The sequence below is a fragment of the Cupriavidus pauculus genome, from assembly GCF_022179805.1.
Classification (GTDB): domain Bacteria; phylum Pseudomonadota; class Gammaproteobacteria; order Burkholderiales; family Burkholderiaceae; genus Cupriavidus; species Cupriavidus pauculus_E.
The window spans coordinates 454,247-509,987 of the sequence record NZ_BPUO01000004.1; the positions used below are offsets into that span (position 1 = coordinate 454,247).

Sequence of the window (55,741 nt, forward strand, 5' to 3'; positions counted from 1 at the left end):
AACCGCATGTTTCAGGGACAAAGCGGCCACGCGGGTAACTGCCCCACACGATTTTCGGAAAAGACACCCGTGTTGACACAGAGACAAGACGCCGCGCCCATGCAGGCGGCAGCCGTTGGCTATGACGCCGCCGCTGCCGGCGATGCGGCCGCACACGCCCCCGCGCAATCCTCCACGCAAGCCACGCCGACCACGCGCGGCCAGATTATCGCGCGCATCGAGCGCATGCCCGGCAACATGATGCACGTGCGTGCACGGCTGCTGATCGGGCTGGCCACGTTCTTCGACGGCTTCGATGTGATCGCCATCGCCGCGACGCTGCCGCTGCTGATCGGCAAGTGGTCGCTGACGCCGGGCCAGATCGGCTTGCTGATCGCCGCGCCGTCGGTGGGGCAGCTGGTCGGCGCGCTGCTGTTTCCCGCGCTGGCCGAACGCTTCGGGCGTTTGCGCTCGATTGGCTGGAGTGCCGGCATCATCGGCCTGATGAGCCTGGCGTGCGGATTCGCGCCGTCATTCGAAATATTCCTGCTGCTGCGCATCGTGCAGGGGTTGGGGCTGGGCGGCGAGCTGCCCGTGGCGGCCACCTATATCAACGAGGTGACGCGCGCGCACGGACGCGGCAGGTTCGTGCTGCTGTACGAGATCGTGTTCCCGATCGGGCTCATGGTGTCCAACGCGATGGGCGCGGTGCTGGTGCCACGCTATGGCTGGGAGGTGATGTACTTCTTGGGCGGCGTGCCTCTGGTGCTGTTCTTCGTGCTGCGCCGCCTGATTCCCGAGTCGCCGCGCTGGCTGGCCGAGAAGGGCCGGCTGGAGGAAGCCGACCAGGCGCTGCGCCAGTTCGAGGCGCGTGCCAAGCAGCCGCTGGCGCCGGTGGGCGATACGTCGCGCTTCGATGCGATGGGCGGCAAGCATCCGCGCCGCCGTGTGCGTGATCTGGTGGGCCGCGCCTACCTGGGCCGCACGCTGGCCGTGTGGATGCTGTGGGCGACGTGCGGCTTTATCCAGTACGGGCTGTCCACGTGGCTGCCCACGATCTACAAGACCGTCTATCACGCGCCGCTGCAACTGGCGCTGAACCTGGCGGCCGGCGCCTCGGTGCTGGGCGTGGTGGGGTCGCTGATCTGCGCGCTGGTGGTGGACAAGGTGGGACGCAAGCCGGTGATCAACGTGTCGTTCGTGCTGTGCGCGGCGTCGCTGGTGCTGGCCGGTGTGTTCCACGCGTCGTCGGTTTACGTGGTGGCCACGTTCTGCGCGATGGCGATGGGCTTCCTGGCCTGCGGCTTCATCACGGCCTATGTCTACACACCCGAGCTGTACCCGACCAGCATCCGCGCGATGGGCTGCGGCCTGGGCGGCGCATGGCTCAAGATCTCGGCCATCTTCGCGCCGGGCATCATCGCGTCGACGATCGGCACGGGCAACCTGAGCATGGCGTTCTACGGACTGGCCGTGGTGCCGCTGCTGGCTGCGGTGACCGTCTACCTGCTTGGCATCGAAACCAAAGGGCAGGTGCTGGAAGAACTGGAAGTCTGACCGGCACGCACGTCGTGGTTGGCCCCGCAGCCGTCTTTCCCGGCGAGCGGGGCTTTTTTGTTGCACGCGTATGCGGCCATAATGCATGTCGTCCTACAACACACCAAGGAAGACATGCGCACCCCATCGGCTTTCCACGCTCGCCCCCGCAGACTCGTGCTCGCCGCATCGCTGGCGCTGGCATCGCTGGGCGCGGCGAATGCCGCCTCGCTCGACCGCACGCAACTGGCGCAATCGGCGGACAAGGCGGCCAACGCCAGCTATCGCGAATGGGTGGAACTGCTCGCCATTCCCAACGACGCCACCGTGCCGGCCGATATCCAGAAGAATGTCGACTGGCTGGTCAAGGCATTTTCGCGGCGCGGCTTCCAGGCGCGTGCACTGGCCAATGGCGACAAGCCGATGGTGTACGCCGAATTCCAGGCGCCCGGTGCCTCGTCCACGCCGCGCAAGACCGTGCTGTTCTACATGCACCTGGACGGCCAGTCGGTGACGGCGTCGCAGTGGGCGCAGAAGAGCCCGTGGGAGGCCACGCTGAAGGCGCGCTCGTCTGATGGCAAATGGGAAGCGCTGCCGCTGGACAAGCTCTACGGCGGACAGGTGGACCCGGAATGGCGCCTGTTTGCGCGGTCGTCGTCGGACGACAAGGGTCCCATCGTGATGTTCCTGGCGGCGTTTGACGCGCTGAAGGCTGCAGGCGTCGAGCCCGGCGTGAACATCAAGGTGCTGCTGGATTCGGAAGAGGAAAAGGGTTCGCCGTCGCTGGGCAAGGTCATCGGAGAAAACCTCGAAGCGCTGCGCAACGACGGCATGGTGATCTTCGACGGCCCGATGCACCAGAGCAACCAGCCCACGCTGGTGTTCGGCAACCGGGGCATCCAGCTCGTGCAGCTCAAGGTGTTTGGCGCCAGCCAGGGACTGCATAGCGGCCACTACGGCAACTATTCGGCCAATCCTGCGCAGCGCATGGCCAGCCTGCTGGCCTCGATGAAGGACGACAACGGACGCGTCACGATTCCCGGCTACTACACGCCGGTGAAGATCGACGACCGCGCCCGGAAGATCATGGCCGCCGTGCCCGACGACGAGGCCGCGCTGAAGCGGCGGCTGGGCATTGCCAGCACCGAGAAGGTCGGCGCGAATTACCAGGAAGCCATGCAGTATCCGAGCCTGAACGTGCGCGGCATCGTGGCCGGCGATGTCGGGCCGAAGGCGCGCACCATCATTCCGGAAGTGGCCATTGCGGACATCGACCTGCGCACCGTGCCCGAGACGCCGCCCGAAACACTGGTGGCGCTGCTGCGCAAGCACATCGAGAAGCAGGGCTATCACCTGGTGAACGGCGAGCCGACCGCTGAAGAGCGGGCGCGCTACCCGAAGCTGGCCGCGCTGACGGCGGACGAGGTGTCGGCATCCAGCTCGGCCGCGCGCACGGATCTGGAAGCGCCGGTCTCGCGGTGGCTGCAAGGTGTGATGAATGACACCTATGGCAAGCCGCCGGTGCAGATCCGCATGATGGGCGGCACGGTGCCGACGGGCGCCGCGGTGCAGGCACTGAAGTCGCCGTTCGTGATCGTGCCGCTGGTCAACGCCGACAACAACCAGCACAGCTTCGACGAGAACATGCGGCTGGGTAACTATCGCGACGGCATCCGAACCGTCATGGGAATCCTGCAGACGCCGTTCAAGTAAGCGTGTTGCCGGGGCCGCGCCATCGCCGTGTTTGGCGCGGCCTTGGATGTGAGACGAATCTGATTTGGGCTTGCTTGAGACGAATACGATTCCCCTTTCGGCCGGAATCTCTTATGTTGGTGGCGATGCATGCGGGGGCCAGGGTTGGCGGCCGCATTGCAGCACCAGAACGCATAAGGGGGTCATATGGAAGCAGTCCTGGCGGGCTTGGCAAGCGGCGGTGTCGGCAGCGCGCTGTCAGCCTATTTCTTTCTGCATACCTACACGAACGAGAAGCTGGCGCCAATCGGCGAGACATTCGAAAGGCTCGACAAGCGTGTGGACAGGCTCGATGTGCGCGTCGACAGAGTCGAGGTCAGGCTGGCGAAAGTCGAAGCGAGACTCGATGTGATGGACGAGAAGCTCAATGTCATGAACGAGAAGATCACGGCATTGGACAAGAGGTTCGTTGGGCTAGAAGGCAAGGTGGACCGCATCCTGGAGATTGTGGCGATGCGGATTTGACCGCCACGGCAACAGGCCGCCACCCCGGCGGCCTGCCCTTATCTGCCTTTACTCCTTGCCCGCTCCCGTGCAGATCCCATGCAGCTTGCGCAGGCCCGAGTACAGGCCCTGGCGCTCTTCAGGCGTCAGCAGCCGGATGACCGATGCCTGCCCGCGCCGCGCCAGCGGAATGACCTGCGCATGGAGCGCCGCGCCGGCGTCGCTGATCTTGCAGGCCAGTCGCTTGCGCGGCGTGGCGCCCTCCGATTCCAGCGTCACCAGTCCTCGGTCTTCCAGTAGCCGCAGGGTCCGGCTGACCAGCGCCTTGTCCGAGGTGGACTGCTTGACCAGTTCCGCGAATGACATCGATTCGCCGTGCGCCAGCAGGGCGAGGATGCGCCATTCCGGCACGGTCAGGTCGAACTGGGTGGCATAAGGCTCCGTCACACTGCTGCGCAATGCCGTCACCAGTTGGCTGAGCATGGTGGTCAGGAAGTCGTTGACGGTCAGGCCAGTGCCGGCTTCGTCAAGATTCGACCAGGGATCGGAGCCCCCGGCGGTGGCCGGGGGGTGCTGGGTGGTGGTACTGGACATGAGGGCGCCAAGAAGGAATGCCGGAAATTCGGCGGAAATGCGTGTGCGATTGTCTCATATCGATTGTTGTTCGCAACTTTGTGCCGTACGACGCTACCCACTTCTCTTTTGATGCATTGTCAATTGGTAGTTTGCTTAAGTTGAGAGATCAACAAACACCGCCTACATTGAAATCGTTCCTGGCGTGAATCTTGGTTTCATATATAAAACGCATCTGCTACTGTTTCGGAGCGATGGTGCGCGGTGTGCGCATCGGCGGCGCGGAGCATGTTATATCGATCCGTTGCCGTCCACTGGCAAACCGAACGTTAGGCAGAGAGAAACCATGAGCAATGACACGCCCGCAGAGGAGACACAGGACAAGTACATCGTGCCGGGCCTGGAGCGGGGACTGCGGCTGCTGGGTGAATTCAGCAGCAAGGACCGCACGTTGTCGGCGGCGGAACTGGCGAGGCGGCTGCAGGTGCCGCGCTCGACGGTGTTCCGGCTGCTTGCCACGCTGGAAATGATGGGCTTTGTCGAGCGCACCGATGGCGGCCGGGAGTTTCGGCTGGGCATGGCGGTGCTGCGGCTGGGGTTCGATTACCTGGCATCGCTGGAATTGACCGAATTGGGGCGGCCGCTGCTGGACCGCCTGCGCGACGAGATTCACTACCCGTGCAATCTCGTGGTGCGCGACGGGCGCTCGATCGTCTATGTGGCCAAGTCGGTGGCTTCGCGGCCGTTCACCAGCACGGTCAATGTCGGCACGCGCCTGCCCGCGCATGCCACGGTGCTGGGGCGGGTGCTGCTGGAAGACCTGACGCTGGCCGAATTGCGTGACCTGTATCCCGAGCAGCGCCTGGAGGTGTTCTCGGAGAGCACGCCGCGCACGGTGGAAGAGTTGTACGAGATGGTGCAGCGCGACCGCCAGCGTGGCTACGTGCTGCACGAAGGGTTCTTCGAGGCCAGCATCTCGACCATCGCCGCGCCGGTGCGAGATCGCACCACGCGGGTGGTGGCGGCGCTGGGCGCGACGATCCCGGCGGCACGGATCGACACGGCACTGCTCGATCCGATGGTGGGCAAGGTGCGCGAGGCGGCGGCGGAACTGTCCCGCTTGCTGGATTACCGGCCAGACCTGAGCGGCAGGGTGGCTGGCGGATGATGTAGCCGCGACCACAACTGGCAGGAAAAGAATCATGCAGGACGGTAGCCCCCACGCAAGCCCTTATCCCGAAGTATCCGGCAGCCCAGGTGCCGTGCGGCAGCGCGGGCCGCGCTGGATGCGCATCGCGATGCTCGTCGTCGGCACCGTTACCGGGCTGGCGCTGGGCGGCGTGGCCCGGGCGGCAACCGATTGCGCCACGGTGCGCATCGTCGTGCCGTTTCCCGCCGGGGGTGCTGCCGACCAGTTGGCGCGCACCGTGTCGCAGGGCCTGCAGCAGCGCCGGGGCACGACCATCGTGGTCGACAACAAGCCCGGAGCCAACGGCAACATCGGCATCGATGCCGTGCGCCGCGCGGCGGGCGACGGGTGCACCTGGCTGGTGGTGCCGGCCGGCAACCTGACGATCAATCCCACGTTGTTCCCCGCGCTCTCCTATCAGGTCGCGCGCGATTTCCGTCCGGTATCGCTGCTGGCCAGTTCGCCGAACGTGCTTGCCGTGCATCCGTCGGTGAAGGCGCGCAACGTTGCCGAGCTGGTGGCGGTGGCCAGGCAGGCGGACCAGCGCAAGGAGCCGCTGGGCTATGCCAGCCCCGGCGTGGGCAGCGGTCTGCATCTGGCGGGCGAACTGTTCCGGCACAAGGCTGGCGTGACCATGCTGCACGTCCCGTACAAAGGCACCACGCAGGCCGTGAACGACGTGGTGGGCGGCCAGGTTCCCGTGCTGCTGGGCACATGGCCGACGCTGGCGCCGTTTATCCAGTCGGGCGCGCTGCGCGCCATCGTGGTCACGCAGTCGACGCGTTCGCCGGCGGCCCCCGATGTGCCGTCGCTTGCCGAACAGGGTATGCCGGGCATCAACGTCAGTTCCTGGTACGCGTTGCTGGTGCCGTCCGCCACACCGAAGCCGATGGCCGATTCGCTGTCCGCCGATATCCATACGTTGTTCACCACGCCATCGGTGCGCGGCGATCTGCAGCGCCAGGGGCTGGAACCCGTGGCGAGCACGCCCGAGGCACTGGCCGCGCGCATCCGCGATGAAGCCGCGGCGTGGGCCACGCTGATCCGCACGTACCACATCACGGCGGAATAGCGATCAGCGCCGCACCCTGGCGGCGCAACCCTTCGAGACATCCCTTACCCGAGTCGTATCTGGCCGCACCCTGCGCCGTGCAGGGTGGCGTGCGGCCGTCATTTTCCTGCACCAGCGAGGCAAGCATGGACTTTGTGTTGAACGGAAAAGCAACCCGCTTCGATGGCGACGGCGACACGCCGCTGCTGTGGGTGATTCGCGATGACGCCGGCCTGACCGGCACCAAGTACGGTTGCGGCATCGGCGCGTGCGGCGCGTGCACCGTGCACGTCGACGGCAACGCGCAGCGGTCGTGCGTGACGCCGGTGTCCAGTGTGGCGGGACGCAGCATCACGACGATCGAGGGCTTGTCGCCAGACCGATCGTCGAAGGTGCAGAAGGCGTGGATCGCCAAGGATGTGCCGCAGTGCGGCTACTGCCAGTCCGGCATGGTGATGGCGGTCAGCGCACTGCTGAAGAGCAATCCGCATCCCACCGACAAGGACATCGACGCAGCCGTGAGCAATCTGTGCCGCTGCGCCACCTATCACCGCATCCGGGAGGCCATCCATGCCGCAGCAAAGTGAAGCCGTGAAGAGCCCGTCGCGACGTGGCTTTCTCGTGGGTAGCGCCGCGGTGGCTGGTGCGCTGTGCATCCCGTTGCCGGTGTTAGCCAACCGCACGGTGGATAGCGGTCCGCATGGCACGCATGAGATTACCGACTGGATCTGGATCGAGCCGAACGGCAAGATCACGCTCGGACTGTCGCAGTGCGAATGCGGCCAGGGCGTCTACACGGGCATGCCGCAGGTGCTGGCCGACGAGCTCGACGCCGACTGGCGCGCTATCACCGTGACCTTCGTCACCGGGCGCGACGCCTACCGCACGGGCGCCGCCTATGAAGAGCCGCAACAGTTCGTGGGCGCGTCGATGTCGGCCACGCTGTTCTACGAGCGCCTGCGCATTGCCGGCGCGCAGGCGCGCGAGGTGCTGACGTTGACTGCCGCCAAGCGGCTGCAGGTACGTCCGGGCCAGTGCTACACCGAGAACGGGCGCGTCTTCCATGGCGGCACCGGCCGCTCGCTGGGCTATGGTGAACTGGCCGAGGAAGCGGCAAAGCTGCCGCTGAATCCGGCGCCGCGCCTGAAGAACGAAGCCGCGCACAAGCTGATCGGGCGCGATCTGCAGCGCCTGGATACGCCGGCCAAGGTCGACGGCTCGGCCGAGTTCGGCATCGATGTGCGCGTGCCGGGCATGCTCTACGGCGCGTTGAAGATGCCGCCCACCGTCACCGGCAAGGTCACGGGCATCCGCAATGCCGATGCCGTACGAGCCATGCCCGGCATTCAGGCCGTGGTGCAGGCGCCCGATGCGGCAATCGTGGTCGCTACCAGCTACTGGCTCGCCAAGAAGGGGGCCGACGCGCTGGAACTCGACATCGATCCGGGTGCCGCCAAGAATCTCGACAGCGACGCCATCATGGCCGCACGCAAGGCGGCACTGGGCGCGCCGCAGGCTGTGGTGGCCACGCGGCTGGGCGATGCCGATGCCGTGCTGGCCAGCGCCGGCAAGGTCGTGGAGGCCGACTATCACACGCCGTACATCGTGCACGCGACGATGGAATCGGTGAACGCCACCGTGCATGTGCGCGAGGATGCCATCGAGGTATGGGGCCCGATCCAGGGCCAGGATTTCGTGCGCAACGCGCTGGCCAAGCTCTACCAGCGCAAGCCGGAAACCATCATCGTCCACACGACGTTCCTGGGCGGCAGCTTCGGGCGCAAGTTCCTGCCGGACTTCGTGGTGCACGCGGCGCGTGCGTCGGCGGCGGTGGGCAAGCCGGTCAAGGTCATCCGCTCGCGCGAGGACGATATCCGCCATGGCTTCTATCGCCCCGGCGTGTCGGGCCGCTTCCGTGCGGTGCTGGACGAGCAGGGCATGCCGCGTGCCATGCACGCGCGGCTGACTGGTCAGTCGCTCTATGGCGTGATCAAGGCCGAGCGCATGGCGAAGAACGGCGGCTGGGACGAGACGATGCTGGAGGCGATCTACGATTGCGTGTATCGCGTGCCGAATCTCAAGGTCGACATGATCGACGTGAAGCAGCCGATTCCGGTCAGCTTCATGCGCAGCGTGGGTTCCACGTCGAGCGTGTTCATGCTGGAGAGCTTCGTCAACGAAATGGCCGATGCGGCGGGCATGGACCCGTATCGCTACCGCCGCGCGCTGCTGTCGCACAGCCCGCTGGCCGTGCGCACGCTGGACGCGGCAGCCAAGGCGGCCAACTGGCAGCGCAAACCGGCACCGGGCGTGACGCGCGGCTTCACGTTCAGTCTCTACACGGGGCGGGGCGAGGCGTTCCAGACCTATGTGGCGATGGCGCTGGAACTGGTGCGCGACGGCAGCGCGTTCAAGGTGCGGCGCGTGGTGTGCGCGGTGGAGTGCGGGCGCGCGATCAATCCGAATCTGATCCGCGCGAACATCGAGGGCGGCATCGGCTTTGCACTGACCAACACGCTGAAGAGCGAAGTGACGTTCAAGGGCGGGGTGGTGCAGCAAAGCAACTTCCACGACTACCCGCTGCTGCAACTGGCCGAGATGCCCAGGATCGACGTGGTCATCGTCGACAGCGACCGTCCGCCGCAGGGTTGTGGCGAGGTGTCGCTGGGGCCGGTGGCGCCGGCCGTGGCGCATGCGCTGTACCAGGCCACGAAGTCACGGCGCCGGTCGATGCCGATGAAGCTCGAAGCCTGACCGTAAAAAAGCTGCCTCTCCACGCCGAAGACTGCGTGGAGAGGGCGGCCTTGCTGGTGGGTAGCGCTGGCCTCAGGCCGCGAAACCCCCATCCACATTCAGGCTGGCACCAGTCACGAAGCTCGATTCGGGGCCGGCCAGATACGCCACCATGCTGGCGATTTCCTCGGGCTTGCCGTGGCGCGGCAGGGCCATCAGACCGTGCAGCGACTTTGCGAAATCCGAGTTCTCGGGGTTCATGTCGGTATTCACCGGGCCGGGCTGCACGTTGTTGACGGTGATGCCACGCGGGCCCAGGTCTCGCGACATGCCTTGCACCAGGCCCTTCAGTGCGGACTTGCTCATCGCGTAGGCGGCGCCGCCGGCAAACGGCATGCGGTCGGCGTTGGTGCTGCCGATGTTGATGATGCGGCCGCCTTCGCCCATATGGGACAGCGCTGCCTTGCTGGCCACGAACACGGCGCGTACGTTCACGGCCACGGTCTTGTCGAAGTCGTCCAGCGAGAACTCTTCCACCGGGCCCAGGTGCAGCACGCCGGCGTTGTTCACCAGGATGTCGATCTTGCCGAAGTGGACGGCGGCGTCATTGATGGCACGCGTCACCGCAGCGGCGTCGGCGGCATCGGCCTGGTACGCCTTGGCACGGCCGCCAGCGGCCTGGATCGATTCCACCAGTTCCTGCGCGCCGGCGCCGGAGCTCTGGTAGGTGAATGCGACGGCGGCACCGTCGCGGGCCAGGCGGCGGACCACGGCGGCACCGATGCCGCGTGCACCGCCAGTTACGAAGGCAACCTTGTTCGAGAGCGTAGTCATGATGTGTTCCTTGTGATGTCAGTGAAGATGTGACCAGTATGGTTGGTGGTTTCCACTACCGCTAGTCACAAATCACGATCAAGTTCTTCAACCATTGGTATAAGCTTCGGGCTATGGAAGCCCTGAACCTGCTCGAATCGTTTGTCCAAAGTGCCGAAACCGGCAGTTTTTCGGCCGCAGCCCGCCGGCTGGGGCTCACGCCGGCCGCCGTCAGCAAGAACGTGGCGCGGCTGGAGGCCCATCTGGGGCTGCGGCTGTTCCAGCGCAGCACGCGCAAGCTCACGCTGACGCTGGGGGGCGAGCAGTTCCTGCGCCAGGTGTCCGATCCGTACGCGACCCTGCGCGATGCCTTTGCCAGCGTGGCGCAGGACGATGGCAAGCCGGCCGGCGTGCTCAAGGTCAGCATGGGCGTGGCGTTCGGGCGCGAGTACCTGGTGCCGCTGCTGGGCGAATTCCTGGAGCGATATCCGGCTATCGTGCCCGACTGGCATTTCGATAATCGCGCCGTCGACCTGATTGCCGGGGGCTTCGACGTGGCGATCGGCGGCGGCATCGACCTGACCGAGGGCGTGGTCGCGCGCGAACTGGCGCGGACTCATGTGGTGGCAGTGGCGTCGCCGGCGTACCTGTCGGGGCGGACGCTTCCGACGCATCCGGCTGGCCTGGCCGAGTTCGATGGCATCGTGCGCCGGTCCGCGTCCACCGGCCGCCTGCGATTGTGGAACCTGCGCAATCAGGTGGGTGAGGAAGCGCTGGCGGAGCCGCGCACGCGGCTGATCTTCGACGATCCCGAAGCCATGGCCCACGCAGCCATGCAGGGGCTGGGCGTGGCGCTGCTGCCCATGCCCCACGCCGCACCCTGGCTGGAGCGCGGGGCGCTGGTGCGTCTGTTGCCGGGCTGGTGTGCCGACAACGGACCCGTCGCGCTTTACTACCCGAACCGCAAGCTGCTGCCGCCCAAGACGCGCGTGTTCATCGACTTCATTGTCGAGGCCTTCCAGCGCAAGGGCCTGGCGCGCCGATTCGACGGACGCTGAACGGGCGGCTGGGCAGATGCGCTGCGTGGACTATGCTTCGGAAGTTCGAACCACGCGAATGCAGGGGGAGGGGCAGTGATGAGCGTCGAAAAAATCGAGATTCCCGGTAGCCAGGGCGGCACGCTGTCTGCACGGATGGAATGGCCCGACGGCCCGGTGCGGGCGCATGCGCTGTTCGCGCATTGCTTCACCTGCGGCAAGGACAGCCTGGCGGCCACCCGCATCGCGCGGGCGCTGACCGCGCAGGGCATTGCCGTGCTGCGCTTTGATTTCACCGGCATTGGCGCCAGCGAGGGCGATTTCGCCAGCACCAATTTCTCGTCGAACCTGGCCGACCTGGAAGCCGTGGCCATGTACATGCGCACCCGCGGCCAGGCCCCGGCGCTGCTGATCGGGCACAGCCTTGGCGGTGCGGCCGTGCTGGGCGTGGCGCGCCGGCTGCCCGAGCTGCGCGCGGTGGTGACCATCGCCGCACCCAGCGATCCGCGCCATGTGCTGGGCCTGCTGGGCGACAACGTCGAGCGCATCCGCGCCGAAGGCGAGCTTGAAGTGAAGCTGGCCGGCCGGCCATTCCGCATCGCGCGCCAGTTCATCGACGATGTGTCCAGCCACAGGTTGCTCGACGAGGTGGCTCACCTTGGCAAGCCGCTGCTGGTGATGCAGTCGCCCACCGACGATACGGTCGAGGTGGAGAACGGCCTGGCCATCTTCGAGGCCGCCGCGCAGCCGAAAGCCTATGTGGCGCTGGACGGTGCCGACCACCTGCTGCAGAACCGCGCCGGCGCGGCCTACGCGGCCAGCATGATCACTGCGTGGTCGCAGCACTATCTGCCCACGCTGACCGAGGACGTGCAGGATGCGATTCCGGAGCCCGGCGTGGTGATGGTGGCCGAGCGCCACCGGGGCCGCTACCAGCAGACGATCCGCATGGGCAGCCATGAGCTGGTGGCCGACGAGCCCGTTGCCGTGGGTGGCGACGACGCCGGCCCGAATCCGTACGAGCTGTTGCTGTCGGCGCTTGGCGCCTGCACGTCGATGACCATGCGCATGTATGCCGAGCGCAAGTCGCTGCCGCTGGAGCACGTGGCGGTGCAGCTACGGCACGAGAAGATCCACGCCGAGGACTGCGCGGCCTGCGAGACCACGGTGGGGATGGTGGACCGGATCGAGCGGCGCATCGCGATCCGTGGCGACCTGAGCGACGAACAGCGCGCGTCGCTGATGGCGATTGCCGACAAATGCCCCGTGCATCGCACGCTGCATTCGGAAATCCGGATCGATACCTTGCCGGGCTAGCCGATCCCAAGCACGCGCCGGCGCGCGGCATCGAATGCCGCGCCTTCGGCCACGAGCCACTCCTCCACTTCGGTCACCTGCGCGCTCTGCCCGTGCGCGCAGACGAAGTGATACGACGCGTGGCTAGGCGCGTGAATGCCCCACAGGTCCACCAGCCGGCCCGACTCCAGGTCTTCCAGCACCAGCGCGGACCGGCCGATGGCCACGCCTTGTCCGGACAACGCCGCATTGATGGCCAGTTGCGACAGGTTGAAGCGCTGGCCGTCAGCCGTATCGGGCAGGGTCAGCCCGGCGTGGCGCAGCCAGCATTGCCATTCCTCGAACTCGCCGGCGCCGTCCCACGGGCTCACGTCGTGCAGCAGCATGTTGGCGCGCAGGCCGGCCGGCGAGCGCAGTTCGGGATGCGCAGCGGCGTAGGCGGGGCTGGCCACGGGGATCAGCCATTCCTCCAGGAACCGGTGCGCCTTCAGGTCCGGATAGCCGCCGGGGTCGAAGCGCACGGCCGCCTCGGTGCCGTCGCGCTGCATGCGCGAGCGGTCGAGCGCGTGGAATTCGCCATAGACCCGCAGGCCGATGTCCGGATGCTGGCGAAAGAAGCTGCCCAGCCGGGGCGTCAGCCACACCATGGCGAACGACGGCGAGCACGACAGCGCGATGGGCTGCTTGTCGCGCGGCCGGCGCAACTGGGTCAGCGTGCCTTCGATGGCCTGGAACGACTCGCGCAGCACAAAGCGCAGGCGCTCGCCCTCGGGCGTCAGCACCAGCGCGCGCGGCGTACGCAGGAACAGCGGGCGGTCCAGCCACTGTTCGAGCTGCTTCACCTGCTGGCTGACCGCGCCCTGCGTGACGCACAGCTCGGCGGCGGCCTGGGTGAAGTTGCAATGCCGCGCCGCCGCCTCAAAACAGCGCAGCCAGCCCAATAATGATGCGGACAGGGTGTTTGCCATTAGTAGGACTAATGCATTGATCAGTACAAATGGTTTGTCATGACGTTGTAATGGGACAAGAATGAGTCCATCCCATCCGATGATTTGAGCCCATGCAGACCGTCACCTTACCGTTGTCGCCTCAACAGCAAAGCGATCTCGGCACCGCCCGCCCGCTGTTCTGGGCCAATCCGCAGCGGTCCGAAGACGCCGCCGTCGCCACGGTCGTGGAAGGGCGTGGCATTAGTCTAGCTGATGTGCGCGGCGCCCAGGCCCGCTTCCAGCGCTTCGCGCCGCTGCTGGCGCAACTGTTCCCGGAACTGCAGGCCGAAGCGGGGCGCATCGAATCCGCGCTGGTGGCAGTGCCCGATATGCAGCGCGCCCTGGAGATCCCGTCGTCGCAGGGCTCGCTGTGGATCAAGGCCGATCACAGCCTGCCCGTGGCCGGGTCGATCAAGGCACGCGGCGGCATCCACGAAGTGCTGGAGTTCGCCGAGTCGCTGGCGCTCGAACATGGCCTGGTCACGCTCGACGACGACTACAGCGTGCTGGCCGAAGCCCCGGCGCGCGCGCTGTTCAGCCGCTACCAGGTGGCCGTGGGTTCCACCGGCAACCTGGGCCTTAGCATTGGCGTGATGGCTTCGGCGCTGGGGTTCCGCGCCGCCGTGCATATGTCGGCGGACGCCAAGGAATGGAAGAAGGCGCGGCTGCGTGCACGCGGCGTCGAGGTGGTGGAGCACACCGGCGACTACGCGTCGGCCGTGGCGGCCGGGCGGCGCAATGCCGATGCCGATCCGTACTGCTACTTTGTCGATGACGAGCGGTCGCTGTCGCTGATGCTTGGCTACAGCGCCGCCGCGTTGCACCTGCAGGCGCAACTGGAGGCAGCGGGCTTGCGTGTCGATGCATCGCATCCGCTGTTCGTGTACCTGCCCTGCGGCGTGGGCGGCGCGCCGGCCGGCATCGCTTTCGGCTTGCGCCAGCTTTATGGTCCGCACGTGCACCCGATCTTCGCGGAACCCACCCAGTCGCCGTGCTTCCTGGTGGAAATGCTCGCACCGGGTGCCTCGGTCTATGACGTGGGCCTGACCAACCGCACCGAGGCCGATGGCCTGGCCGTGCCGCAGGCGTCGGAACTGGCCGCGCAGGCCATGCGCCCGCTGCTGGCTGGTGTCTACACGGTGCCCGACGATAGGCTGTTTGCCGACCTGCATCGCCTGCGCGAAACCGAAGGCATGCGCATCGAACCGTCGGCTGCCGCCGGATTCAGCGGTCCGGGCATGCTGCTCGGCACGGACGCGGGCCGCGCCTACCTGAAACAGCACAAGCTTGAAGCACTGATGCCCGATGCCACGCATCTGGTATGGACCACTGGCGGCCTGTTCGTGCCGCCCGAGGAGTACGCGCGCTTTGCCGAACGCGGCGCGGCGCTGGCAGCCTGATCCAGGCCGATTTTCATTCGATCCTATTCGATTGCACTGTTGCGGAGCCCCACCATGATCCGATCGCTTTTCAAGTTCGCCCCGACCGTCGTCCCCGCCATCGCCGCGTGCGGCCTGGCCATGGGCGCCACGCTGGCCCATGCCGACACGTTTCCGTCCAAGCCGATCCAGCTCGTGATTCCGTTCCCGCCGGGCGGCGCCACCGACGTGATCGGCCGCCTGGTCGGCAAGAAGCTTGGCGACAAGCTGGGCCAGACCGTGGTGGTCGACAACCGCCCCGGTGCCGGCACCATCGTCGGTGCAAGCTACGTGGCCAAGGCCGCGCCCGATGGCTACACGCTGCTGGCCAGTTCGGGCACGACGTTCACGGTCAACCCGGCCATCCACGCCAAGCTGCCGTACGACCCGGTCAAGAGCTTCGAGCCGATCGGGTTCACGGGCCGCACCGGCCTGATCCTGCTGGCCAACAAGGACCAGCCGATTGGCAACCTGAAGCAGCTCGTGGCCGCCGCCAAGGCGCAGCCGGGCAAGCTCACCTATGGCTCGTTCGGCAGCGGCACCACCGCGCAGTTCGCGGGCGAGATGCTGTTCAACCTGGCCGGCGTGAAGCTGCTGCATGTGCCGTACAAGGGCAGCGCCCCGGCCATGACCGACCTGATCGGCGGACAGATTCCGTTCACGGTCGACACCGTGGCCGCCGCGATTCCGCAGGTGAAGGCGGGCAAGGTCAAGGCCATCGCCGTGACCACGGCAAAGCGCTCGTCGCTGCTGCCCGACGTGCCCACCGCCGCCGAAGCCGGCGTGCCGGGCATCGATGCCGATACGTGGCTGGCGCTGGTGGCGCCGCGCGGCCTGCCGGCCGACGTGAAGCAGAAGCTGGAAAAAGCGCTGGCCGAGGTGATGGCTGACGCCGACACGCGCGCTGCGCTGGTCAAGGCCGGTTTCGAGCCCATCGAAGGCAACGGCGCGGCCGTCTCCGCGCAGATCACCAAGGAACTGCCGCTGATGCGCGCCACGGCGCAACGTGCGAACATCACCGCCGACTGACCGGCAAGTCGAGCGACGCCATCGAATCAAGGAGGAGACGTAAGTGAACGAAGCACAGAAGACGCTGGTGGCCCGGCCAGCCACCGAGTTGCGGCGCATGATCGGCAGCAAGGAAATCTCGCCGGTCGAATTGCTGGACGCGTGCATCGCGCAGATCGGCCAGGTCAACCCGTTCCTGAACGCGGTGACCGCCACCTGCTTCGAGCGCGCCCATGACGAAGCGCGCGCTGCCGAACGCGCGGTGCTCGACGGCCAGCCGCTGGGGCTGCTGCACGGCCTGCCGCTGGGCGTGAAGGATCTGGAGGCCACGGCCGGCCTGCTGACCACCTATGGCTCGCCGCTGTATCGCGACAACGTGCCGGCCGAAGACAATGTGCTGGTGGCGCGCCTGCGTGCTGCCGGGGCCATCGTGGCCGGCAAGACCAATATTCCGGAGATGGGTGCGGGCGCCAATTCGCGCAACGATGTCTGGGGCGCCACTGGCAATCCGTTCAATCCCAACCTCAATGCCGGCGGATCGTCGGGCGGCTCGGCCGCGGCGCTGGCAGCGGACCTGCTGCCGGTCTGCACGGGCTCGGACACGGGCGGATCGCTGCGCATTCCGGCGGCCAAGTGCGGCGTGGTGGGCTTCCGTCCGTCGCCCGGCGTGGTGCCGAGTTCGCGCAAGCTGCTGGGCTGGACGCCGATCTCGGTGGTGGGGCCGATGGGCCGCACCGTGGCCGATGCCTGTCTGCAACTGGCGGCGTCGGCGGGCGTGTCGGCCGGCGATCCGCTGACCTATCCGCTGGACCCGATGTCGTTCCTGGTGCCGATGCCGGTGGACCTGGGCAGCCTGCGCGTGGCGTACACCGAGGACTTCGGCTGCTGCGACGTGGACGACGACATCCGCCGCACCTTCCGCGAGAAGATCGCCGCGATGCGCCACCTGTTCCGTAGCTGCGATGCCATCGACATCGACCTGGGCGACGCGCACCGTTGCTTCGACGTGCTGCGTGCCGAGAGCTTCGTGGCCGGCATGCGCGACGCCTACGAGCGCGATCCGTCCAAGCTGGGGCCCAACACGCGCGCCAACTACGAGATGGGCGCGCGGATGTCGCTGGTGGACAGCGCGTGGGCCCAGGCCGAGCAGACGCGCATCCTGCAGCGCTTCCAGCAGCTCTACCGCGACTATGACGTGATCCTGTCGCCCACCACGCCGGTGTCGCCGTTCCCGTGGACCTCGCTCTACGCCGAATCGATCAACGGCGTGCGCCAGGAGAACTACTACCGCTGGCTGTCGCTAACCTACGTGGTCACGCTGACCACGCATCCGGCTTTGTCGCTGCCGTGCGGCCGCGACCATGCGGGCATGCCGTTCGGTCTGCAGATCGTCGGCGGCTTTCGTGAGGACCATCGCACGCTGGGCATCTCGCACGCGATGGAACAGGCGTTCGCGGCCATCCCGGCACTGCGCCGGCCGCTGCCCGACCTGGCTGCCCTGAAGCCCGCCGACCCGGCGCTGACCTCGATCGTGACGGCACCGGCCGTGCTCGACGCCAAGGTCAAGCAAGGCAAGGAAGCGTCGGCCGTCTGATTGCCGTCGCTGTGCTCTCCGGTGCTCCCACGGGGCGCCGGAGAGTCGAAGCCCAATTCCGTCCCATGGAATTGACCGGCTGCGTTTGATCCGCCATCGGCCTACCCTCCTGTCATACGAAACAGACAGGAGACAACCTTGGCAACTGCTGCATTTCGCGTGGCGCGCAGGCTCGCCGCGCTGACCCTTCCCCTTGCCGTGCTGGCTGGCATTGCCGCGCCGGCGCAGGCGGCCTTTCCCGACAAGCCGATCCGCATCGTCGTGCCGTTCTCGCCAGGAGGCGGCACGGACCTGATCGCTCGCGCGATGGGGGTGCCCATGGCGCAAGACCTGGGGCAGGCCGTCGTCATCGACAACAAGCCGGGCGGCGGCACCATCATCGGCACCGACAACGTGGCCAAGAGCGCGCCCGATGGCTACACGCTGGTGATGGCCACCTTCGCACATGCCGTCAACCCGAGCCTCCAGCCGAAGCTGCCGTACGACACCGCAAAAGCATTCACGCCGGTGGTGCTGGTGGGCCGCTCGCCCAACGTGCTGGTGGTGCGCGCCGACAGCCCCTACAAATCCGTGAAGGATGTGATCGCGGCGGCAAAGCTGAAGCCGGGCGCCATCTCGTTTGCGTCGCAGGGGCCGGGCACGTCGGCGCACCTGGCCGGTGAACTATTCAAGAGCCTGGCCAAGGTCGACCTGAACCACATCCCCTACAAGGGCGCCGGCCCCGCCATCACCGACCTGCTTGGCGGTCAGGTGGACATGATGTTCGCCACCGCGTCGGCGGTGGGCAACCTCCTGGAATCCGGCAAGCTGCGCGCGCTGGGCGTGACCGCATCGCAGCGATCCACGAGCCCGGACCTGGCAAAGGTGCCGACCATCGCCGAGAGCGGGCTGCCCGGCTACGCGGCCGAAAGCTGGTACGGGCTGTTCGCGCCCGCCGGCACGCCGGCCGCCGTGGTGGCGCGGCTCAATGCGGCGGCGCGCAAGGCCGTCAACGCCGATGCGTTCCGCAAGCGCGCGGAAGCCGAGGGGCTGATCGTCAGCCCCGGCACACCCGAGGAATTCGGACGCTACGTGCACGGCGAGGAAGCGCGCTGGAGCAAGGTCGTCAAGGACGCCCACATCACGCTGAACTGAACGTCCCTCTCGCACACCCCCCATTCGATAAGCAAAGCATATGAACGACTACACCCTGATCCAGCTCGACGTGCGCGACGGCATTGCCGTGCTGACCCTGAACCGCCCCGAAAAGCGCAATGCCATCAGCGATGACATGCGCACCGAACTGATCGACGCACTGGAGCGCGTGACGGCCGACCGCAACATCCGCGCGCTGGTACTGACCGGCAGCGGCAAGGGCTTCTGCGCGGGCGGCGACGTGGCCGGCATGCAGCGCCGCATGGACGCGCCCCCGGGCGAAGTGGGCTTCAACGGCTGGACGCGCCAGCAGCGCGTGCACCATTCCGTCGGGCTGCTGCACAACATGCCCAAGCCTGTCATCGCGGCGGTCAATGGTGGCGCCAACGGACTGGGCGCGGACCTGGCCATGGCCTGCGATCTGGTGATCGCGTCGTCGGCGGCCAGCTTCACGTGGTCGTATATCCATCGTGGCCTGATTCCCGATGGCGGCGGCATGTACTTCCTGCCGCGCCGCGTGGGGCTGGCCAATGCCAAGCAGCTGATCTTCGGGGGCCGCAAGGTCGAGGCCGACGAGGCGCTGCAACTGGGCATCGCCGACCGGCTGAGCTCGTCGCCCGAGGCGCTGGTCGATGAGGCCGTGGCGTGGGCGGCGGAAATGTCGCACGGCTCGGCCACGGCGCTGGCGCTGGGCAAGTCGATCCTGAACCAGACGTTCGAGCTAACGGCCGACCAGGTGTTCGGGCAGGGCAGCCAGGCGCAGGGCATCTGCTACACCAGCAGCGAACATCGTGAATCGGTGCTGGCCTTCCTGGCCAAGACCGCCAACAAGGGTTGAGCATCATGGCAGCACAACTTTCCACCAAGGCCGATGCACGCGCCGACGCCATCGCGCGTCTGGTCAAGCCACGCAGCGTGGCCGTGATCGGCGCGTCGGCCGATCCGAACAAGACCGCCGGGCGTCCGGTGTCGTACCTGACGCGCCACGGCTTTGCTGGCTCGATCTATCCGGTCAATCCCAAGGTCGATGCCATCGACGGCATCCGCTGCTATCCCGATATCGGCTCGCTGCCCGAAGTGCCCGACGTGGGCATCGTACTGCTGGGCGCAGAGCGCGCGCACCAGGCCGTGCGCGAACTGGCCGCACGCGGTACGGGCGCGGCTATCGTGCTGGCCAGCGGCTATACCGAGACCGGTGACGTGGGCGCACGACGCCAGGCCGAACTGATCGAGGCGGCGGGCGGCATGCGGCTGCTGGGGCCGAACACGATCGGGCTGGTGAACCTGACCGACAACATTCCGTTGTCGGCCAGCGGTGCGCTGGCCATGGACCACTTTCCGGCAGGCAATATCGGCGTGGTGTCGCAGAGCGGCGGCATCCTGGGCGCGCTGCTGTCGCGTGCGGCGGCGCGTGGCATCGGGTTGTCGAAGCTGGTGTCGACCAGCAATGAGGCCGACCTGGAATTGGCCGACTTCATCGACTACCTGGCCGACGATCCGGCCACGCGCGTGATCGCGCTCTATGTGGAAAGCGTGCGCAACGTCGAGCGCTTCCGCGCGGCGGCGTTGAAGGCCGCCGCCGCCGGCAAGCCGGTGGTGGCGTTCAAGATCGGCCGTTCCGAGGCCGGTGCGCGCGCGGCGGTGTCGCACACCGGCGCCATGGCCGGTGCCGACCGCATGTACGACGCGCTGTTCCGCCAGCTTGGCGTGATCCGCGCGCAGACGTTCTCGGACCTGATCGACATTCCGGCCGCGCTGGCCACGGGCCGCGTGCTGCACGGCAAGCGCATCGCGGTGCTGACCTCCACGGGTGGCGCCGGCACGCTGGTGTCCGACAGCCTGGGCGTCTCCGGTTTCGAAACGCCGGCACCCGACGCGCAGACGGCCGAGCGGCTGCGCGCGCTGCAGAAGGGCGACCACGCGGCGCTCGACCGCAATCCGATCGACGTCACGCTGGCGGGCCTGCAACCCGACCTGCTGCGCGGTGCGATTCGCGCGCTGCTGGCCAGCCCCAGCTACGACGCCGTGACGATCATCGTAGGTTCGTCTGGCCTGGCCATGCCGGACCTGATGGCCGATGCCATCAACGATTGCCTGCCCGAGAGCGACAAGCCCGTGGTGGCCTACGTGAGCCCGCACGCGCCGCAGGTGGCGGCCGTGCTGAACGAGCGCGGCGTGCCGGCCTTCATGGCACCCGAAAGCTGTGCGGTGGCGTTTGCCGCGATGCTGGCGGCGGGCGAGCTTCCGACCGGCTCGGGCGATGCGCCGGCGCAAGCAGCATCCGCCATCGACCTGGGTGACGTGCCGGCAGGCTCGCTCGACGAACACGCGGCCAAGCAGTTGTTCGCGCGCTTTGGGCTGCCCGGCGTGCGCGAGACCGTGGTACACGATGCGGCAGGCGCCGAGGCGGCTGCGCGTGCGCTGGGCGAGCGTGTGGTGCTCAAGATCCTGTCCGAGTCGATCACCCACAAGAGCGACGTCGGCGGCGTGGCCGTCAACGTGGCACCGGCGGATATCGGCGCACGGCTGGCCCGCATGCGCGACGACGTGCAACGCCATACCGGCGAGACGCCCGAACGGTTCCTGGTGCAGGAAATGGTGGGCGGCGGCGCAGAGCTGATTTTGGGCACCCATCGCGATGCGCTGGGCACAGCGATCCTGCTGGGCATGGGCGGCGTCACGGCCGAACTGTTCCAGGACACCACGCTGCGCCTGCTGCCCACGGGCGGCCTGAGCCGCGCCGAGGCGCTGTCGATGGTGCGCGAACTGAAGACGTGGCCGCTGCTCGATGGCTATCGCGGCCGGCCGAAAGCCGACGTTGAGGCGCTGGTCGATGCTATCGTGGCGTTTTCGCGGATGGCGGCCGCTTTGGGGCCGCGTCTGGTGGAAGCCGAGATCAACCCGGTATTCGTGCTGCCGGCCGGCCAGGGCGTGCGCGCGGCGGACGGCGTGGCGGTGATCGGCGCATGACGGCATGACGGCATGAAGCACAGAGGAGAAAAGCAGGATGAAGGAAGCAGCCGCCAGTGAAGCGGAATCGACAGCAGCAGGTCTGCAAGGCATCCCGGACGAGCAAGGCGCGCGTGAAGCTGCTGCGTTCGTCCATCAGTTGGAGCAGCAGGCGCGCATCCACGTGACCGATGCCGGCGGCTGCCGCATCGTCTGGCGCCGCTTTGGCCAAGGACCGCACCTGCTGATGGTGCACGGCGGCCACGGTAGCTGGCTGCACTGGGCGCGCAATATCGAGGCGCTGGCCGCGCGGCATACGGTCTGGGTGCCGGACCTGCCCGGCTATGGCGCGTCGGACGATCCGCCCGACGGCGAGATGGCCACGCTGGTGGCCACCGTGGCGGCTGGCTTCGCGCAGTTGCCCATCGACGGGCCGGTCGACCTGGTGGGCTTCTCGTTTGGCGGCCTGGCGTCGTCGTACCTGGCCAGTGCCTTGCCGAACGTGCGTAGCCTCGCGCTGATGGGGCCGGGCGGGCATGGCGGCGTCAGGCGCCAGACCATCGAACTGGTGGACTGGCGTCGTGCGACCGATGCCGCCGCACTGGCGCAGGCGATGCACCACAACGTGGCCGCGTTCATGATTGCGGACCCGGCCCGGATCGATGCGCTGGCGTTGCTGGCCTATACCGAGTCGTGCCGGCACACGCGTTTCCGCAGCAAGCAGATTTCGCGCGCCGGCGGGCTGGCCAATGCGCTGGACCGGTTCCAGCAGACACCGCGCCGGCCGATCCTGGTGGCGTATGGCGAGGACGATGTCACCGCCGACCCGTCCGCCGTACTGGCGACGCTGGTCGATGGCCGCCCGCATCGGCAAGGTGCCGTCGTGGACGGCGCCGGGCATTGGGTCCAGTACGAGGCGCACGACGCCATCAACGCCTTGCTGCTGGAATGGCTGGCGGACGTCGCGCGCGAAGCGGGCTGAGCCGGTGGACGCCAGCGACGCACAACGACGGGCGCGTGGCCGCCCGGCCAACTTGCTGGCCAATCGTTCGCTCGAACGCGGCATCGAGATCCTGCGCGCATTCCGCCCGGGGTCAGAGGTGCTTGGCAACGGCGAACTGGCCGAACGCACCGGACTTGCGCGCTCCACGGTCAGCCGGCTCACGCAGAGCCTGGTCGATACGGGATTCCTGCAATACGATCCGGCGCTGCGCGCGTACCGGCTGGGCGTGCCGGTGCTGAGCCTGGCGCATGCCATGCGCAGTGGGTCCACGGTGCTGCAACTGGCGGCGCCGATGATGCGCGAACTGGCGCAGGCGGAATACCTGAACGTGGGCCTGGCGCTGGCCGACCGCGATGAAATGGTCTATCTGGAATCGATCCGCCATGGCCGCAAGGCGTCGCTGCGCAGTGTGGTGGCGGGGCAGCGCGTGCCGATGGCGCTGACGTCGCTGGGACGCGCCTGGCTGGCGCTGGCGCCCGAAGCCGACTTCGCGGCGCGCATGGCCGATTTCGCGGCGCGCTCCGCGCATTGGCCTGAATTGCGTGAGGAGATCGAGACGGCGGTGGCGCATGTGCGCCGGCACGGCTGGTGCGCCGCCGCGTGGCAGCCCGAAGTGGTGGCCATCTCCACGCCGCTGGCGCTCGAACACTATCCGGTGCACGTGCTGAACATCAGCCTGTCCACACGCGCGTCGGTCAAGGACGTGACGCGCGACATGGCGCCCCGGCTGATGCGGCTGGCCGACGACATCCGTCACGCCGTGGAAACCGCTCAGTCGGAGCCGCTGTAGCTGGCTGGTTGTCGCCGGCCGTCAGGTCAGGCGGGTTTGCGTCACCGACACCACCTTGGCCCAGCGCGCGATCTCGGCCTGCAGGAACTGCGTGAATTGCGCCGCGTTGTTACCCACCGGATCGAGCCCTTCGCCGGTCAGCCGCTTGCGCGTGGCTGGCGATGCCACGGCGGCAGCGGCCGCCGCTTCCAGCTCCTTGACCGTCTCCGGCGCCATGCCGGCCGGGCCGAACAGGCCGTACCACGAGCGGTAGTCGAAATGGGGAATCACATCGGCAATCGGCGCCAGGTTCGGAAAGGCCGCGAGCCGGTTTGCGCTGCTCACGCCCAGACCCTTGATCTTGCCGGCCTGCAGCAGCGGCTGCACGGTGGCCACGTTGCCCAGCAGCAGGTCGGCCTGGCTGCCCATCACATCGGCCACGGCCGGGCCGGCGCCCTTGTACGGCACGCTGACAATGTCGATGCCAGCCTCGTGCTTGAGCATTTCGCCGGCCAGATGATTGGCGCTGCCCACGCCAGCCACGGCCAGGCTGATCTTGCCGGGCTTGGCCTTGGCCAGCGCGATCAGTTCGCGCAGGTTGTTTGCTTCCAGCCCCGGACGTGCCACCAGGATCAACGGCGAGCTGGCAATCAGCGAGATCGGCGTGAAGTCCTTGATCGGATCGAACGCCTTCTTCTCGAACAGGGCTGGATTGATGGCGTGGCTGGTGTAGCTGAGCAGCAGCGTGCCGCCATCGGGCTCGGCCTTGGCCACGGCCACGGCGGCAATGTTGCCGGCCGCGCCGCCACGGTTCTCGACGATGAACGGATGCTTGAGGCGCTGTTCCAGGTCGGCCGCCAGCGAGCGGGCGACGATGTCGGTGCCGCCGCCGGGTGTGGCGCCGACGAGCATCTTGGTCACCGAGGGCGCGGCGTGAAGATCGGTGGGCAACACCAGCGCTGCGGACAGCAGCGCCAGGAAGTCGCGTCGTTGCATGGGGTTGTCTCCGTTTCTCTTTATGAATCCGGCGCCTCATGCAAGTGGGCGCCGTGCGGGAATGCGCGGCCGGGGGGCGCCGGCCGGTGATGCATAGGTCAGGCGCTGGCGGTCTCCGCGTGCTGCGTGGCTGCGGGCCACGGCTTCAGCGGCATGTTCATCGCCTTGGCCTGGCGCTGCTCGAAGGCATCGAACGCCGCGCCACGCGCGCTGCCGCGCAGGCCGCCGCGCACGGCGCCGGCCCGTACATCGGTGAAGTAGACGCCCCAGTCGTCGGGCAGCGGCTGCGAGCCGGGCACCGCCAGCCACAGGCGCAGCAGGTGGCGCTTGCGGTCGAATTCCTCGTGGTCCTCGAAATTGGTGCGTGAGTGCACGGCGACGTAGTTGTTCAGCAACTGCATGTCACCCTGTTCGAGCTGCATCGAGAAGCAGAGTTCGGGATCGGTCAGCAGCGTGTCGAGCAGGTCCAGCGCCTCGGTCTGCGCCTGCGTCAGGCGCGGCACAGCGTCGAAGTCACGCTGCGCGGCCACCACGTTCTTGCGGTTGATGCGGAACGCGAATGCGGACGGATGGCTGCCCAGGATCGGCAGCGGATAGTAGGGCGGCTGCGACGGGTCCTGCGCACCCTGGTAGCTGTAATAGAACGGCTGCTGCAGCACCGGGATCAGGTCGGGCCGGCGCTGCGCCACGGCGTCGCGCAGCGCGATCGAGCTGACCACCTTGCTTTCGCCGCCGGACTTGGCCGCGCGGCGGCAGATTAGGCCCACGATGTCGCCGGAATCGGTGTGGAAATCTAACCCGGCATTGGTGTTGTAGCCGCGGCCGTTGGTGGTCTTGTACGCCGCGCCAACGTCACGCACGTCGTTCATGAAATCGCTGGCACGGTTCTGGGTGCGCGCCACGCCCATGTACAGGCCCATGCCCCAGTAGGCCAGCCGCGTGTCGTCCTCGGACCAGCGGTCCACCGGAAAGCCCTTTACCAGGCACATGCCCCAGCGGCCCTGCGTCATCGCCACGGCACGGTCCAGCGCCTGGCGGGCGCCTTCGTCCAGCGGAAAGTCTTCGCGGGTCATGTCGAGGAACGGTTTGCCAAGGGCGCGGGCATGGGCCAGCGCGTGGTCGAAGCTGGCCACCTCGGCGGCGGTCAGGCGCAGGATCCACGAGGTATCGCGCTGGGCATCGGCGGCAAGCCAGGCTTGGGGGCGTTGTGCGGGCATGTGAATGTCTTCGTTATCGGGTTGGGCGGGGGCTGTGCAGCCTTGCGCGACGTCGTGAAGCCAGTCTATGCTCGGCCAGTGCCAAGAAAAAGTGACGTTGTTTGACGTCCTTCATAAGGATTCCTGATGAAGCTGGAGACCTTCGCCACGCTGGCGGCCGTGATCGAGGAAGGCTCGTTCGCGGCGGCGGCCGCCACCATGCACCTGACCCCGAGCGCGATCAGCATGCAGATGAAGCAGCTTGAGCAATACCTGGGGCAGCCGCTGTTCGACCGCTCGGGGCTGCAGGTCAGGCCCAACGCGCTGGCGCGCGAGGTGGCCGCGTCGATGGAGGGTGGCTTGCGGCACCTGACGGCCTTGCGCCGCCGTACCAGCGTGGCCGTGGAAGGCGCGGTGCGGCTGGGCGTGATCGAATCGATGCAGCCCGTGCTCTTGCCCGGCACGCTGCGCTACCTGCGCGACCGCTATCCGCGCCTGACGGTCAAGCCGGTGCGCGGACGCAGTACCGGGCTGATGGAAATGGTGAAGGCCGGCCAACTCGACGCCGCCGTGGTGGCCCGGCCAGAAACGGGTCGCATGGCCAGCCTGCGCTGGTACCCCGTGGCCACGCGCGAACTGATGCTGATCGCCCCGCCCGACGGCGGCAGCCGCAATGAGTCGGCTGTCGACCTGCTGTCTCGTCACGACTGGATTCGCTACGACCGAGCCACGGTGACGGGTGCGATGGCGGCGCGTCATGTGCATGGGCTGTTGCCGGACAAACGCAGTGCGATGGAGTTTGACAGCGTGACCGCCATCGTGGCGATGGTCAGCGCGGGGTTGGGCGTGTCGGTGGTGCAGTTGATGGATCCGACGGTGGTGGACCGATATCCGGTGCGGCGCATTCGCTTGGGACCCGATGCGCCGGTGCTGCAGATGTCGCTGGTGCTGCGCAAGGCCGACGAGGATAGCCGGTTGTTGCAGGCGTTGAGGGAGGCTGTGGAGGTGACGATGAAGGCGGGAAGTACGTGAACCCGGCTACCGGTTTTCTCCCCTCTCCCTCCGGGCTGAGCTTTACCCACAAGCTTGGCCGGCTATTCCGAATTAAAGATACGGAACATCTCTGTGATTTCGTGCAAGACGAGGAAGCCTCGCCAGATGACGGTAGCGCCGGGCGGAGGATCGTTGCGGCGATCTAGGTAGCCGCCAAGGGTGGCTATCCATCGCATCGCTTGGTTCAGGGACGGCACTTGGTCCGGTAGTCGGGTGGTGCGATGCACGCGGCAATACAGCGCCTGCCATTCGACTGGTTAGAGCACAACTTCGCAGGGCAAATCACCATCGATGCGGGCAAGAAGTGTGGTGTAGAGGATGCGCCAGGCGATGACGGCGAACAGGGACGTGGCACGCTCGAAACGCTCGAGCGTGCCAAACTGGCGGGCTTCAATGCGGCAGCCGCTCTTGATTACCCGGTGCCATGTCTCGATCGTCCAGCGCCGTGCATACCACGCCAGCCGCTCGAGGGCCTGCTCGGGCGAGTGCGTGGGCACCGAGCTGAGCAGCATCCACTCGAGTGGCTCAATGCCGGCGGGAGCATGCTCCTTAATAACGTGAATGGCGAAGACATCGAGTTCGGGTAACTGGCTCGCCCGTAGCTTGGGCGGCCGCAAGCGAACGGGCGCGTATCGCACTGTCAGCCGTGCCGTGCGCTGGGTGCGCGTACCCCTGGCGGGAATCAACAACTCCGTGTGGCCAGCCGTAGGTGTGTTCAGCACGGTCTGCCAAAGATAGTCCTGTGGGTCCCGAACGCGGCGATTCCATGCCGCGCGCACCAGCCAATCCACTCCCTGTGGCCGCTTGGCGGCAAACAGTTCGTAGACGTCGCTTTCGCGATCGCCGACACCAACCAGACGGGTCTGCGCACAGCGCGACTTCAATGCCGACAGGTGTGCCAAGCCTTCGATCCACTTGATGCTCTCCTTCTCGTGAATCGGACGGGACTTGCGCTGCACCGCACTTCTCTTGGCCGCTTCCGTACGCGCCCAAGTCTTCATGCCCAGCACACCGAGCGGCAAGCCCTCCGGGCTCACCGCCAGCAAGCTGTGCATCATGAAGCCGCGCTCATTGCCACCGGTGCAGTAACCAAGCCCTTGCGTGGCGTGCAGATGCGTCAGATTGAATTCGGTGGTGTCCTGTATCGCCAGCACCACCGGCAGTTGTTCCATGCGATGCAGTGTCTGCGCGATATGCGGCGCCAGCACCCCGTCGGTGTCGACCTGATCGTTGTCGAAGAAACGGTATGCCGCTTTCAGTTCGGCGGGCGCAAGTGCTTGTGGCAGCGAGGTGTGGGGACTGGCTGCTAGTTGGCGCGCCAACGCGATCAAGCGATACGACAGGCGAGCGTCTCCGAAATTCGCTTGCGCAAATTCCTCGCTCGCCCAGTCTGTCGTGTCGTCCTCGATTGCCAACCCGCTGCCGCAAAATAAACAGGATGCGCGGAAGTTAACACCGTCCGCCGAGGTTTACAACCGGATTTGTGGGTAATCCTTAGCCCGGAGGGAGAGGGGAGCAAGACAAGGGCAGAGGATTGTTGCCAGCGGCTTACTCCGCCGTCTCCCGCCCCATCAACACCTTCACACTATCCGCCCGCACCTCGGCCAGCGCCACGGCCTGCGGAAATAATGGCTGACACAGGCGCGTCAACACGTTTCCAGGCGGCATTTCCACCACCAGCCGCATCTCGCACGCACGCGCCAGCAACATCGTTTCGTGCCAGCGCACGGGCAGAGCCATATTGCGCGCGAGGTCGTCGACGATGCGGGCCGGGTCGCGCAGTTCGCGGGCCGCGCTGGCGCTGAAGTAGCGCAGCGACGGCCGCGTGAATTTCACTTCGTCGAAGGCGCGGCGCAAGGTGACGGCGGCGTCATCGAGTAGTGCGCAATGCGATGGCACGGCAATCGCCACGCGCTGCGCCGTGCGTGCGCCGGCGGCCAGCGCCAGATCGGCTACGCGCGCCATCGCCGCATCCGACCCCGCGATCACGAGCTGGCTCTCGGCGTTGTAGTTCGCGATAAAGACCGGCATGTCGGGCCGATTCACCTCGGCGACGATACGTTCCAGCGGGCCTTGCTCCATCCCCAGGATCGCCGTCATGCCGTAGCCGGACGGATAGGCCGTCTCCATCAGCCTGCCCCGCAGCGCCACAAGACGCACCGCATCGGCAAACGGCAGCACACCAGCCGTCACTGCGGCGGCATACGCGCCAATCGACAGCCCGGCCACGGCGTGCGCGATGGCGCCATCGGCAAGCAAGGCCCGTGCGCTGGCCACGCCGGCCACCAGCAGGCAAAGCTGCACCGATACCGTGGAAGCCAGGTGCACGGCGTCGTCGTGCGCCATGATGTCGGCGCCCAGCGCGTCGCTGGCCTCGGCGAGCGTGCGCCTGACGGCCGGGTGATCGGGCAATGTGTGGAGCATGCCGGGCCGCTGCGCGCCCTGGCCAGGAAAAGTCAGCAGGGTTGGCATACGGGCTGCCAGGGGTCGTCGCACAGCACCGGACCCGTATTGGTTTTCAGCAGCACGCGGCCGTGGGTGCGCAGCCGTTCGCGTAGCGCAAAGGCGCCGTGCGGCGTGGCTACCTGGATGTCGAGGCGGACCACGTCCGTGTCGATCAGCGACTGCAGCGCGGCCAGCGTTCGGGCCGCCAGCGGCTCGGCGGCTTCCAGCAGCAGGTCGATGTCGCTGCCGGCATGCAACACGTCGATGCCCGACGCCAGCGTGAAACCCACCGCGCCGGTCACGCCCCAGCGATGGGGCAATGCGCCCAACTGCCGGGCAATCGGGTCCAGTGCATGTAGCGCGGGTATCTCGTCGCGCCGGGGATGCAGCCGCCAGAACCCTTCGCGTGCGATATCGAACGGCGAGACCAGCGTGGCGCACTGGCCGGCATCGATCCACGTGGCGTGGCGCTGGGCGCGCTCGCGGCCCCGGATGCCCACCGGCACGCGGCCGGCCGCATCATGATCGCGGCGCACTACCAGCGGCGCCTGTGCGAGCCAGTCCGCATCGGCCCAGTCCGGCACGCTCCCGGTCGCCAGCAGCGCGGCGGGATCGCGCAGCCAGACCAGATCGTGCGGCTGCGGGTGCATGTCAGTCCTTCCACTGGCTGGCAAGCACCTCGCGCGCGCGGCGCGTGGCGCCACGGTTTTCGCCTTGCAGGCGGCCGCGCAAGTCACGTTTGGGATCGGCATCGATATCGGCCAGCGCTTCCTGCAGATGGCCGTTGACCGTGGACAGGTCGGCGGCGGTGGGCGCGGCGGCGTCTTGCACGGCGACCGTGCGCCAGAGCAGGCCCAGCGTGGCGTAGTTGTCGAGGTCGTAGGCCATCGGCGGCACCGTGGCCGCAAACGCTTCCAGGTCTTCCACGCTGCGCAGCGTGATGCGCGCGGCAGCTTCCTCGCCCATCGCATGGACCTGCACGCCGGGATCCTTCAGGGCCAGGATGCGGTTGGCCTGGTAACCGTGGGCCAGGAACGCGCCCGACATGGCCTTGCCAACCAGCAGTGCGATCACCGGATGCCCTTCCAGCCGCGCCGTGGCGTAAGCGGCGGCAGCACTGGCCAGTGCCTGGTGGATGCCGAATGCTTCCTCGCGGCGACCGTACGCCTGGCTGGGCGTGTCGACGATGGCGATGATGGCGCGCTTGACCGGCAGGTCGCGGTCGGCGGCTACGGCCTCATGCACGGCACGCGCCAGCGACCAGCCTTCGAGCAGCCCGGTCTCGCCTTGGCGGGCGCGTGGAAACGGGCTGGCGGCGTCGGGCACCACGGCGATCAGCCGAGCGGCGCGGCCCGCCATTTCGATATCGGCCACCTGCACCGATGCCGGATAGCCGGGCAGCCGTGGTGCGTTGCCGCTCAGGGCATCGAGCCAGCTTGTGCCGCGGCCGGATGCTGGCTGTTGTGCGCGGATGTCGCTCATTGTCGTTCTCCATAGAGACGGCGGACCGTAGCCGGATCGGGCTGGTGGATGGCGTCCCCGGCGGTGTAGTCCGCCATGCGGCGCAGATAGTCTTCGTACTGTTCGGTGCGCGTGGTGTTGTCCACCGGCTCCGCCACAAGCTCGGCCACTACGTCGCGAATCTCGGCAGCGTCGTCCTCGACGTAGCGGTCGGCCAGCCCGGTGACGTAGCGCTGCTCGCCGCCGGTCAGGCCCCAGATGAACGGACGGTCGCGCGAATCGTATTCGCCGACGCCGGCTTCCTGTTCGATCACGGCCGGGCCATTGAGCCCGAGGCGCGCTTCACGCGTGACCACCAGCGCGCTGCACAGCCCAGCGGCAATCGACATGCCGCCGAAGCATCCCACCTGGCCAGCGATGACGCCGATCACGGGCTGGTAGCGGCGCAGGTCGACGATGCCGGCATGGATCTCGGCAATCGCGGCCAGCCCCAGGTTGGCTTCCTGCAGGCGCACGCCGCCGGTTTCGAACAGGATCACCGCGCGCGTGGGCACGCCCTTGCGGTTGTCGTCGGCGGCCAGTTCCAGCGCGCCGGCGATCTTGGCGCCGCCCACTTCGCCCAGGCTACCGCCCTGGAAGGCGCCCTCGATGGCCATCACCACGGCCGGCAGGCCGTCGATCTTGCCCTTGGCGACGATCACGCCGTCGTCGCCCTGCGGCACCACGCCCTGGCGCTCCAGCCACGGCGAGGTCAGGCCGTCGAAGGGGCCAGCCAGTTCGCGGAACGTGCCGGCGTCAAGCAGTGCGCGTGCACGTTCGCGGGCGCCCAGTTCGACAAAGCTTTCGCGTGAGATCAGCGTGGCGCGGGTCATGTCGGCTCCTTGCTGTCGAGTGCCTCGAATGCTTCGGCCAGGCGCATGCCGACCACGCCGGGCGTGGCGCCGAAGTCGTGGATGCGGATCTTCATCGCGGCGCGCGGCTCGGCGCTGAACACGCGGGTGAGCTGCGCATCCCAGACACGGGAATAGCCGTTGACGGATGTGGTGACGTCGACCAGCGTCTTGCCTTCCTCGCCGGGTTCGATGATCACTTCGAGGTCGCCGGAGCCCACCACGCCCACCAGCACGCGGCGCGGGGCCGGCTGGCCGGCGGCATATTCAAAACGGAGCTGTTCCATCAGTCTTCTCCAGATTGCACGGCGCACAGCCGGTCAAGGAATAGGGTGGCGGCCAGCAGGTCGGCGCTGCCGCCCGGCGATGCGTGACGTGCCTGCATCGTGGCTTCCAGATCGTGCAGGCGGCGGCGTCCGGCCAGGGTGCCGATACCGCCCGCGTCGAGCACGGCCTCGGCGCCGGCCTGCACATCGGCCAGCCCTGTGCGGCCCGCGCGCGCCAGCACGCAGGTATCGTCGAGCCGCGCCATGATGGCCAGCAGCGCGTTGACCTGTGCGGTGGGCTCGGCATCGCCCCGGCCGCGCGCCTCGCGCAGCGCGGGCAGGCCGATATCGAGCACGTGCGGAAAGCCGGCCTCCGCCTGTTCGCGCGCACCGCCCACGCCGTACGCGGCGCGTGCCAGTTCGCCCTTGTTGCCGGTATGCAGCGGACGATGGCGGTCGGGCAGCCGGGCAATCACGGCAGCCATCCGCGCCACGGCATTCACGTTGCGCGTGTTGCCAAGCCAGCCGGCGGCACCGGCCAGCAGGCCCAGCGCCCAGATGGCACCGCGATGTGTGTTGATGCCGCCGGTGGCGCGCAGCATGGTGGCTTCCGCATCGCGGCCGAGTGCCCCCAGACGCTCGCGCAGCGCCACGTCGATGCGCCGCGCCTGCTGTCCGGCGCGCGCCATTTCTACAAAACCGTCGTGCAGGCTGTGCGCGGAGGCAATCATCAGCGACAGCGACATGTCGGCGTGCGCGCCGTTGCCGCGTGCATCGACCAGGCCGGGCTTCGGTGACAGCGTGGCTTCGTCCACCAGCACGGCCACGGCCAGGTCGCCGATGGTTTCGGCAAATTCGTCGGCAAAGACGCTGGAGACGTGCGGCGGCCGGATGTCGCGGCGGGCCAGCGATGCGAGCGCGGCCATTACCAGCTCCTGAAGCGTGCCGGCGGGTTATAGAGCCCGCCCGACCATTCCACCAGGTCGGCCATGCTGCGTGCGGCCAGCAGCGAGCGCGACGCCTGGGCACGATGCACGCCAAGGTCCTCGGGCAATGCGATCAGGCCGTCGCTGCGCATCTGGCGCGTGGTGGCGGGGTCGTGCCGCATGCCGATCGGCGTGACGCCGGCCACGGCGGCGATCATGCGGCGCCGTTCCTCCAGCGAGCGTGCCTTGTAGAGATAGGCGATGCCTTCCTCGGTCAGCACGTGGGTCACGTCGTCGCCGTAGATCATCACGGGTGCCAGCGGCATGCCGCTGTCCTTGGCCACCTGCACGGCGTCCATCGATTCCACGAAGGTCGGCTTGCCGCCGGCCTGGAATGTTTCCACCATCTGCACCACGAGCTTGCGGCCACGCGCTAGTGGGTCGTCGGTCTCGATCAGGTCCAGCCAGGCCGGCGTGGCGTGCCGGCGGCCGCCCGGGTTGTGGCCCATGTTCGGCGCGCCGCCAAAGCCGGACAGGCGGCCGCGCGTGACCGTCGACGAATGGCCGTCGCCGTCGATCTGCAGCGTCGAGCCGATAAACAGGTCCACCGCGTACTGGCCGGCGAGCTGGCAGAACGCGCGGTTGGACCGCATGCTGCCATCGGCGCCGGTGAAGAACACATCGGGCCGCGCGGCCACGTAGTCTTCCATGCCCAGTTCGCTGCCAAAGCTGTGCACGCTTTCCACCCAGCCAGACTCGATGGCCGGGATCAGCGTGGGATGCGGGTTCAGCGTCCAGTACTTGCAGATCTTGCCCTTCAGGCCCAGTTGCTCGCCGTAGGTGGGCAGGATCAGTTCGATGGCAGCGGTGTTGAAGCCGATACCGTGGTTCAGCGACTGGACGTTGTGGCGCTCGTAGATGCCGCGGATGGCCATCATCGCCATCAGGATGTGCACGGGCTTGATCAGACGCGGATCGCGCGTGAACAGCGGCTCGCAGAAGAACGGCTTGTCGGACTGCACCACGTAGTCGATCCAGGAGCCCGGAATGTCCACGCGGGGCAGGTCGGCCGGGTCGTCGACGATCTCGTTGACCTGGGCAATCACGATACCGTCGCGGAACGCGGCTGCTTCCACCAGCGCCGGTGAATCCTCGGTGCTCGGGCCCGTGTAGAGGTTGCCCTGGCGGTCGGCCTTGTAGCCGGCGGTCAGCACGATGTTCGGCGTCAGGTCGACATAGAGTCGCGAATACAGCTCGATATAGGTGTGGATGGCGCCCACTTCGAGCAGGCCGTCTTCCAGGAACTGGGATATCCGCACGCTCTGGGCGCCGGCATAGGCAAAGTCGAGCTTGCGGGCAATGCCGCGCTCGAACAGGTCCAGATGTTCCACCCGGCTCACGCTCGGGATGATCATGTGCAGGTCGTGCAGGCGCGACGGGTCGGCGTCGGCCAGCGCGCGAGACAGGAAATCGGCCTGCTTCTGGTTATTGCCTTCCAGCACCACGCGGTCGCCCGGCGCGGTGATCGTTTCGAGGAAGCGGACGATGTCGTCGGTGGGTACGACCTTGCCGGTGGCGATGCGCGCCCCAAGGCCCTGGCGGCGCCGCTTCTCGGTGCGGCGCGTATCCCACTGTCGTTCCGGTATCGGGTTCAGCATGACGTCTCCGGTGTGCTGCGGTCGTTACCAGAACGATAGGCGACAGCAACCCCGGCAAACAATCAAGCTGGACGGCGGAACGTTACGCTGGGCGTAAAAGTGGCGTTGGCGTTTCAGCGCCTCAGCGCTTCGGCATCAGCACTTCTGGGTCAGCATGCGGCAGACCGCCGCCAGCGCCAGCAGGTTGGGGTCGCGCTCGCGGCGCCGCAGGAAGCTGAGTCCGATGGTCTGCTTCATGCCGTAGTCGGCGGTCAGCGGCACGAAGGCCACGTTGCGCGCGAACACGTCGCGCACGCGGCCCGGCAGCAGCGAGTAGCCGATGCCGCCGCCCACGAGGTTCATCAGCGAGAAGATGTCGCCCACCTTCATCACCACATTGGGCGTGAAGTCGGCAATCCGGAACGCCTCGGCAAAGCCGCTGGACGTCACGAAACCATCGCCCAGCGACACAAACGGCTCGTCGCGGCACTGGCGCAGGTCCACGGCGTCCAGCTTGGCGTAGTGCGAATCGGCCGGCGTGGCAAAGAAGATGTCGTCCTCGAACATCGGAATCGACTCGATCTCCGGGCCCGGTTCGGGCAGGCCCATCAGCGTGGCGTCGATGGTGCCATGGCGCAGCTTGTCCAGCAGGTCGGCGTTGGAGCCCAGCACCAGTTCGGTCTGCAGCTCGGGGCGGCGCATCTTGATGCCGATCACCACCTGCGGCACGGTGCGGATGGTCAGCGAATACAGCGAGCCGATCTTGAGCTGGTCGGCCGAATAGCCGGCGGCCTCGCGCGTGATGCGCACGCCGTCGGCCATGGTCTTGAGCACGTCGCGCGCCACGTCGGCCAGCACGTGGGCCGCCTCGGTGGGCAGCAGGTTGCGCCCCTCGTGGCGGAACAGCGCGCAGCGCAGCCCTTCTTCCAGCGAATGCAGGGCCCGGTGCACGCTCACCGTGCTGACTTCTAGCGTCTCGGCGGCCTTGGCCAGGTTGCCGGTTTCCATGAACGCGAGCAGCGCTTCGAGCTTGCGGAACGTGATGTCTTCGCTGATGCGTTCGGGCATGGGAGAAAGGATCGGGGCGGTGTGCGGACAGGCCCCGATCATCGCACACCAGCGGCGGCCACGCCATTTGGGCCGGCCCGGTGCCGCGCAAATATGTCGCCCGATGTCACCAGCCCGGCATGACATATCCCGACATGAATTGCGGGGCGACAGGCGCCGGTTCGCATCCTAGAGTTCAGCCCGTCGACGCGATGCACGCGTCAAAACGAACCAGAACCGAGAGGACTTCCACCATGGCCCGTCGCACCCTGATCGTCGCAGCCGGAGCGCTGCTCATGCTTGCCAATGCGCCCGTCTTTGCCTGGAGCGGTGGCCATTTCAACGCCTACACGCCGCGTGGCGAGTTCAGCGGCGGCCATGCGATGTCGTGCGGCGGCGGAAGCTGCTCGCATGCCGGTGGCGCGGTGGGCCCCTGGGGCGGCGCGGCTACCAACACCGGCACCGTGACGCGCAATGCACCGGGCCAGTTCTCGAATTCGGGCACGGCGGTGGGACCGAACGGTCGTTCGGTACAGCACGACGGCAGCACCAGCTGCGCGGGCGGCACCTGCGACCACACCGGCGACATGACCGGATCGAACGGCCACTCGGCCACCACCAACGGCAGCGTGACGCGTAACGGCGTCGGCCAGTACAGCTCGTCGGGTACGGTGACCGGCGGCAATGGCAACAGCTACGGCCACTCGGCATCGACGAACTGCGCCGGCAACACCTGCGACCGCTCCGGCACCGTGAACAACAGCTATGGCGGCAGCGTCACGCACTCCGGCAGCGCCACCCGCGTGGCCCCGGGCGTGGTGACCACCGGCAGCGGCAGCACCGTCTACCACGGCGCCACCGTCAGCGCGGGCGCAACGGTCAGCACCGGCACCACGGTGGTTGTGGGTGCCGCCCCGGTGTACGTGCCGCCGCCCCCGCCGGTAGCCATCGTGGCCCCGGTGCCGGTCTATGTGCCGCCGCCCCCGCCCGTCGCCGTGGTGGCCCCCGCGCCGGCCGTGATGCCGCCGCCGCCCCCGCCGGTGGTCGTGCCGGCCCCCGTGGTGATCGCACCGCCCCCGCCGGTTCGCGTGGCACCGCTGCCCACCGTGGTGGTGACCGCACCGCGTCCGGTGTACGTGGCGCCGGCCCGGGTGGCCGTGCTGGTGCCGGGCCACTGGGTGGGCCATGTATGGGTGCCTGCTCACTACGCTTGAGCGGCTGGATCTGACGAATTCTCAACCCCGCCGAGACCGCCGGATAAGCCGGCGCCGGCAAACCAACGGAGTTTCACCATGAAGAAGATGATGGCAGTAGTGATCTTGTGTATTGTTTCGGCAGGTGCCATGGCCCAGGGGATGCCCGGTGGCGGCGGTGAAAACAAGATGGAGCGGACCGAGCAGGTGCTCTCGCAGCTCCAGACGCGTTTTGCCAATGCCAACACCACGCGTGACGGCAAGCTGACGCGGGCGCAGGCGCAGGCGGGCATGCCGATGGTGGCGAAGCATTTCGACGAGATCGATACGCACCATGTGGGCTACCTGACGCTGCCGCAGATCGAAGCCTTCATGGCGCAGCGCATGCGGTCGCGTTGATGGGTCAAGAAAAAGAACAGGAAAAAGTACCGGAGACACGGCATGGAGCAGGGACACCGCATCATCGTGCTCGACGACGAAGCCGAGCTGCGCAACATGCTGCAGCGCTTTCTGACCGGCCATGGCTTCCAGGTGCGCGCCGTGGCCGACGGCAAGCAGCTCAACCGCTACCTGCAGCGCGAGCCGTACGACCTGCTGGTGCTGGACCTGATGATGGAGCCCGAGGACGGGCTCACGGTCTGCCGCCGGCTGCGCGCCGAAGGGCAGACCATGCCGATCCTGATGCTGACGGCCAAGGGTGATCCGGCCGACCGCGTGGTGGGCCTGGACACCGGTGCCGACGACTACCTGGCCAAGCCCTTTCTGCCCGACGAACTGGTGGCCCGCATCCGCGCATTGCTGCGGCGCCAGAAAATCGCGTCGGGCGATCCCACGGTTACCAGCCAGACGCTGAGCTTTGGCGAATTCCGCTTCGATGTGGGCAAGCAGGCGCTCACGCGGGGCGGCGAGCCCGTTGAGGTGCATTCCGCGCAGATGCTGCTGCTGCACGCGTTGGGGTCGTCGCCGAACCGGGCGGTGAGCCGCGAGAACCTGCTGGCGCGTGCGCGTGGCCGCGACCATGACGCGCTGGACCGCAGCATCGACGTGCAGATCCTGCGGCTGCGCCAGATCGTCGAGGAAGACCCTTCCAAGCCGCGCTTCATCAAGACCGTCTGGGGCGTGGGCTACATGCTGGTGGCGGGCGTGGACGCGTGATGCGCAGCCTGCTGCCGCGCTCATTGCTGGCACGCAATATCGTGCTGCTGGTGATCCTGGTGTTCCTGACCCAGGCGTGCTCGCTGTTCGTGCTGCTGCACTACGTGCAGCGTCCGCGCGTGGAGCGTGCGGCCACGGTGTTCTCGCAGTACATCGGCATGATGGATCGCGCGCTCAACGCCATGCCGCCCGACGAGGGCAAGGCGGCGCTGGCCCGCATCGGCGGCCAGACCGAACCGCCGGCCGACGATCCGCCTGGCGCCGAGGTGGCGCACCCGTTCCGCACCTGGCAGCGCGATGTCTTCATGCGTGCGCTGAACCGACACCTGGCCCGCGATACCGACGTGCGCTGGCAGGACAGCGGCGACGAGGAAAAGCTCTGGATCCGCGTGCACGCGGCAGGGCATCCGGCGTGGATCGCGCTGCCGATGACCGCCGATTCCCAGGCCAGCGGCATTACGGCGGCCATCGCGCTGTCCGCGGCGCTGGGCCTGCTGGCGGCGCTGACGGGCTATCTGCTGCAGCGGCATATCAACCGGCCGCTGCAGGACCTGGCGCATGCCGCCAACGAGATCCACGCGGGCGAGATGCCCGAGCCGCTGCCGACCAACGGCCCGACCGAGATCGCCGAGGTGAGCCGCACATTCAACGAGATGACCGAAGCGCTGCAGCAGGCAGAGAAGACGCGTGCGCTGATGCTGGCGGGTGTGTCGCACGACATCCGTACGCCGCTGACCAAGCTGCGCCTGGCCATGGCAATGACCATGCCGCGTGGCACCGATGACGCATTCGTGGCCTCGGTGGAGGGCTATCTCGATCACATCGACATGATCCTGCAGCAGTTCATGGACTACGCGGGCAGTGGCGAGAAAGAGGCGCCGCAGCCCGGCGATCTCAACGCGCTGGTCAGCCAGCTTGCCGCCGATTTCGCGGGCCTGGGGCATGAGTTCGAACTGGACCTGGGGCCGTTGCACCCGGTGGTGTACCGGCCCACGAGCATGCTGCGCATGTTGATGAACCTGATGCAGAACGCCATCAAATACGGCAAGACGGGGCTCTTCGTGCGCACCTGGCAGGCCGATGGGCATGCGCACGTGGCGATCTGTGATCGCGGCACCGGCATCGGCGTGGCCGAACTCGAAAAGCTGCGTGCGCCATTCAGCCGTGGCAGCAACACGCGCGGGGAAGGCGGCACGGGCCTGGGGCTGGCCATCGTCGACCGCATCGCGCGGCTGCACGGCGGCATGCTGTCGTTTCGCGAGCGCGACGGCGGCGGGCTGGAAGTGGTGGTGTCGCTGCCCGCGTGACATGGAATGAAATAGTTCCTGCCTGGCTTGTTGCAGGGCCGTCGACCAATACTGGGTCTGCCCGGCACCGATGTCCGGTGCCAACCGAAACCCAGCAAGGACCCGATCATGCAAACCACTTTCCAAGCCTTCTCGCGCACCGCCAAGCAACTGACCATCGCCGCCATGGCAGCCGCCACGATGATGATGGCCGGCGGCGCCTCCGCCGCGACGATGATCTCCGAAGCGTCGGTGCCGGCATCGGTGTCGCGTGTGCAGCCGGAAGTGGTCTATGTGCGCGGCTTCGATGTGGACGCTGGCCAAGTCAAGGTCGACAACTCGATGATGCATCGGATCAAGGCCATGGCATCGGACAACGGCGGCAGCGCGCAGGACCAGGACGCGATGGCGGCACGCAATGCCACGGTCGACGAGATCGTCAAGCAACTGCAGGCCAAGGGCGTGAATGCCGTGCGCCTTGATGGCCCGGTGCCCACCGACGCCAACGCGCTGATCGTGGAAGGCCGCTTCGACAAGATCGATGAAGGCAAGCAACGCCGCCGCACGCTGATCGGCCTGGGCGCTGGCAAGAGCGACGTGTCGGCATCGGTGCAGGTGCTGTACCAGCCGGCGCATGCGCAACCGATTCCGCTGGCCCTGTTCGATACCAGCGCCGACAGCGGCCATATGCCCGGCGTAGCCGAGACGGCCGGCGTGGGTGCGGCGGCCAGCCATGTCGCCACGGCGGCAGCGACCGGTGTGGCCGTGCACGGTGCCAGCGAATACAAGCGCGATAGCGTCAATGCCGAAGCCGCGCGTGTGGGCGACGCCGTCGTGAAGCAGGTGATGGCCGTGATCGGCCAACCCGGCCGCGCCGCGCGTATCTGAGCCGGATTGCAACGGATCTAACGGAAAGGACGCCCTCGGGCGTCCTTCCTTTTTTCTGATGCATCAGATACATTGGCGTGTCGCTGATTCATCCGAAATGCCGTGAAACACTACACACGCGAAAACTTCCAACTGACGCAGAGTGTCGGATTTCACCTGAACCGGGCGCGCAACAGCCTGCTGATGGAGATGGATGCCGCGCTGCGTCCGCTGGACATCACCGCCCAGCAGATGGGGATCATGCAGTCGCTGATGCGCGGCGCAGCCAATACCCCGCTCGAAATCAGCCGGCTGCTGGGCATCGACACCGGCCTGATGACGCGCATGCTGGACAAGCTCGAAAACAAGGGCCTGCTGCAGCGCCAGCGCAGCGACGAAGATCGGCGCGTCATCCACTTGATCCTGACGGCCAAGGGCAAGGCGGTAGCGGCGCAGATTCCCGACATCGCGCCCGATGTGCTCAATCACCGCCTGCGCAATTTCTCGAAAGACGAGTTCAACGAATTCATGCGCCTGCTGCAGAAGTTCGTGGACGGCAGCTGAGCGCGCCGCCCACGAACTCGTTCAAGCGGCGCGTGGCGCGCGCACGGTGAAGTCCGCGATGAATGCCACGGCCATGGCGACCGCGCCGCACGCAAAGATCAATGCGTAGTTCTCGTGCGAGTGCGAGAACAGCCACGCGTAGCCATAGCCGCCCAGTGCCTGGAACAGCGCGAACGATGCCGTGGCACGGCTCCAGGCCGCGCGTTGCGCCGTGGGGTCATGCGGCAGCAGTTCCTGCACGCGGCCCAGCACCATGGGCACGATGCCGGGCGTGAACGCACCGAGCACGATGGTCGCGACCCACAACGCTGCCGTGTGGTGCGACAGCGCAAGCAGGCCCACCGCCAGGCCTTGCATCACCATGGCGATGCGATAGCCGTTGCGAAAGCCCACGCGGCCACCCAGCCAGCCACCGAGCAGCGGCCCGGCAATCGCGGCGATACCGTACAACACCCAGTAGCGTGCGCCGATTGCCGCGCCCTGTCCGAGGCCGCGCGCCACGTAATCCACCAGCAGCACCATTGCAGGCACCAGCCCGAGCGCGTTGGCCGCGTACTGGATATAGATCACGCGCAGCGCGCGACGGTGACCAGCCAATGCGCCGTCGGCCGCATGGTGGCCGGCCAGCGTGGGGGCCGGCATGCCGGGCGGGGTGTCGGTGGCGGGCCAGCCGGACCAGCTCAGTGCCGTCAGCAGTAGCGATACCGCACCCAGGCCAAACCACGTGGCGCGCAGGCCGAGCTTGAGCAGTTCCGGCACCAGCGTGCCGGATGCCGCGATGCCGAGCCCCAGGCCCAGGAAGATCATGCCGCTGACAAAGGCACGGCGTCCCGGTGCGATATGCGGCAGGATCGCCGTGGCCACCAGCACCATGATCGCGCCGCCCGACAGGCCGGAGATAAAGCGCCAGACAAAGAACCAGCTCACCGATACCGGGAACGCGCAGGCGAAGAACGCCGCCGTGGCGGCCACCATCAGCCAGCGCAGCGCGTGGCGGTTCGAGAGCCGCGCCGCAATCGGGCGGCCCAGCAGCGCGCCGGCCAGGTAGCCGGCAAAGTTGGCGGCGCCTAGCGCCACCGTATCGGCTGCGCTGAACCAGTGGGCCTGGATCAGCGACGGAATCAGCGGCGTGTAGGCAAAACGGGCCAGGCCGATGGCGACCAGGCTGGCGCACAGGCCCGCGAACGCAGCGTGCAGCGCGCGGGTGTCGAGCGAGCGGTCTTGGCTCGTCATCGCGGTGGGGGCGGGGGCATCTTGTGACATCGGATGTTCCTTCGGTAATTTCAGCGCGAACGCTTCCGCCACGCGGCAAGTTCGCATTGCCGCATGGAGGTGTGAACAGGGAAAGCGGAAACGGGGAAAGTGGCTTAGGCGGGTGGGGCGTCCTGCGCGTGCAATCCCAGCGAGGCCAGCGCGGGCCGCACCGAGGCTTCCAGCAGCGCGCGGTCCGGCATCACGCGCGATAGCACGCGCATGCCCACCTGCAGCGACAGCAACATGGCGGCCGCGTCGACGGCGTTGTGATGCGAGGCAATCCCACCGTCGGCCTGCGCCGCGCGAATTGTCCGCTCGAAGAACTCGCGCAGCAGCGACAGTTCCAGCGCCACGGCGGCCTTGAGTTCGGGGTCTTCGTGAGAGGCTTCCAGCGCGGTATTGATCAGCATGCAGCCACGATGCGGCAGCTCGGTGGCGCCGCGCTCGACGCTTTCGGCAAAGAACCGTACCAGGGCCTCGGCGGGCGGATAGCTGCCCTCGATCCGGGCGATGCGCTCGCGCAGCGTGCGGTTCAGGTAATCGTCCAGCGCCTGCATGAACAACTGGCGCTTGTCGCCAAATGCGTTGTACAGACTGGGCTGGGTCAGGCCCATGGCCTGCGTCAGCTCACGCGTGGAGGTGGCGTGGTAGCCCTTGGCCCAGAACGTCTGCTGGGCGGCGGACAGGGCCGCCTGGGCATCAAATTGTCGGGGTCTTGCCATGTTTTGTATCGATCTGTACGAAACGGTGAAACGGATTATAGATCGAACGATACAAAACGCAAGAACCCTGCAGGTTGGGGGGGTATGGGGGGTGGACGGTTAGCGCCGGCTGTAGCCGAGCAGTGCGGACAGATCCCGGGCCGCGGCCTTGACCTCTTTCTCGGTGCGCTCGCGCAAGGCGCCGTCGGCCTCGAAGCGCTGCTGGGGGCCGGCCACGCTGATGGCCGCGATGATCTCGCCGGTGGCGTCGCGTACCGGTGCGGCGCACGAATCGATGCCTGGTTCGAAGGCCGAGAAACTCCACGCGCAACCGCGCTCGTGATCGGCCGCGAGGATGTCGGACAGTCGCGCGTGCGTGGCCGGGCTCTGGCCTGTGACCGTGGGCAGCGGATCATTGCCGAGCCGTTCGCGCAGCGCTTCGGGCGGCAGATGGGCAATCAGCATGCGTCCCGGCGTGGTCAGGTGGGCGGGCACGCGGCTGCCCACCTGGATATTGCTGACCAGGCCGGCGTTGGGCATCTCGCGCAGCAGGTAGAGCACGTGGCCGCCATCGGGCACGGCCAGGTAGGCCGACAACTGCAGCGATTCGCAGAGCCGCGTCAGCACGCGGCGCGCGAACGACGTGAGGTCGTTCGATGCCAGCACCTGCGACGCCAGTTTCAGGAACGAGAACCCCACCGTGTGCCCGCCTTGCGGCAGGCGTTCCACCACACCCTCGTGTTCCAGCGTCGCCAGCAGGCGCATCACGGTGACGCGGTTCACGTCGATGCGGCGGCCCACTTCGCTGAGGTTGGCCGTGGAGCCGCCTTCGGCGATGAATCGCAACAGCCGCAGGCCGCGCATGACCGGCGTGACCAATTGCTGCGCGTTGCCGTCTTCAATCTCGTCGACCGTGTCGGCGGCTTCATTGGCAAAGGTGTCACGCGGCTGGCGGGGCTTCGGCATGGATCAGGGGGAATGAAACGGAAGGGATTGGTCGCGCCCGGCTTACTGCAGCGGTACCTGCCAGGCGTCGTAATCGTACACCCAGTCGGCATTGCCACCGGCCTTGAGCCATTCGTTGCCGCGCGACCCGATTTGGATACGGCTCGTGCGATCGTGGCGCGCGGCCTGGTAGCGGGCCAGCGCTTCGGGCACGGTGTCGGTGGTGGCATCGGCCAGGCAGCGGGCCAGCACCACGCCGTCCTCGATTGCCATGCCGGCGCCCTGCGCCATGAACGGCATCATCGGATGGCAGGCGTCGCCCATCAGCGCGATATGGCCGGCTGACCACGACGGCAGCGGATCGCGTACGTACAGCGCGGAGATCAGCACGTCGTCGCAGGCATCGAGCAGCGCGCGCGCGTCGGGATGGAATCCGGCATAGGCGGCGCGCAGGTCTTCCACGCGGCCCGGCGTGGTCCACGACTCATGACGCCAGCTATCTTGCGCCACGGTGGCGAACACAAAGATCTCGCGGCCACGGTTCAGCGGGAACGTCACGATCTGGCTGGTCGACTCGGGTCCCCACCATTTGGTGAACGCGCCGATGTTCGGCACGCCGGCCAGCCGCTCTGCCGGCACCACGGCGCGGTAGGCCACCACGCCGGTGAAGATCGGATGCTCGGCGCCGAGCATGGCGGTACGCACGATGGAGTGGATGCCGTCGGCACCGATCAGCACGTCCACGTCGTGCTGGCTGCCGTCGGCGAATTGCAGCGTTGCGCCGCGTTCGCGCGGCACGATCGCGGTGGCCTTGTGGCCCAGCTTCACGTTGGCGCTGGGAACGGCTGCTTCGAGCGCCGCCATCAGATCGCCGCGATGCATCGTCAGTTGCGGCGCGCCGTAGCGGCGTTCGGCGTCATCGGACATCGGCAGGCGCGAGGTTTCCTCGCCGCTGTCCCATGTGCGGCTGATGCGGTGGCTGGGGCGCGCGGCCGTCTCGCGCAGCGCATCGCCCACGCCCAACCCGTCGAGCGCTCGCACGGCGTTGGGCGTGAGGTTGATGTCGGCGCCCACACGCGCAAAGCGTGCGGCCTGCTCGAAGACGACGACGTCCATGCCGAGCTTGCGCAATGCAATGGCAGCCGCCAGGCCGCCGATGCCGGCTCCGTTGATGCCAATTCTTCCTGAAACCATGGGGGCGCTCCTTGCCGTGCGCCGCGCGACGATTCGCGGCGTCTTTGTGATGTTCAAAAATGAACGATAAGTTCATAAAAAGAATATGTCGGAGTTGGGTCAGGCGTCAAGCGATGCGGGCGCCCCTTCAGTTTTCGTGAAGCGGTCTTCTTTAAATGTGACTTGGCTCGGCGGGGCGGTGGTCCCATAGTCTTGCGTTCCCGGGCGCGCGCCCGGGGCTCAATACGGAGACACGAGAACATGTTCAGGAGCTGGATGGCGGCCGCAACGGCCGGAGCAATGTTGCTGGCGCCTGGTGCGCATGCGCAGGTCACCGAAAAGACCGCCGACAAAGCCGCCGACAAGGCTGCCGATATCCACGTGATGATTTCCGGCGGCTTCACCGCGGCGTACCAGAAGCTGGCGCCGGGCTTTGCCGCGCAGAGCGGCGCGCGGCTCGGCACCGAGCATGGGCCGTCGATGGGCAAGTCTCCCGAGGCCATTCCGAACCGGCTGGCGCGCGGTGAACATGCCGACGTGGTCATCATGGTGGGCTACGCGCTCGACGACCTGATCAAGAAGGGCGTGGTCGATCCGCAGTCGCGCGTGGAGCTGGCGGACTCGCGCATCGGCATGGTGGTGCGCCAGGGCACGACGGTGCCGGACATCCGCTCGGTCGATGCGTTGCGCCAGACCTTGCTGCAGGCAAAGTCGATTGCCTATTCGGATAGCGCCAGCGGCGTGTACGTGGAACGCGAACTGTTTGCCAAGCTGGGCGAACACGACAAGCTGGCCGCCAAGGCGAAGAAGATCGAGAAGACACCGGTGGCATCGATGGTGGCCAATGGCCAGTACGAGATCGGTTTCCAGCAGGTGGCCGAACTGTTGCCGGTGCCGGGCGTGACGTTTGTCGGACGCATTCCGGAAGAGGTGCAATCGATTACCCGCTTCGCTGGCGGCGTGCCCGTCAAGGCCGAGCATCCCGCCGAAGGGAAGGCGCTGCTGCAATATCTGGCGGCGCCGTCGGCGCAGGCCATCGTGAAGGAAACCGGTCTCGATTCCGTGCCGTAACTTCAATCGCCAGACCGTTTTTTAAGGGCCGTTGTATCGCCCGGGGCCGGCTATATGCCGGCCCATTTTCATTGGCGCATCGCCAGCATTCGGTAAGCAAATGTGATGTTGTGGGAATTGTCTTACGAATGTTTCAGCAGGGGTCTTCTGCTTTGCGAGGGTGGCAAAACATAACCTGCAACTACAGCAGGGCACCAAGCAATTCGCGTCACACGGGTGTGATGCCGAGCGAATCGGAGCCTGATTAGATCCACTGTAGAAAAGGAGCTCGACATGAATGCAAAGAAGTGGCTGACCGCAGCCGTATGTTCGATGATGGTGGCCGCTCCGGCCGGGTTTGCCTACGCACAGGCCGGTTCGAAAGCGGACTACGACGCGTCCGTGAAGCAGGCCGACGCCGACTACAAGGCCGCCAAGAGCCGCTGCGATGCGCAGTCCGGCAATGCCAAGGACGTATGCCAGGCGGAAGCCAAGCGTGACCGCGACGTGGCCAAGGCCAACGCCGAAGCCAAGCGCGACGGCACCGAGAAGGCGCACGCCAAGGCCATGAAGACCAAGGCCGATCGTGACTACGACGTGTCCAAGGAAATGTGCGACGACAAGAAGGGCAACGACAAGGATGTGTGCGTGAAGGAAGCCAAGGCTTCGCACGAACGCGCCCTGGGCGCTGCCAAGGTCGACAAGGCCGCCGCCACCGGCACCAGCACTGACGTTGCCGAGGCCCGCGCCGACGCCCGCAAGGACGCGACCGATGCTGCCTACAAGGCTGACAAGGAAAAGTGCGATGCGATGTCCGGCGATGCCAAGGACAAGTGCCAGGCAAACGTGAAGGCCAAGTACGCCAAGTAATTGGCCAGGCAATCCGCAAAGCAATCGTTCCGCAGTCCGAACTGACACGAAGGAGCCAGACATGAACTGGGATCAAATCGAAGGCAAGTGGGACCAGGCCAAGGGCAAGGTCAAGGAAAAGTGGGGCAAGCTGACCGACGACGACATCACCGTCATCAACGGCAAGCGCGACCAGCTTGCAGGCCGCATCCAGGAACGCTACGGCTACACGAAGGAACAGGCCGAAGATGAAATGAAGGCCTGGGAACGGGATACGCGCTGGTAAGCCAGTGCGGCTCCGGTCCCACCCAGGAGGCCGGAGACACGCGTCATGCGCGCAACACGCGTGACGACCAGCGGCGGAGCCACGGCTCCGCCGTTTTTTATGCCGGCAACGCCCCCCAGGTGGCCCTCCCAAGTGGCCGCACTTTCGATAATTTGTAACAACGTCAACGGCCAATATTTCAATGCGTTACAGAATATTACGAGCCAGGCCTGCGCGTCCCCACACATAACAAAGAAAGACAGGCCGGCCCCGTTGCCCCGGAAGGGTTGCGACGGCAAGGGTCGTGTTCGCGTGACCAGGTCTCACAGAATGGACCGGCACGCTCCATCAGGGGAGCAGTCAGTCGTGCAAGAGCCAGTTTCTTGTCTGCAAGGGCTTCGGGCCCAGGCAGGGGGCGCCTTCGCCCTTTTGCCGAGCCGATATGTGCGCTATCTGCGCACCATGGCTTCGGTTTCCGCGTTCTGTTATCCGGCTGGCAGCCGGAAGTGGTTGTCGCGCCGGGCCAGGCTGATGTTGCTATCGGCCGTGCTCAGTGGCGCGGCGCGGCCGTGGCTGCGTGCCGCGGCGTCGTGCGCGCTGCTGCAGCGCGTGGTGACCGCGCGTCCGTTGCTGCTGGAAAAGCCATTCCGCCCGCTGGGCGCCTACGGCATGTGCTTTGCCGAACGTGCCCGGCTGCTGCTGGAGCACTTTGCCGTGATGCACGAGACCGTGTCGGTGGGGGTTTGCGATCGCATCTACCTGGCCGGCGGTATCGACTGGAGCGTCGCCGACGGCCGCTACACGTTGCGGCTGGCCGACTCGGGGCCGAATCCCAAGGAAGGCGAGCTCGCGTTCTATTGGGTCGACAACGAAACCGGCAACTGCCTGGCGCAGCTCAGTTTCTACCTGCGGCGCGGCGCCGATGGCGTGGAGATCTATATAGGCGGCTTGCAGGGGACGTTGCATGCCGACAGCCTCGCGTGGATCCGTGCGGCCACCAAGGCCTGCGACGGGCTGCGGCCCAAGGATGCGCTGATGGAAGCGTTGCTGGCGCTGGCCACCCGGGTTGGCGCACGGCGCGTGGTGGCGGTATCGCGTGCCAATCACGTGGGCCGGCAACGCAACCGGCCCCGCGAGATCCAGGCCGACTACGAAGGATTCTGGATGGAATATCACGGACAGCGGCTGGCGAATGGCGACGTCGAAGTGCCGGTATGCCAGCCCGCGCGGGACATTGCCGAGATTGCGTCGAAGAAGCGCTCGGCGTGGCGCCGCAAGCAGGCGCTGGCTGATTCCATCCGGCAAAGCGTGGCTCATGGGATGGCGGCGTCCCAGGAAGTGGCGAGCAACGACGACATCCCGGTAGCACTGGCGATGCCGGCCGCCTGAGTCCGGTATGCCCCGCAGGGTGGAATGCCGGGGCGTAAACCCTAGTAGTCTAGCTACCTAGACTTTTACTAGAGTCTGGTATCGGCCGATCACCCTGAGCGGCCGGTGCGGCAGCCTGCTGGCCGTCGCGACCCTTCGGCCAGACCCGATGCCGGACGCCACCGACATTCTTTCGCGCAGCCGCGAACCCGTTTACCTGCAACTCGCCACGATCTTCCGCCGGCAGATCGAAAGCGGCGCATGGCGCCAGGGCGAGCAGCTTCCATCGCTCGATGCGTTGTGCCGCCAGTACGGCGTGGCCCGCATGACGATGCATCACGCCATTTCCCAGCTCGATGCCGAGGGGCTTGTCGCCCGTTCGCGTGGCCGTGGCACCTTCGTCAAGGGCGCCGGTCGCACGCCACGGCAACTGGCGCTGCCGGTGAGCTGGCACGAAGCGGTGGCCGTTGGCGGCCAGCTTTCCACCGAGGCCATCGTCGAGTCCACCGCGGACGTGGCCCTGCCCGACGACCTGGGCATGCCGTGCGACTTCCGGCGTGCCGACGCCTATCACTTCCTGCATCGCGCGCATCGCATGGACGGCCGGCCGTTCGCGGTGGGCGAGGTCTACATTGCCGCCGATGTCTTCGCACGCGAGCCGGAGGCGTTCCGCCAGGGCGCATCGGTGCCCGTGCTCGACCGCTTTCCCGGCCTCAAGGTCAATGCCGCCCGGCAGCGCCTGTCCATCGTGCCAGCCGGCGCCGAGTCCGCCCGCGCGCTGGCGCTGGCGGTGGGCGCGCCCGTGGCCGAACTGCGCCGCTTTGCCTGTGTGGACGACGAGATCGTCTATTACGCGCGCATCGAATTTCCCACCGAGTATGTCTGCCTGGACTTCGACCTGCTCGCCCCTCATGCCTGACAACCGCCAACCTGCACGGATACCCGAGATGGAGACACCAACGATGAACGGCGCTGAAAGCCTGGTCAAGACGCTGCTTGCCTGCGGCGTGGACACCTGCTTCGCCAACCCCGGCACCAGCGAAATGCACTTCGTGGCCGCCCTTGACCGCATTCCCGGCATGCGCTGCGTGCTTGGACTGTTCGAAGGCGTGGTCACCGGCGCCGCAGACGGTTACGCGCGCATGGCCGGCAAGCCCGCCGCCACGCTGCTGCATTGCGGACCCGGCCTGGCCAATGGCCTGGCGAACCTGCACAACGCACGCCGCGCGCAGACGCCGGTCGTCAACATCATCGGTGACCAGGCCACGTACCACCGTCCGTTCGACGCGCCGCTGACCGCCGATACCGAAGGCTGGGCGCGGCCGGTTTCGGTGTGGACGCGTACGGCCACCCATGCCGCCTCGGTGGGTGCCGATGCCGCCGTCGCCGTGCAAGCCGCGCGTGCCGAGCCCGGCGGCGTGGCCAGCCTGATCCTGCCGTCTGACGTGTGCTGGGACGATGGCGGCAAGGTGGCTGCACCGCTGCCCGCGCTGGCGGTGCCGAAGGTGTCGCCCGATGCGGTGCAGAACGCCGCGCGCATCCTGCGCAGCGGCCAGCCGACGCTGATCGTGCTGGCCGGCAGTGCGCTGCGCGAAGGCGCGCTGGCCGATGCCCATCGCATTGCCGCCACCACCGACGCGCGGCTGATCACGCCGATGTCGAACGCACGCGTCACACGCGGCCGTGGCCGGCTGGCCGTCGACCGCATTCCGTATTCGGGCGATGCGGCACGCCAGAAGCTGGCGGGCATCCGCAACGTGATCCTGGTCGGTGCGCCGCCTCCGGTGACGTTCTTCGCGTATCCCGGCAAGTCACCGCGTCCGTATCCCGAGGATGCAAACATCCACGTGCTGGCACGCGCAGAAGAAGACCTGGGCGAAGCGCTGGCGCGCCTGGCCGATGAACTGGGCGCACGCAGCGCCGCGCTGCCGCAATCGGCACCGAGGTCCGCGGCGCCGGCCAAGGGCGCGATCACGTCGGAAGCCGTGGCCCAGTCGCTGACCGCGCTGCTGCCCGAGCAGGCCGTGGTGGTGGAAGAAAGCGTGAGTTTTGGCCGCGCGTTCTATCCGGGCACCGTGCACGCGGCGCCGCACGACTGGCTGCAACTGACGGGCGGCGCGATTGGCGCGGGCCTGCCGCTGGCCACGGGTGCCGCCATCGCCGCCCCTGACCGCCGCGTGGTGGCGCTGCAGGCCGATGGCTCCGGCATGTACACGCTGCAGTCGCTGTGGACCATGGCGCGCGAAAAGCTCGACGTGACCATCGTGCTGCTAGCCAACCGCAAGTACGCGATCCTGCTGGGCGAACTGGCAGGCGTGGGCGCCAATCCCGGCAAGACGGCGATGGACATGCTCGACCTTGGCAATCCGGACCTCGACTGGGTCAAGATGGCCAACGGCATGGGCGTGGAAGCCGCGCGCGCCGACACCATGGACGCGTTCAACGACCTGTTCCAGATGGCCAACCAGCGCAAGGGTCCGTTCCTGATCGAACTGGTGATCTGATCCACCGTGTTCCATTGCGGCGCCGGTTTGCCGGCGCCAGCATGGGCCTCCATCCACCAGTGGAGGCCATCATGAGAACAGTCAGGATTTGTCACGTAGCGCTTGGCGGCGTGCTGTCGGTCTTCGCCATCGCGGGATGCACGCAGCACCGGCCGCCCACGCAGACGCTGACCGACGGCAGCTTCAACATCGTGTGCAACTACTCGCACCGGCTGCCCGACGACCCCATCGTGTACCCGAGCAAGCCGGGCATCGCGATGCAGCACGACTTCTTCGGCAACACCACCACCAACGCCTACACCACCGGCGACACGCTGCAGAAGGTGTCGGGCAGCACCTGCGAGAACGCCGCCGATGGCAGCGGGTATTGGGCGCCATCGCTGAAGCTGCCCAGCGGCACCTTGGTGGCGCCGATGTACCAGAAGTCCTACTACACGAACCAGGCGGTGCCATCGAGCAAGCGCGTGATGGTGCAGCCGATTCCGCAGGGGCTCAAGATGATGGTGGGCGACCATTTCGGTACGGCGCCCAATCCGCGCGTCTCGTTCCTGTGCACGGGACAGAGCTACACCAATACCATCCCCACCAACTGCAAGCCTGATCCATCGACGGGTACGCAGCTCAATATCGGCCTGAACTTCCCGACCTGCTGGGACGGCAAGAACCTGGCGCCGGTGATGGGTGGCCACAACAACATGGCCTATCCCAATGACAGCGGCCAGTGTCCGGCCGACTATCCGGTGCAGCTACCCGAGGTGAACATGAATATCGCCTACAACTTCGGGCAGATCTCGGACCTGACCAACGTGCAACTGTCGCTCGATCCGCAACTCGATGCGCAGGGCAATGTGGTCAAGCAGCTCTGGGGATCGATGTACACGGCGCACGGCGATTTCTTCATGGGCTGGCGCGATGGCGCGGCGAAGTTCATGGTCGACTACTGCATGAACAAGGGGCGCGTCTGCAACCACGAGGTGGCGTACTCATTCTTCGAGACGAGCGAGGATGCGACGGTGCGCGCGGGCGACACCACCAACTACGGCGGCGGTACGACGCTCAGCACGCAGCTGGCCAGCGACACCTTGCCGGAGTCAACGATCTACCTGAAGGCGAAGATTCCGCAGGGCGCGGTGACGTTGCCGCCGGACTACGCGCCGCGCTAAGTGCTGCTGATGTATGGCGCAAACACGAGCGATACGGGCGCGTACAACATTCAGGCGTACGTGGTGCCGACGATCTGGTCGGAGCAGACCATCAATGGCACGAACGCGCCGGCATGTGGCTCGGGCGCGTCGGTGGCGCTCTACCTCGATAACTCGAAGCAATATCGTGGCTTCACGGTGACGGACGCCGTGAACAGTGCCATCGCGGCCGGGCAGGACACGATTGCGTTCTGCATCCGTGGTGCCGGCGCTGGGCGGCTGTTCCAGTTCGGCAGCAGGGAAAGCGGCAACAAGCCCGTGCTGTACCTGATTGCGGTGAACCCGCTTCCGACCTGATTGTCAGTGATCGAACTAGCGCTCGACCTCGGCCCAACCCGACATGGCTTGGCCACCGACGCCGTCGCCGGTCCACAGCAGCACCTTGCCCGGCGTGCCGGCATCGTCGGCACCGCCCACGGCCACGGTGTCCTGATGGAACAGCGGCGACAGCCCGCGGAAGCCAAAGCGCTTCACACGGGCGTCGGGCCGCTCGTGGCGCAGCAGCTCCAGCATCAGCATGGCCTGCAGCGGGCCGTGCACGATCAGGCCCGGGTAGCCTTCCACATCGCGCACGTAGTCCAGGTCATAGTGGATGCGGTGGGCGTTGAAGGTCAGCGCCGAGAAGCGGAACAGCAGGGCCGGGTCCGCTTTCAGCGTGCGGCCGAATTGCGCGGTCAGTTCCAGCGCCGGGCGCGTCGGCTGCGGTTGCCCCTTCGGCGGCATGGCGCGGTAGACGATATCGTGGCGTTCATTCAGTGCGACTTCGCCATCGACCGTGTAGGCGTGGTCGACCGACACGAACCACAGTTCACCGGTGCGGCCCGTCTTGTGCTGGACATCGGTGATGGTCGACGTGCGCGTGACCGTGTCACCCACGCGCAGGCCACGGTGGAACGATATGTCGCTGCCAGCCCACATGCGGCGCGGCAGCGGCACGGGCGGCAGGAATCCACCCAGCGTCGGATGACCGTCGGCCCCAAGCGTGTGCTGCGGTGCGCGCGGCAGGAAATAGAGCCAGTGCCACAGCGGCGGCAGCGGATTGCGGGCGATGGCCGCGCCATCGAGGTCGAAGGTGGCGGCCAGTGCCTGGACCGGTTCGGCGGCGAGCGTTTCGGTGCGCGCTTCCGAGCGGCCGATCCATTCGCGCAATTGTTCGAGCGTGGGAGTCGTCATCGTGATCAGCGTCCGGTGGCAGGTTAGCGGGAGGCGGGCAGCCAGTTGTTGACGTTGGCTTCGGTATCGAGCCGCCAGACACGCGCGATGATGGCACGCATCTCGGCTTCGCTGGCGCCGTGGCGGAACGCGCCAAGCTGCACGGCCTTGGCTTCGAGCTCGGGGCGCGACAACGTGTTGCCGGGATCGCCCTTGGGCACGTCCACGCGCGCTTCGAGCGAGCGGCCGTCGGTGGTGGTCACCGTCACGCGGCCAATCCACTGGCGCGGATAGGCGGCGTTGATCTCATCGTCGAGCGCCATGGTGACCTTGTTGCAGAACGCGGCGATGCGCGGGTCCTGCAGCGCGTGCTGCTCGAACTCGCCCAGGCCGGCATGCGTATGCACTGCCACCAGGCCCAGCACTGTACCCATCGAGAACTTGGCCTGATGGATCGTCACGGGATTGACGACCGGACCCAGCACGTCGATGGCGCCCTGGTGCACGTGCGCGGTGACCGAGGCGATCTGTTCGGCGGCAAGACCTTCACGCTGCATCACAGCCTTCAGCGCATCGGCGGCCGGGTGCGTGTGGCGGCACGAGGCAAAGAACTTGAACGACGTCTCGGCGGTGGCCCAGCGCGTGCCCAGTCCATCGGTCAGCGCGGCGGGATTGGCATCGCTCGACATGCCGGCGGCCATGCCTTGCGCACCTTCCAAAATCTGACGTGCGCCCGTGAAGCCTGCGCGGGCCAGCCATGCCGATTGCAAACCGTCGGCGGCCGCCTTGGCGGTGTGAAGCTGCTTGGAGTCGGCGGCATCGCGCAGGAATTCCCACAGACCGGCGGCTTGGGTGCCGGCGGAGCCGAGCGCCTGGTTGATGCCCTCGGCGTCTAGCCCGTACAGCTTGGCCACTGCCGCAGCGGCGGCCAGCGTGCCGACGGTGCCAGTCGTATGAAACACGCGATAGTGCGAGCGGCCCATGAATTCGCCGATGCGAATGCCGGCTTCATAGCCCGCGATCGATGCCAGCAGCACTTCGGCGCCGGTCTTGCCTTCGGCCTGCGCGGCGGCGACCACGGCCGGGAACACCACGGCAGCCGGGTGCAGCACAGAGCCGTTGTGCACGTCGTCCTGCTCCACCACGTGCGACGAGGCACCGTTGATCAGCGCGGCAAAGTAAGGCGAGGTGCGGCGGCGGTCGACCAGGATTTCGGCATCGCCGGTCTGCGGCCCCATCGCGGCGGCAAATTCCTGGATGCGGCGGATGGCTGGCGCGTCCTTGCCAGCGATGGCAGAGGCGATCCAGTCCAGGAACAGGTCCTTGGTGCGGTCCACCACGGGAGTGGGCACGTCTTCGAGCTTGAGCCCGGCCAGGAATTCACAGAGCTGGCGGGTTGGGTAGGAGGTGTCGTTAGGCATGTTCGGTGTCCGCTGTCAGAACGAACGCGGCAGTTCGAGCACGTGCTCGGCCACGTAGGACAGGATCAGGTTCGTGGAAATCGGGGCCACCTGGTACAGGCGAGTCTCGCGGAACTTGCGCTCGATGTCGTACTCGGCGGCAAAGCCGAAACCGCCATGCGTCTGCAGGCAGACGTTGGCCGCTTCCCACGAGGCATCGGCGGCCAGCAGCTTGGCCATGTTGGCTTCCTTGCCGCACGGCTTGCCGGCGTCGAACAGTTGCGCGGCCTTGTAGCGCATCAGGCTGGCGGCTTCCACGTTCACGAACGAACGCGCGATCGGAAACTGCACGCCCTGGTTCTGGCCGATGGGCCGGTCGAACACGATGCGCTCGCGGGCGTAGCCGCTGGCGCGCTCCACGAACCAGTAGCCGTCGCCGATGCACTCGGCCGCGATCAGGATGCGCTCGGCGTTCAGGCCGTCGAGGATGTACTTGAGGCCCCGGCCTTCCTCGCCGATCAGGTTGGCGGCGGGAATCTCCAGGTTGTCGAAGAACAGCTCGTTGGTCTCGTGGTTGACCATATTGCGGATCGGCTGGACGGTCAGGCCGTTGCCGATCGCTTCGCGCAGGTCCACCACGAACACAGACAGCCCTTCGGACTTCTTCTTCACCTGGTCCAGCGGCGTGGTGCGCGCCAGCAGCAGCATCAGGTCCGAGTGCTGCACGCGCGAGATCCAGACCTTCTGGCCGTTGATCACGTACTTGTCGCCCTTGCGTACGGCGGTGGTCTTGAGCTTGGTAGTGTCTGTGCCCGTGGTCGGTTCGGTCACGGCCATCGACTGCATGCGCAGTTCACCGGACGCGATGCCGGGCAGCCAGCGTTGCTTCTGCGCATCGGAGCCATGGCGCAGCAGGCAACCCATCACATACATCTGGCCGTGGCACGCGCCCGAATTGCCGCCGTTGCGGTTGATCTCTTCCATGATCACCGACGCAGCGGTCAGCGGCAGGCCCGAGCCGCCGTAGGCCTCGGGAATCAGCGCCGAGAGCCAGCCGGCCTGCGTCAGCGCCTGGACGAATTCTTCCGGAAAACCGTTGTGTTCCTCGATGCGCTGCCAGTACGCGGAGTCGAACTGCTGGCAGAGGTCGCGCACGGCTTCGCGAATCTCGGGGTAAATCTGGTCTTGGTCCTGTGCAGCATGCATGGCAATGTCCGGTCGATGTCGGGGGTGAGGCCATTATTCACGAGCGGCCGTGGCTGCAACATTCGCATTTGCTGAAGCGCGGCTTCTGTCCGGCTTAGGGATCCGGTGCGGGACTCAGGGTTATCCCGTGACTTTTCCGGAGCCTTGTCCTCCCTTCGGCAAATCGGAATTGTGTGCCGATGCCAATGCTTGCACGCTGCGGCTCACACGATTCCCGGACAACCAGACGCGTGATACACGCGCATTCAGGAGACAGCGTATGACTTCATCCCGGCAACCTTCGGTCCTGGCATGGGCAGCGGCCCTGGCGACGACCGTCGCCGTGGCGGTGCCCGGCGCGGCGCACGCCTCGGACCCGTATCCGTCGCGGCCCATCACGATGGTGGTGCCGTTCGCGGCAGGCGGGCCCACCGACGTGGTGGC

54 protein-coding genes and 1 pseudogene (1 of these 55 only partly in view) are annotated in these 55,741 nt (G+C 67.0%); 33 read left to right on the plus strand and 22 right to left on the minus strand.

The genetic code is table 11. The features are described 5' to 3' along the window. Positions 1–99 precede the first annotated feature (99 nt). From MFF62_RS10740 to MFF62_RS10750, 3 genes are all read left to right on the plus strand, one after another. Complete coding sequence (locus MFF62_RS10740; RefSeq protein WP_238263105.1) at positions 100–1,536, plus strand: MFS transporter; 1,437 nt, start codon at positions 100–102, stop codon at positions 1,534–1,536. A gap of 114 nt (positions 1,537–1,650) precedes the next feature. After that, positions 1,651–3,228: a M20/M25/M40 family metallo-hydrolase gene (locus MFF62_RS10745; RefSeq protein WP_238262938.1), complete on the plus strand. Its 1,578-nt coding sequence runs from the start codon at positions 1,651–1,653 to the stop codon at positions 3,226–3,228. 186 nt (positions 3,229–3,414) lie between these two features. Next, positions 3,415–3,732 carry a hypothetical protein gene (locus MFF62_RS10750; protein ID WP_238262940.1) on the plus strand — a complete coding sequence of 106 codons (318 nt, stop codon included), beginning with the start codon at positions 3,415–3,417 and terminating at the stop codon, positions 3,730–3,732. 48 nt (positions 3,733–3,780) lie between these two features. Here MFF62_RS10750 and MFF62_RS10755 read toward each other — a convergent pair whose 3' ends face one another. Beyond that, positions 3,781–4,305: a MarR family winged helix-turn-helix transcriptional regulator gene (locus tag MFF62_RS10755; protein WP_238262942.1), complete on the minus strand. Its 525-nt coding sequence runs from the start codon at positions 4,303–4,305 to the stop codon at positions 3,781–3,783. 325 nt (positions 4,306–4,630) lie between these two features. Here MFF62_RS10755 and MFF62_RS10760 point away from each other — a divergent pair, with 325 nt between their 5' ends. The 4 genes from MFF62_RS10760 to MFF62_RS10775 all read left to right on the plus strand — a co-directional run bounded on the left by MFF62_RS10760 (position 4,631) and on the right by MFF62_RS10775 (position 9,278). Beyond that, positions 4,631–5,452: an IclR family transcriptional regulator gene (locus tag MFF62_RS10760; RefSeq protein WP_238262944.1), complete on the plus strand. Its 822-nt coding sequence runs from the start codon at positions 4,631–4,633 to the stop codon at positions 5,450–5,452. 130 nt (positions 5,453–5,582) lie between these two features. After that, the gene (locus MFF62_RS10765; protein ID WP_404990730.1) at positions 5,583–6,545 is read left to right on the plus strand and encodes a Bug family tripartite tricarboxylate transporter substrate binding protein; all 963 of its coding nucleotides are present in this window, start codon (positions 5,583–5,585) and stop codon (positions 6,543–6,545) included. A 125-nt stretch (positions 6,546–6,670) separates the two neighbouring features. Further along, on the plus strand, positions 6,671–7,111 hold the full coding sequence (locus MFF62_RS10770; RefSeq protein WP_238262946.1) for a (2Fe-2S)-binding protein: 441 nt from the start codon (positions 6,671–6,673) through the stop codon (positions 7,109–7,111). Further along, on the plus strand, positions 7,095–9,278 hold the full coding sequence (locus MFF62_RS10775; protein WP_238262948.1) for a xanthine dehydrogenase family protein molybdopterin-binding subunit: 2,184 nt from the start codon (positions 7,095–7,097) through the stop codon (positions 9,276–9,278). The genes MFF62_RS10770 and MFF62_RS10775 overlap by 17 nt, the downstream gene beginning before the upstream one ends. A gap of 72 nt (positions 9,279–9,350) precedes the next feature. On the opposite strand, the gene MFF62_RS10780 is transcribed toward MFF62_RS10775, so the two are convergent. Then, a complete protein-coding gene (locus MFF62_RS10780) occupies positions 9,351–10,091 on the minus strand; it encodes an SDR family oxidoreductase (RefSeq protein ID WP_238262949.1) in 741 nt (246 codons plus the stop codon). Positions 10,092–10,204: 113 nt separating this feature from the next. Here MFF62_RS10780 and MFF62_RS10785 point away from each other — a divergent pair, with 113 nt between their 5' ends. Both MFF62_RS10785 and MFF62_RS10790 read left to right on the plus strand, forming a co-directional pair. Next, on the plus strand, positions 10,205–11,128 hold the full coding sequence (locus MFF62_RS10785) for a LysR family transcriptional regulator (protein ID WP_238262951.1): 924 nt from the start codon (positions 10,205–10,207) through the stop codon (positions 11,126–11,128). Positions 11,129–11,206: 78 nt separating this feature from the next. Continuing rightward, the gene (locus tag MFF62_RS10790) at positions 11,207–12,424 is read left to right on the plus strand and encodes a bifunctional alpha/beta hydrolase/OsmC family protein (protein ID WP_238262953.1); all 1,218 of its coding nucleotides are present in this window, start codon (positions 11,207–11,209) and stop codon (positions 12,422–12,424) included. On the opposite strand, the gene MFF62_RS10795 is transcribed toward MFF62_RS10790, so the two are convergent. After that, a complete protein-coding gene (locus MFF62_RS10795) occupies positions 12,421–13,371 on the minus strand; it encodes a LysR family transcriptional regulator (protein WP_238262955.1) in 951 nt (316 codons plus the stop codon). The two genes, MFF62_RS10790 and MFF62_RS10795, sit on opposite strands and share 4 nt — an antisense overlap. Positions 13,372–13,463: 92 nt before the next feature. Between MFF62_RS10795 and MFF62_RS10800 the strand changes: the two genes are divergently transcribed. From MFF62_RS10800 to MFF62_RS10835, 8 genes are all read left to right on the plus strand, one after another. Next, a complete protein-coding gene (locus MFF62_RS10800) occupies positions 13,464–14,792 on the plus strand; it encodes a D-serine ammonia-lyase (protein ID WP_238262957.1) in 1,329 nt (442 codons plus the stop codon). Positions 14,793–14,846: 54 nt separating this feature from the next. Further along, positions 14,847–15,839 carry a Bug family tripartite tricarboxylate transporter substrate binding protein gene (locus MFF62_RS10805; RefSeq protein WP_404990727.1) on the plus strand — a complete coding sequence of 331 codons (993 nt, stop codon included), beginning with the start codon at positions 14,847–14,849 and terminating at the stop codon, positions 15,837–15,839. Positions 15,840–15,936: 97 nt separating this feature from the next. Beyond that, positions 15,937–17,412, plus strand: a complete 1,476-nt coding sequence (locus MFF62_RS10810) for an amidase (protein ID WP_238263111.1) — start codon at positions 15,937–15,939, stop codon at positions 17,410–17,412. A 138-nt stretch (positions 17,413–17,550) separates the two neighbouring features. After that, a complete protein-coding gene (locus tag MFF62_RS10815; protein WP_404990728.1) occupies positions 17,551–18,546 on the plus strand; it encodes a tripartite tricarboxylate transporter substrate binding protein in 996 nt (331 codons plus the stop codon). A gap of 40 nt (positions 18,547–18,586) precedes the next feature. After that, a complete protein-coding gene (locus MFF62_RS10820) occupies positions 18,587–19,384 on the plus strand; it encodes an enoyl-CoA hydratase/isomerase family protein (RefSeq protein ID WP_238262959.1) in 798 nt (265 codons plus the stop codon). Between the two features lie 5 nt (positions 19,385–19,389). Then, positions 19,390–21,516 carry an acetate--CoA ligase family protein gene (locus MFF62_RS10825; protein WP_238262960.1) on the plus strand — a complete coding sequence of 709 codons (2,127 nt, stop codon included), beginning with the start codon at positions 19,390–19,392 and terminating at the stop codon, positions 21,514–21,516. A 37-nt stretch (positions 21,517–21,553) separates the two neighbouring features. Next, positions 21,554–22,477 carry an alpha/beta fold hydrolase gene (locus MFF62_RS10830; RefSeq protein ID WP_238262962.1) on the plus strand — a complete coding sequence of 308 codons (924 nt, stop codon included), beginning with the start codon at positions 21,554–21,556 and terminating at the stop codon, positions 22,475–22,477. A 4-nt stretch (positions 22,478–22,481) separates the two neighbouring features. Beyond that, positions 22,482–23,288 (plus strand): IclR family transcriptional regulator, encoded by an 807-nt coding sequence (locus MFF62_RS10835; RefSeq protein WP_238262965.1) that lies wholly within the window; start codon positions 22,482–22,484, stop codon positions 23,286–23,288. Positions 23,289–23,309: 21 nt separating this feature from the next. Here MFF62_RS10835 and MFF62_RS10840 read toward each other — a convergent pair whose 3' ends face one another. Further along, positions 23,310–24,263, minus strand: coding sequence for a tripartite tricarboxylate transporter substrate binding protein (locus MFF62_RS10840; RefSeq protein WP_238262967.1), 954 nt, complete (start codon positions 24,261–24,263; stop codon positions 23,310–23,312). 98 nt (positions 24,264–24,361) lie between these two features. Beyond that, on the minus strand, positions 24,362–25,480 hold the full coding sequence (locus MFF62_RS10845; RefSeq protein WP_238262968.1) for a TauD/TfdA family dioxygenase: 1,119 nt from the start codon (positions 25,478–25,480) through the stop codon (positions 24,362–24,364). A 126-nt stretch (positions 25,481–25,606) separates the two neighbouring features. On the opposite strand from MFF62_RS10845, the gene MFF62_RS10850 reads away from it, so the two are divergent. Further along, positions 25,607–26,491, plus strand: coding sequence for a LysR family transcriptional regulator (locus tag MFF62_RS10850; RefSeq protein ID WP_238262970.1), 885 nt, complete (start codon positions 25,607–25,609; stop codon positions 26,489–26,491). 62 nt (positions 26,492–26,553) lie between these two features. Here MFF62_RS10850 and MFF62_RS10855 read toward each other — a convergent pair. From MFF62_RS10855 to MFF62_RS10900, 10 genes and pseudogenes are all read right to left on the minus strand, one after another. Beyond that, positions 26,554–26,757: pseudogene (locus tag MFF62_RS10855) on the minus strand (IS4 family transposase); the annotation flags it as partial. Between the two features lie 12 nt (positions 26,758–26,769). After that, positions 26,770–27,927, minus strand: a complete 1,158-nt coding sequence (locus tag MFF62_RS10860; RefSeq protein ID WP_238262972.1) for an IS4 family transposase — start codon at positions 27,925–27,927, stop codon at positions 26,770–26,772. A 133-nt stretch (positions 27,928–28,060) separates the two neighbouring features. Further along, the gene (mdcH, locus tag MFF62_RS10865; protein WP_238262974.1) at positions 28,061–28,984 is read right to left on the minus strand and encodes a malonate decarboxylase subunit epsilon; all 924 of its coding nucleotides are present in this window, start codon (positions 28,982–28,984) and stop codon (positions 28,061–28,063) included. Continuing rightward, the gene (locus MFF62_RS10870; protein WP_238262976.1) at positions 28,969–29,607 is read right to left on the minus strand and encodes a malonate decarboxylase holo-ACP synthase; all 639 of its coding nucleotides are present in this window, start codon (positions 29,605–29,607) and stop codon (positions 28,969–28,971) included. The genes mdcH and MFF62_RS10870 overlap by 16 nt, the downstream gene beginning before the upstream one ends. 1 nt (position 29,608) lies before the next feature. After that, positions 29,609–30,439: a biotin-independent malonate decarboxylase subunit gamma gene (gene mdcE, locus MFF62_RS10875; protein WP_238262978.1), complete on the minus strand. Its 831-nt coding sequence runs from the start codon at positions 30,437–30,439 to the stop codon at positions 29,609–29,611. Next, positions 30,436–31,290, minus strand: a complete 855-nt coding sequence (locus MFF62_RS10880) for a biotin-independent malonate decarboxylase subunit beta (RefSeq protein ID WP_238262980.1) — start codon at positions 31,288–31,290, stop codon at positions 30,436–30,438. The genes mdcE and MFF62_RS10880 overlap by 4 nt, the downstream gene beginning before the upstream one ends. Continuing rightward, positions 31,287–31,595: a malonate decarboxylase subunit delta gene (locus MFF62_RS10885; RefSeq protein ID WP_238262982.1), complete on the minus strand. Its 309-nt coding sequence runs from the start codon at positions 31,593–31,595 to the stop codon at positions 31,287–31,289. The genes MFF62_RS10880 and MFF62_RS10885 overlap by 4 nt, the downstream gene beginning before the upstream one ends. Further along, on the minus strand, positions 31,595–32,500 hold the full coding sequence (locus tag MFF62_RS10890) for a triphosphoribosyl-dephospho-CoA synthase (protein ID WP_238262984.1): 906 nt from the start codon (positions 32,498–32,500) through the stop codon (positions 31,595–31,597). Before MFF62_RS10890 ends, MFF62_RS10885 begins: the two co-directional genes overlap by 1 nt. Beyond that, complete coding sequence (gene mdcA, locus MFF62_RS10895) at positions 32,500–34,158, minus strand: malonate decarboxylase subunit alpha (RefSeq protein ID WP_238262985.1); 1,659 nt, start codon at positions 34,156–34,158, stop codon at positions 32,500–32,502. The genes MFF62_RS10890 and mdcA overlap by 1 nt, the downstream gene beginning before the upstream one ends. 135 nt (positions 34,159–34,293) lie before the next feature. Further along, complete coding sequence (locus MFF62_RS10900; RefSeq protein ID WP_238262986.1) at positions 34,294–35,205, minus strand: LysR family transcriptional regulator; 912 nt, start codon at positions 35,203–35,205, stop codon at positions 34,294–34,296. A gap of 233 nt (positions 35,206–35,438) precedes the next feature. Between MFF62_RS10900 and MFF62_RS10905 the strand changes: the two genes are divergently transcribed. From MFF62_RS10905 to MFF62_RS10930, 6 genes are all read left to right on the plus strand, one after another. After that, positions 35,439–36,398, plus strand: a complete 960-nt coding sequence (locus MFF62_RS10905) for a hypothetical protein (protein ID WP_238262987.1) — start codon at positions 35,439–35,441, stop codon at positions 36,396–36,398. Between the two features lie 78 nt (positions 36,399–36,476). Continuing rightward, positions 36,477–36,776 (plus strand): EF-hand domain-containing protein, encoded by a 300-nt coding sequence (locus MFF62_RS10910; protein WP_238262988.1) that lies wholly within the window; start codon positions 36,477–36,479, stop codon positions 36,774–36,776. 42 nt (positions 36,777–36,818) lie between these two features. After that, positions 36,819–37,532, plus strand: coding sequence for a response regulator (locus MFF62_RS10915; RefSeq protein ID WP_238262989.1), 714 nt, complete (start codon positions 36,819–36,821; stop codon positions 37,530–37,532). Then, on the plus strand, positions 37,532–38,839 hold the full coding sequence (locus MFF62_RS10920) for an ATP-binding protein (protein WP_238262990.1): 1,308 nt from the start codon (positions 37,532–37,534) through the stop codon (positions 38,837–38,839). Before MFF62_RS10915 ends, MFF62_RS10920 begins: the two co-directional genes overlap by 1 nt. 108 nt (positions 38,840–38,947) lie before the next feature. Further along, positions 38,948–39,706 carry a DUF4410 domain-containing protein gene (locus MFF62_RS10925; RefSeq protein ID WP_238262991.1) on the plus strand — a complete coding sequence of 253 codons (759 nt, stop codon included), beginning with the start codon at positions 38,948–38,950 and terminating at the stop codon, positions 39,704–39,706. Between the two features lie 102 nt (positions 39,707–39,808). Continuing rightward, on the plus strand, positions 39,809–40,249 hold the full coding sequence (locus MFF62_RS10930) for a MarR family winged helix-turn-helix transcriptional regulator (protein ID WP_238262992.1): 441 nt from the start codon (positions 39,809–39,811) through the stop codon (positions 40,247–40,249). A gap of 21 nt (positions 40,250–40,270) precedes the next feature. Here MFF62_RS10930 and MFF62_RS10935 read toward each other — a convergent pair whose 3' ends face one another. The 4 genes from MFF62_RS10935 to MFF62_RS10950 form a co-directional block, all read right to left on the minus strand. Next, the gene (locus MFF62_RS10935; protein WP_238262993.1) at positions 40,271–41,512 is read right to left on the minus strand and encodes a YbfB/YjiJ family MFS transporter; all 1,242 of its coding nucleotides are present in this window, start codon (positions 41,510–41,512) and stop codon (positions 40,271–40,273) included. 104 nt (positions 41,513–41,616) lie between these two features. Next, positions 41,617–42,225 carry a TetR/AcrR family transcriptional regulator gene (locus MFF62_RS10940; protein ID WP_238262994.1) on the minus strand — a complete coding sequence of 203 codons (609 nt, stop codon included), beginning with the start codon at positions 42,223–42,225 and terminating at the stop codon, positions 41,617–41,619. Between the two features lie 99 nt (positions 42,226–42,324). Further along, positions 42,325–43,170 carry an IclR family transcriptional regulator gene (locus MFF62_RS10945; protein ID WP_238262995.1) on the minus strand — a complete coding sequence of 282 codons (846 nt, stop codon included), beginning with the start codon at positions 43,168–43,170 and terminating at the stop codon, positions 42,325–42,327. Positions 43,171–43,212: 42 nt separating this feature from the next. Continuing rightward, positions 43,213–44,343, minus strand: a complete 1,131-nt coding sequence (locus tag MFF62_RS10950) for an FAD-dependent monooxygenase (protein ID WP_238262996.1) — start codon at positions 44,341–44,343, stop codon at positions 43,213–43,215. A gap of 279 nt (positions 44,344–44,622) precedes the next feature. On the opposite strand from MFF62_RS10950, the gene MFF62_RS10955 reads away from it, so the two are divergent. The 8 genes from MFF62_RS10955 (at position 44,623) to MFF62_RS10990 (ending at position 51,857) form a co-directional block, all read left to right on the plus strand. Next, entirely contained in the window at positions 44,623–45,393 is a 771-nt protein-coding gene (locus tag MFF62_RS10955) for a substrate-binding domain-containing protein (RefSeq protein WP_404990731.1), read from the plus strand. Between the two features lie 273 nt (positions 45,394–45,666). Then, positions 45,667–46,242, plus strand: a complete 576-nt coding sequence (locus MFF62_RS10960) for a hypothetical protein (RefSeq protein WP_238262998.1) — start codon at positions 45,667–45,669, stop codon at positions 46,240–46,242. Between the two features lie 61 nt (positions 46,243–46,303). Further along, on the plus strand, positions 46,304–46,507 hold the full coding sequence (locus MFF62_RS10965; protein WP_238262999.1) for a CsbD family protein: 204 nt from the start codon (positions 46,304–46,306) through the stop codon (positions 46,505–46,507). A gap of 441 nt (positions 46,508–46,948) precedes the next feature. Further along, entirely contained in the window at positions 46,949–47,875 is a 927-nt protein-coding gene (locus MFF62_RS10970) for a DUF535 family protein (RefSeq protein ID WP_238263000.1), read from the plus strand. 148 nt (positions 47,876–48,023) lie between these two features. Further along, positions 48,024–48,773 carry a GntR family transcriptional regulator gene (locus MFF62_RS10975; protein ID WP_238263001.1) on the plus strand — a complete coding sequence of 250 codons (750 nt, stop codon included), beginning with the start codon at positions 48,024–48,026 and terminating at the stop codon, positions 48,771–48,773. Between the two features lie 43 nt (positions 48,774–48,816). Next, positions 48,817–50,358, plus strand: a complete 1,542-nt coding sequence (locus MFF62_RS10980; RefSeq protein ID WP_238263003.1) for an acetolactate synthase large subunit — start codon at positions 48,817–48,819, stop codon at positions 50,356–50,358. A gap of 71 nt (positions 50,359–50,429) precedes the next feature. Then, the gene (locus MFF62_RS10985; RefSeq protein WP_238263005.1) at positions 50,430–51,521 is read left to right on the plus strand and encodes a DUF1996 domain-containing protein; all 1,092 of its coding nucleotides are present in this window, start codon (positions 50,430–50,432) and stop codon (positions 51,519–51,521) included. Between the two features lie 9 nt (positions 51,522–51,530). Continuing rightward, on the plus strand, positions 51,531–51,857 hold the full coding sequence (locus MFF62_RS10990; RefSeq protein WP_238263006.1) for a CBM96 family carbohydrate-binding protein: 327 nt from the start codon (positions 51,531–51,533) through the stop codon (positions 51,855–51,857). A 15-nt stretch (positions 51,858–51,872) separates the two neighbouring features. On the opposite strand, the gene MFF62_RS10995 is transcribed toward MFF62_RS10990, so the two are convergent. Genes MFF62_RS10995 through MFF62_RS11005 form a run of 3 tightly spaced genes read right to left on the minus strand, consistent with a single transcriptional unit; the run spans position 51,873 to position 55,318 of the window. Next, positions 51,873–52,733 carry an HTD2 family dehydratase gene (locus tag MFF62_RS10995; RefSeq protein ID WP_238263007.1) on the minus strand — a complete coding sequence of 287 codons (861 nt, stop codon included), beginning with the start codon at positions 52,731–52,733 and terminating at the stop codon, positions 51,873–51,875. Between the two features lie 23 nt (positions 52,734–52,756). Next, positions 52,757–54,133 (minus strand): MmgE/PrpD family protein, encoded by a 1,377-nt coding sequence (locus MFF62_RS11000; protein ID WP_238263009.1) that lies wholly within the window; start codon positions 54,131–54,133, stop codon positions 52,757–52,759. A 15-nt stretch (positions 54,134–54,148) separates the two neighbouring features. Beyond that, positions 54,149–55,318, minus strand: a complete 1,170-nt coding sequence (locus tag MFF62_RS11005) for an acyl-CoA dehydrogenase family protein (RefSeq protein WP_238263011.1) — start codon at positions 55,316–55,318, stop codon at positions 54,149–54,151. Between the two features lie 259 nt (positions 55,319–55,577). On the opposite strand from MFF62_RS11005, the gene MFF62_RS11010 reads away from it, so the two are divergent. After that, positions 55,578–55,741: the 5' end (the start) of a tripartite tricarboxylate transporter substrate-binding protein gene (locus tag MFF62_RS11010; RefSeq protein ID WP_238263013.1), read on the plus strand. Its footprint extends 838 nt past the window's final position; only the first 164 of its 1,002 coding nucleotides appear in the window; its start codon is at positions 55,578–55,580; its stop codon lies off the right edge, out of view.

Bases quoted from the DNA above. Each gene is read 5' to 3' on its own strand.
- MFF62_RS10800 (WP_238262957.1), top strand. From the start codon at position 13,464: ATGCAGACCGTCACCTTACCGTTGTCGCCTCAACAGCAAAGCGATCTC.
- MFF62_RS10890 (WP_238262984.1), bottom strand. From the start codon at position 32,500: ATGGCCGCGCTCGCATCGCTGGCCCGCCGCGACATCCGGCCGCCGCAC.
- MFF62_RS10785 (WP_238262951.1), top strand. From the start codon at position 10,205: ATGGAAGCCCTGAACCTGCTCGAATCGTTTGTCCAAAGTGCCGAAACC.
- MFF62_RS10955 (WP_404990731.1), top strand. From the start codon at position 44,623: ATGTTGCTGGCGCCTGGTGCGCATGCGCAGGTCACCGAAAAGACCGCC.
- MFF62_RS10760 (WP_238262944.1), top strand. From the start codon at position 4,631: ATGAGCAATGACACGCCCGCAGAGGAGACACAGGACAAGTACATCGTG.
- MFF62_RS10870 (WP_238262976.1), bottom strand. From the start codon at position 29,607: ATGCACCCGCAGCCGCACGATCTGGTCTGGCTGCGCGATCCCGCCGCG.
- MFF62_RS10905 (WP_238262987.1), top strand. From the start codon at position 35,439: ATGGCCCGTCGCACCCTGATCGTCGCAGCCGGAGCGCTGCTCATGCTT.
- MFF62_RS10960 (WP_238262998.1), top strand. From the start codon at position 45,667: ATGAATGCAAAGAAGTGGCTGACCGCAGCCGTATGTTCGATGATGGTG.
- MFF62_RS10980 (WP_238263003.1), top strand. From the start codon at position 48,817: ATGAACGGCGCTGAAAGCCTGGTCAAGACGCTGCTTGCCTGCGGCGTG.
- MFF62_RS10745 (WP_238262938.1), top strand. From the start codon at position 1,651: ATGCGCACCCCATCGGCTTTCCACGCTCGCCCCCGCAGACTCGTGCTC.
- mdcE (WP_238262978.1), bottom strand. From the start codon at position 30,439: ATGAGCGACATCCGCGCACAACAGCCAGCATCCGGCCGCGGCACAAGC.
- MFF62_RS10970 (WP_238263000.1), top strand. From the start codon at position 46,949: ATGGCTTCGGTTTCCGCGTTCTGTTATCCGGCTGGCAGCCGGAAGTGG.
- MFF62_RS10885 (WP_238262982.1), bottom strand. From the start codon at position 31,595: ATGGAACAGCTCCGTTTTGAATATGCCGCCGGCCAGCCGGCCCCGCGC.
- MFF62_RS10845 (WP_238262968.1), bottom strand. From the start codon at position 25,480: ATGCCCGCACAACGCCCCCAAGCCTGGCTTGCCGCCGATGCCCAGCGC.
- MFF62_RS10950 (WP_238262996.1), bottom strand. From the start codon at position 44,343: ATGGTTTCAGGAAGAATTGGCATCAACGGAGCCGGCATCGGCGGCCTG.
- MFF62_RS10900 (WP_238262986.1), bottom strand. From the start codon at position 35,205: ATGCCCGAACGCATCAGCGAAGACATCACGTTCCGCAAGCTCGAAGCG.
- MFF62_RS11005 (WP_238263011.1), bottom strand. From the start codon at position 55,318: ATGCATGCTGCACAGGACCAAGACCAGATTTACCCCGAGATTCGCGAA.
- mdcA (WP_238262985.1), bottom strand. From the start codon at position 34,158: ATGCTGAACCCGATACCGGAACGACAGTGGGATACGCGCCGCACCGAG.
- MFF62_RS10935 (WP_238262993.1), bottom strand. From the start codon at position 41,512: ATGTCACAAGATGCCCCCGCCCCCACCGCGATGACGAGCCAAGACCGC.
- mdcH (WP_238262974.1), bottom strand. From the start codon at position 28,984: ATGCCAACCCTGCTGACTTTTCCTGGCCAGGGCGCGCAGCGGCCCGGC.
- MFF62_RS10975 (WP_238263001.1), top strand. From the start codon at position 48,024: ATGCCGGACGCCACCGACATTCTTTCGCGCAGCCGCGAACCCGTTTAC.
- MFF62_RS10740 (WP_238263105.1), top strand. From the start codon at position 100: ATGCAGGCGGCAGCCGTTGGCTATGACGCCGCCGCTGCCGGCGATGCG.
- MFF62_RS10985 (WP_238263005.1), top strand. From the start codon at position 50,430: ATGAGAACAGTCAGGATTTGTCACGTAGCGCTTGGCGGCGTGCTGTCG.
- MFF62_RS10925 (WP_238262991.1), top strand. From the start codon at position 38,948: ATGCAAACCACTTTCCAAGCCTTCTCGCGCACCGCCAAGCAACTGACC.
- MFF62_RS10840 (WP_238262967.1), bottom strand. From the start codon at position 24,263: ATGCAACGACGCGACTTCCTGGCGCTGCTGTCCGCAGCGCTGGTGTTG.
- MFF62_RS10910 (WP_238262988.1), top strand. From the start codon at position 36,477: ATGAAGAAGATGATGGCAGTAGTGATCTTGTGTATTGTTTCGGCAGGT.
- MFF62_RS10825 (WP_238262960.1), top strand. From the start codon at position 19,390: ATGGCAGCACAACTTTCCACCAAGGCCGATGCACGCGCCGACGCCATC.
- MFF62_RS10995 (WP_238263007.1), bottom strand. From the start codon at position 52,733: ATGACGACTCCCACGCTCGAACAATTGCGCGAATGGATCGGCCGCTCG.
- MFF62_RS10915 (WP_238262989.1), top strand. From the start codon at position 36,819: ATGGAGCAGGGACACCGCATCATCGTGCTCGACGACGAAGCCGAGCTG.
- MFF62_RS10755 (WP_238262942.1), bottom strand. From the start codon at position 4,305: ATGTCCAGTACCACCACCCAGCACCCCCCGGCCACCGCCGGGGGCTCC.
- MFF62_RS10990 (WP_238263006.1), top strand. From the start codon at position 51,531: ATGTATGGCGCAAACACGAGCGATACGGGCGCGTACAACATTCAGGCG.
- MFF62_RS10880 (WP_238262980.1), bottom strand. From the start codon at position 31,290: ATGACCCGCGCCACGCTGATCTCACGCGAAAGCTTTGTCGAACTGGGC.
- MFF62_RS10945 (WP_238262995.1), bottom strand. From the start codon at position 43,170: ATGCCGAAGCCCCGCCAGCCGCGTGACACCTTTGCCAATGAAGCCGCC.
- MFF62_RS10920 (WP_238262990.1), top strand. From the start codon at position 37,532: ATGCGCAGCCTGCTGCCGCGCTCATTGCTGGCACGCAATATCGTGCTG.
- MFF62_RS10765 (WP_404990730.1), top strand. From the start codon at position 5,583: ATGCTCGTCGTCGGCACCGTTACCGGGCTGGCGCTGGGCGGCGTGGCC.
- MFF62_RS10850 (WP_238262970.1), top strand. From the start codon at position 25,607: ATGAAGCTGGAGACCTTCGCCACGCTGGCGGCCGTGATCGAGGAAGGC.
- MFF62_RS10775 (WP_238262948.1), top strand. From the start codon at position 7,095: ATGCCGCAGCAAAGTGAAGCCGTGAAGAGCCCGTCGCGACGTGGCTTT.
- MFF62_RS10780 (WP_238262949.1), bottom strand. From the start codon at position 10,091: ATGACTACGCTCTCGAACAAGGTTGCCTTCGTAACTGGCGGTGCACGC.
- MFF62_RS10795 (WP_238262955.1), bottom strand. From the start codon at position 13,371: ATGGCAAACACCCTGTCCGCATCATTATTGGGCTGGCTGCGCTGTTTT.
- MFF62_RS10830 (WP_238262962.1), top strand. From the start codon at position 21,554: ATGAAGGAAGCAGCCGCCAGTGAAGCGGAATCGACAGCAGCAGGTCTG.
- MFF62_RS10810 (WP_238263111.1), top strand. From the start codon at position 15,937: ATGATCGGCAGCAAGGAAATCTCGCCGGTCGAATTGCTGGACGCGTGC.
- MFF62_RS10770 (WP_238262946.1), top strand. From the start codon at position 6,671: ATGGACTTTGTGTTGAACGGAAAAGCAACCCGCTTCGATGGCGACGGC.
- MFF62_RS11000 (WP_238263009.1), bottom strand. From the start codon at position 54,133: ATGCCTAACGACACCTCCTACCCAACCCGCCAGCTCTGTGAATTCCTG.
- MFF62_RS10965 (WP_238262999.1), top strand. From the start codon at position 46,304: ATGAACTGGGATCAAATCGAAGGCAAGTGGGACCAGGCCAAGGGCAAG.
- MFF62_RS10820 (WP_238262959.1), top strand. From the start codon at position 18,587: ATGAACGACTACACCCTGATCCAGCTCGACGTGCGCGACGGCATTGCC.
- MFF62_RS10940 (WP_238262994.1), bottom strand. From the start codon at position 42,225: ATGGCAAGACCCCGACAATTTGATGCCCAGGCGGCCCTGTCCGCCGCC.
- MFF62_RS10805 (WP_404990727.1), top strand. From the start codon at position 14,847: ATGATCCGATCGCTTTTCAAGTTCGCCCCGACCGTCGTCCCCGCCATC.
- MFF62_RS10750 (WP_238262940.1), top strand. From the start codon at position 3,415: ATGGAAGCAGTCCTGGCGGGCTTGGCAAGCGGCGGTGTCGGCAGCGCG.
- MFF62_RS10790 (WP_238262953.1), top strand. From the start codon at position 11,207: ATGAGCGTCGAAAAAATCGAGATTCCCGGTAGCCAGGGCGGCACGCTG.